General features: G+C 70.8%; 54 protein-coding genes and 1 pseudogene (1 of these 55 cut by a window edge). 29 read left to right on the plus strand and 26 right to left on the minus strand.

The features are described 5' to 3' along the window. Positions 1–61: 61 nt before the first annotated feature. Together VGX25_RS33445 and ligD are read left to right on the plus strand one after the other, a co-directional pair. Positions 62–1,075 carry an MASE1 domain-containing protein gene (locus tag VGX25_RS33445; protein WP_326921979.1) on the plus strand — a complete coding sequence of 338 codons (1,014 nt, stop codon included), beginning with the start codon at positions 62–64 and terminating at the stop codon, positions 1,073–1,075. 39 nt (positions 1,076–1,114) lie between these two features. Continuing rightward, entirely contained in the window at positions 1,115–2,044 is a 930-nt protein-coding gene (gene ligD / locus VGX25_RS33450; protein WP_326921980.1) for a non-homologous end-joining DNA ligase, read from the plus strand. Positions 2,045–2,174: 130 nt separating this feature from the next. On the opposite strand, the gene VGX25_RS33455 is transcribed toward ligD, so the two are convergent. Continuing rightward, positions 2,175–4,316: a thiamine pyrophosphate-dependent enzyme gene (locus VGX25_RS33455; protein ID WP_326921981.1), complete on the minus strand. Its 2,142-nt coding sequence runs from the start codon at positions 4,314–4,316 to the stop codon at positions 2,175–2,177. Beyond that, a complete protein-coding gene (locus VGX25_RS33460) occupies positions 4,317–5,876 on the minus strand; it encodes an aldehyde dehydrogenase family protein (RefSeq protein ID WP_326921982.1) in 1,560 nt (519 codons plus the stop codon). It abuts the gene before it with no gap. Positions 5,877–6,095: 219 nt separating this feature from the next. On the opposite strand from VGX25_RS33460, the gene VGX25_RS33465 reads away from it, so the two are divergent. After that, positions 6,096–7,472 (plus strand): S8 family peptidase, encoded by a 1,377-nt coding sequence (locus tag VGX25_RS33465; protein ID WP_326921983.1) that lies wholly within the window; start codon positions 6,096–6,098, stop codon positions 7,470–7,472. Positions 7,473–7,514: 42 nt separating this feature from the next. Here the strand turns inward: VGX25_RS33465 and VGX25_RS33470 are convergent, their stop codons facing one another. Together VGX25_RS33470 and VGX25_RS33475 are read right to left on the minus strand one after the other, a co-directional pair. Beyond that, the gene (locus tag VGX25_RS33470; RefSeq protein WP_326921984.1) at positions 7,515–8,222 is read right to left on the minus strand and encodes a fibronectin type III domain-containing protein; all 708 of its coding nucleotides are present in this window, start codon (positions 8,220–8,222) and stop codon (positions 7,515–7,517) included. After that, on the minus strand, positions 8,219–8,815 hold the full coding sequence (locus tag VGX25_RS33475; protein WP_326921985.1) for a hypothetical protein: 597 nt from the start codon (positions 8,813–8,815) through the stop codon (positions 8,219–8,221). Before VGX25_RS33475 ends, VGX25_RS33470 begins: the two co-directional genes overlap by 4 nt. A gap of 145 nt (positions 8,816–8,960) precedes the next feature. Between VGX25_RS33475 and VGX25_RS33480 the strand changes: the two genes are divergently transcribed. Continuing rightward, the gene (locus tag VGX25_RS33480; RefSeq protein ID WP_326921986.1) at positions 8,961–10,019 is read left to right on the plus strand and encodes a zinc-dependent alcohol dehydrogenase family protein; all 1,059 of its coding nucleotides are present in this window, start codon (positions 8,961–8,963) and stop codon (positions 10,017–10,019) included. Here the strand turns inward: VGX25_RS33480 and VGX25_RS33485 are convergent. After that, on the minus strand, positions 10,003–11,208 hold the full coding sequence (locus VGX25_RS33485; protein WP_414636063.1) for an MFS transporter: 1,206 nt from the start codon (positions 11,206–11,208) through the stop codon (positions 10,003–10,005). The genes VGX25_RS33480 and VGX25_RS33485 overlap by 17 nt on opposite strands. Positions 11,209–11,444: 236 nt before the next feature. Here VGX25_RS33485 and VGX25_RS33490 point away from each other — a divergent pair, with 236 nt between their 5' ends. Genes VGX25_RS33490 through VGX25_RS33510 form a run of 5 tightly spaced genes read left to right on the plus strand, consistent with a single transcriptional unit; the run spans position 11,445 to position 13,403 of the window. Beyond that, positions 11,445–11,765 carry a type II toxin-antitoxin system Phd/YefM family antitoxin gene (locus tag VGX25_RS33490; protein ID WP_326921988.1) on the plus strand — a complete coding sequence of 107 codons (321 nt, stop codon included), beginning with the start codon at positions 11,445–11,447 and terminating at the stop codon, positions 11,763–11,765. Next, positions 11,762–12,175: a type II toxin-antitoxin system VapC family toxin gene (locus VGX25_RS33495; protein WP_326921989.1), complete on the plus strand. Its 414-nt coding sequence runs from the start codon at positions 11,762–11,764 to the stop codon at positions 12,173–12,175. Before VGX25_RS33490 ends, VGX25_RS33495 begins: the two co-directional genes overlap by 4 nt. Before the next feature lie 16 nt (positions 12,176–12,191). After that, the gene (locus VGX25_RS33500) at positions 12,192–12,632 is read left to right on the plus strand and encodes an RpiB/LacA/LacB family sugar-phosphate isomerase (RefSeq protein ID WP_326921990.1); all 441 of its coding nucleotides are present in this window, start codon (positions 12,192–12,194) and stop codon (positions 12,630–12,632) included. Next, complete coding sequence (locus VGX25_RS33505; protein ID WP_326921991.1) at positions 12,629–12,991, plus strand: hypothetical protein; 363 nt, start codon at positions 12,629–12,631, stop codon at positions 12,989–12,991. Before VGX25_RS33500 ends, VGX25_RS33505 begins: the two co-directional genes overlap by 4 nt. After that, positions 12,984–13,403, plus strand: coding sequence for a hypothetical protein (locus VGX25_RS33510; RefSeq protein WP_326921992.1), 420 nt, complete (start codon positions 12,984–12,986; stop codon positions 13,401–13,403). Before VGX25_RS33505 ends, VGX25_RS33510 begins: the two co-directional genes overlap by 8 nt. Here the strand turns inward: VGX25_RS33510 and VGX25_RS33515 are convergent. Next, positions 13,375–14,232, minus strand: coding sequence for an alpha/beta fold hydrolase (locus tag VGX25_RS33515; RefSeq protein WP_326921993.1), 858 nt, complete (start codon positions 14,230–14,232; stop codon positions 13,375–13,377). The genes VGX25_RS33510 and VGX25_RS33515 overlap by 29 nt on opposite strands. Positions 14,233–14,329: 97 nt before the next feature. Between VGX25_RS33515 and VGX25_RS33520 the strand changes: the two genes are divergently transcribed. Both VGX25_RS33520 and VGX25_RS33525 read left to right on the plus strand, forming a co-directional pair. After that, a complete protein-coding gene (locus tag VGX25_RS33520) occupies positions 14,330–14,986 on the plus strand; it encodes a TetR/AcrR family transcriptional regulator (RefSeq protein ID WP_326921994.1) in 657 nt (218 codons plus the stop codon). After that, a complete protein-coding gene (locus tag VGX25_RS33525) occupies positions 14,983–15,804 on the plus strand; it encodes a helix-turn-helix domain-containing protein (protein WP_326921995.1) in 822 nt (273 codons plus the stop codon). Before VGX25_RS33520 ends, VGX25_RS33525 begins: the two co-directional genes overlap by 4 nt. Before the next feature lie 6 nt (positions 15,805–15,810). Here VGX25_RS33525 and VGX25_RS33530 read toward each other — a convergent pair whose 3' ends face one another. After that, the gene (locus tag VGX25_RS33530) at positions 15,811–16,632 is read right to left on the minus strand and encodes a metallophosphoesterase (RefSeq protein ID WP_326921996.1); all 822 of its coding nucleotides are present in this window, start codon (positions 16,630–16,632) and stop codon (positions 15,811–15,813) included. A 197-nt stretch (positions 16,633–16,829) separates the two neighbouring features. Here VGX25_RS33530 and VGX25_RS33535 point away from each other — a divergent pair, with 197 nt between their 5' ends. After that, entirely contained in the window at positions 16,830–17,423 is a 594-nt protein-coding gene (locus VGX25_RS33535) for a response regulator transcription factor (RefSeq protein WP_326921997.1), read from the plus strand. Between the two features lies 1 nt (position 17,424). Here the strand turns inward: VGX25_RS33535 and VGX25_RS33540 are convergent, their stop codons facing one another. Then, on the minus strand, positions 17,425–18,441 hold the full coding sequence (locus VGX25_RS33540; protein ID WP_326921998.1) for a LacI family DNA-binding transcriptional regulator: 1,017 nt from the start codon (positions 18,439–18,441) through the stop codon (positions 17,425–17,427). A 152-nt stretch (positions 18,442–18,593) separates the two neighbouring features. On the opposite strand from VGX25_RS33540, the gene VGX25_RS33545 reads away from it, so the two are divergent. Then, entirely contained in the window at positions 18,594–19,259 is a 666-nt protein-coding gene (locus VGX25_RS33545; RefSeq protein WP_326921999.1) for a cupin domain-containing protein, read from the plus strand. A 141-nt stretch (positions 19,260–19,400) separates the two neighbouring features. On the opposite strand, the gene VGX25_RS33550 is transcribed toward VGX25_RS33545, so the two are convergent. Then, on the minus strand, positions 19,401–20,132 hold the full coding sequence (locus VGX25_RS33550; RefSeq protein WP_326922000.1) for an ABC transporter ATP-binding protein: 732 nt from the start codon (positions 20,130–20,132) through the stop codon (positions 19,401–19,403). 165 nt (positions 20,133–20,297) lie between these two features. Here VGX25_RS33550 and VGX25_RS33555 point away from each other — a divergent pair, with 165 nt between their 5' ends. Genes VGX25_RS33555 through VGX25_RS33565 form a run of 3 tightly spaced genes read left to right on the plus strand, consistent with a single transcriptional unit; the run spans position 20,298 to position 22,610 of the window. Further along, positions 20,298–20,714, plus strand: a complete 417-nt coding sequence (locus VGX25_RS33555) for a hypothetical protein (protein WP_326922001.1) — start codon at positions 20,298–20,300, stop codon at positions 20,712–20,714. A 22-nt stretch (positions 20,715–20,736) separates the two neighbouring features. After that, positions 20,737–21,978: a sensor histidine kinase gene (locus VGX25_RS33560; RefSeq protein ID WP_326922002.1), complete on the plus strand. Its 1,242-nt coding sequence runs from the start codon at positions 20,737–20,739 to the stop codon at positions 21,976–21,978. Further along, the gene (locus tag VGX25_RS33565; RefSeq protein WP_326922003.1) at positions 21,966–22,610 is read left to right on the plus strand and encodes a response regulator transcription factor; all 645 of its coding nucleotides are present in this window, start codon (positions 21,966–21,968) and stop codon (positions 22,608–22,610) included. The genes VGX25_RS33560 and VGX25_RS33565 overlap by 13 nt, the downstream gene beginning before the upstream one ends. Positions 22,611–22,811: 201 nt before the next feature. Here VGX25_RS33565 and VGX25_RS33570 read toward each other — a convergent pair whose 3' ends face one another. Next, a complete protein-coding gene (locus VGX25_RS33570; RefSeq protein ID WP_326922040.1) occupies positions 22,812–23,084 on the minus strand; it encodes a hypothetical protein in 273 nt (90 codons plus the stop codon). Positions 23,085–23,269: 185 nt separating this feature from the next. Between VGX25_RS33570 and VGX25_RS33575 the strand changes: the two genes are divergently transcribed. Next, a complete protein-coding gene (locus tag VGX25_RS33575; RefSeq protein ID WP_326922041.1) occupies positions 23,270–23,536 on the plus strand; it encodes a hypothetical protein in 267 nt (88 codons plus the stop codon). Positions 23,537–23,643: 107 nt separating this feature from the next. Here the strand turns inward: VGX25_RS33575 and VGX25_RS33580 are convergent. Beyond that, a pseudogene (locus VGX25_RS33580) lies at positions 23,644–23,988 on the minus strand (alginate lyase family protein); the annotation flags it as partial. Here VGX25_RS33580 and VGX25_RS33585 point away from each other — a divergent pair. Continuing rightward, the gene (locus VGX25_RS33585; protein WP_326922042.1) at positions 23,909–24,109 is read left to right on the plus strand and encodes a hypothetical protein; all 201 of its coding nucleotides are present in this window, start codon (positions 23,909–23,911) and stop codon (positions 24,107–24,109) included. The pseudogene VGX25_RS33580 and the gene VGX25_RS33585 sit on opposite strands and share 80 nt — an antisense overlap. Positions 24,110–24,308: 199 nt before the next feature. Here the strand turns inward: VGX25_RS33585 and VGX25_RS33590 are convergent, their stop codons facing one another. The 13 genes from VGX25_RS33590 to VGX25_RS33650 form a co-directional block, all read right to left on the minus strand. Then, positions 24,309–25,979, minus strand: coding sequence for an NPCBM/NEW2 domain-containing protein (locus tag VGX25_RS33590; RefSeq protein WP_414636069.1), 1,671 nt, complete (start codon positions 25,977–25,979; stop codon positions 24,309–24,311). Positions 25,980–25,988: 9 nt separating this feature from the next. Further along, positions 25,989–27,785: a chondroitinase-B domain-containing protein gene (locus VGX25_RS33595; protein WP_326922004.1), complete on the minus strand. Its 1,797-nt coding sequence runs from the start codon at positions 27,783–27,785 to the stop codon at positions 25,989–25,991. After that, complete coding sequence (locus tag VGX25_RS33600) at positions 27,782–29,665, minus strand: glycosyl hydrolase family 28 protein (RefSeq protein WP_326922005.1); 1,884 nt, start codon at positions 29,663–29,665, stop codon at positions 27,782–27,784. The genes VGX25_RS33595 and VGX25_RS33600 overlap by 4 nt, the downstream gene beginning before the upstream one ends. Positions 29,666–29,697: 32 nt before the next feature. Continuing rightward, positions 29,698–31,887: a discoidin domain-containing protein gene (locus tag VGX25_RS33605; protein WP_326922006.1), complete on the minus strand. Its 2,190-nt coding sequence runs from the start codon at positions 31,885–31,887 to the stop codon at positions 29,698–29,700. A gap of 249 nt (positions 31,888–32,136) precedes the next feature. After that, positions 32,137–34,221, minus strand: a complete 2,085-nt coding sequence (locus tag VGX25_RS33610) for a cellulase family glycosylhydrolase (RefSeq protein WP_326922007.1) — start codon at positions 34,219–34,221, stop codon at positions 32,137–32,139. A gap of 9 nt (positions 34,222–34,230) precedes the next feature. Next, a complete protein-coding gene (locus tag VGX25_RS33615; RefSeq protein WP_326922008.1) occupies positions 34,231–35,955 on the minus strand; it encodes a CBM35 domain-containing protein in 1,725 nt (574 codons plus the stop codon). A 188-nt stretch (positions 35,956–36,143) separates the two neighbouring features. Next, positions 36,144–37,751 (minus strand): AAA family ATPase, encoded by a 1,608-nt coding sequence (locus VGX25_RS33620; RefSeq protein WP_326922009.1) that lies wholly within the window; start codon positions 37,749–37,751, stop codon positions 36,144–36,146. A gap of 205 nt (positions 37,752–37,956) precedes the next feature. Next, the gene (locus VGX25_RS33625) at positions 37,957–38,946 is read right to left on the minus strand and encodes an N-acetylglucosamine kinase (protein WP_326922010.1); all 990 of its coding nucleotides are present in this window, start codon (positions 38,944–38,946) and stop codon (positions 37,957–37,959) included. A 94-nt stretch (positions 38,947–39,040) separates the two neighbouring features. Then, the gene (locus tag VGX25_RS33630) at positions 39,041–40,309 is read right to left on the minus strand and encodes a 6-phospho-beta-glucosidase (protein WP_326922011.1); all 1,269 of its coding nucleotides are present in this window, start codon (positions 40,307–40,309) and stop codon (positions 39,041–39,043) included. After that, complete coding sequence (locus VGX25_RS33635) at positions 40,306–41,133, minus strand: carbohydrate ABC transporter permease (RefSeq protein ID WP_326922012.1); 828 nt, start codon at positions 41,131–41,133, stop codon at positions 40,306–40,308. Before VGX25_RS33635 ends, VGX25_RS33630 begins: the two co-directional genes overlap by 4 nt. Positions 41,134–41,269: 136 nt before the next feature. After that, positions 41,270–42,217, minus strand: coding sequence for a sugar ABC transporter permease (locus tag VGX25_RS33640; protein WP_326922013.1), 948 nt, complete (start codon positions 42,215–42,217; stop codon positions 41,270–41,272). Positions 42,218–42,270: 53 nt separating this feature from the next. Continuing rightward, complete coding sequence (locus tag VGX25_RS33645; RefSeq protein ID WP_326922014.1) at positions 42,271–43,596, minus strand: ABC transporter substrate-binding protein; 1,326 nt, start codon at positions 43,594–43,596, stop codon at positions 42,271–42,273. A gap of 29 nt (positions 43,597–43,625) precedes the next feature. Continuing rightward, positions 43,626–44,807 carry an ROK family transcriptional regulator gene (locus tag VGX25_RS33650; protein WP_326922015.1) on the minus strand — a complete coding sequence of 394 codons (1,182 nt, stop codon included), beginning with the start codon at positions 44,805–44,807 and terminating at the stop codon, positions 43,626–43,628. Between the two features lie 313 nt (positions 44,808–45,120). Between VGX25_RS33650 and VGX25_RS33655 the strand changes: the two genes are divergently transcribed. The 6 genes from VGX25_RS33655 (at position 45,121) to VGX25_RS33680 (ending at position 51,269) form a co-directional block, all read left to right on the plus strand. Continuing rightward, complete coding sequence (locus VGX25_RS33655; RefSeq protein ID WP_326922016.1) at positions 45,121–46,005, plus strand: ABC transporter permease; 885 nt, start codon at positions 45,121–45,123, stop codon at positions 46,003–46,005. 22 nt (positions 46,006–46,027) lie between these two features. Continuing rightward, entirely contained in the window at positions 46,028–47,047 is a 1,020-nt protein-coding gene (locus VGX25_RS33660) for an ABC transporter substrate-binding protein (RefSeq protein ID WP_326922017.1), read from the plus strand. A gap of 118 nt (positions 47,048–47,165) precedes the next feature. Beyond that, positions 47,166–48,020, plus strand: a complete 855-nt coding sequence (locus VGX25_RS33665; RefSeq protein ID WP_326922018.1) for an ABC transporter ATP-binding protein — start codon at positions 47,166–47,168, stop codon at positions 48,018–48,020. Between the two features lie 12 nt (positions 48,021–48,032). Next, positions 48,033–49,178, plus strand: a complete 1,146-nt coding sequence (locus VGX25_RS33670; RefSeq protein ID WP_326922019.1) for a Gfo/Idh/MocA family oxidoreductase — start codon at positions 48,033–48,035, stop codon at positions 49,176–49,178. Between the two features lie 145 nt (positions 49,179–49,323). Continuing rightward, positions 49,324–50,463: a dihydrodipicolinate synthase family protein gene (locus tag VGX25_RS33675; RefSeq protein WP_326922020.1), complete on the plus strand. Its 1,140-nt coding sequence runs from the start codon at positions 49,324–49,326 to the stop codon at positions 50,461–50,463. After that, the gene (locus VGX25_RS33680) at positions 50,460–51,269 is read left to right on the plus strand and encodes a sugar phosphate isomerase/epimerase family protein (protein WP_414636067.1); all 810 of its coding nucleotides are present in this window, start codon (positions 50,460–50,462) and stop codon (positions 51,267–51,269) included. Before VGX25_RS33675 ends, VGX25_RS33680 begins: the two co-directional genes overlap by 4 nt. A gap of 193 nt (positions 51,270–51,462) precedes the next feature. Here VGX25_RS33680 and VGX25_RS33685 read toward each other — a convergent pair whose 3' ends face one another. Both VGX25_RS33685 and VGX25_RS33690 read right to left on the minus strand, forming a co-directional pair. Continuing rightward, on the minus strand, positions 51,463–51,639 hold the full coding sequence (locus VGX25_RS33685; RefSeq protein WP_326922021.1) for a hypothetical protein: 177 nt from the start codon (positions 51,637–51,639) through the stop codon (positions 51,463–51,465). A gap of 155 nt (positions 51,640–51,794) precedes the next feature. Beyond that, positions 51,795–52,457 carry a peptidoglycan-binding domain-containing protein gene (locus VGX25_RS33690; protein WP_326922022.1) on the minus strand — a complete coding sequence of 221 codons (663 nt, stop codon included), beginning with the start codon at positions 52,455–52,457 and terminating at the stop codon, positions 51,795–51,797. Positions 52,458–52,620: 163 nt separating this feature from the next. Here VGX25_RS33690 and VGX25_RS33695 point away from each other — a divergent pair, with 163 nt between their 5' ends. The 5 genes in view from VGX25_RS33695 to VGX25_RS33715 are tightly spaced (at most 7 nt apart) and all read left to right on the plus strand, a layout consistent with a single transcriptional unit that may run on beyond the window. After that, the gene (locus tag VGX25_RS33695) at positions 52,621–53,841 is read left to right on the plus strand and encodes an ABC transporter substrate-binding protein (protein WP_326922023.1); all 1,221 of its coding nucleotides are present in this window, start codon (positions 52,621–52,623) and stop codon (positions 53,839–53,841) included. Positions 53,842–53,845: 4 nt separating this feature from the next. Next, positions 53,846–54,730 (plus strand): branched-chain amino acid ABC transporter permease, encoded by an 885-nt coding sequence (locus VGX25_RS33700; protein WP_326922024.1) that lies wholly within the window; start codon positions 53,846–53,848, stop codon positions 54,728–54,730. Next, complete coding sequence (locus VGX25_RS33705) at positions 54,730–55,644, plus strand: branched-chain amino acid ABC transporter permease (protein WP_326922025.1); 915 nt, start codon at positions 54,730–54,732, stop codon at positions 55,642–55,644. Before VGX25_RS33700 ends, VGX25_RS33705 begins: the two co-directional genes overlap by 1 nt. Further along, positions 55,641–56,393, plus strand: coding sequence for an ABC transporter ATP-binding protein (locus VGX25_RS33710; protein ID WP_326922026.1), 753 nt, complete (start codon positions 55,641–55,643; stop codon positions 56,391–56,393). Before VGX25_RS33705 ends, VGX25_RS33710 begins: the two co-directional genes overlap by 4 nt. Before the next feature lie 7 nt (positions 56,394–56,400). Next, positions 56,401–56,494, plus strand: partial view of an ABC transporter ATP-binding protein gene (locus VGX25_RS33715; protein WP_326922027.1) — the start only. 608 nt of this gene lie beyond the right edge of the window; the window shows 94 of its 702 coding nt (coding positions 1–94); its start codon is at positions 56,401–56,403; the stop codon falls past the right edge of the window.

Here is a 56,494-nt window from a genome sequence, read left to right on the forward strand (position 1 = left end):
CCCCGGGACCCACAACATCACACATTGCCCCCGGGACCCCTCATCACCCACACTGTCCCCCGTGCCTGCGGCGGTGTCCCCGGAGCAGACCCGCCGGTATCTTGTCGCGGGTCTGCAGATCCTCTTCGTCGCCGTGGCGTACTACCTTGCCGCCAGGATCGGCCTCAGTCTCGCTCTTGTCCGCGACCAGGTGACACCGCTGTGGCCGCCGACCGGTATCGCCCTGGCGTGCCTTCTGCTGCTCGGCGTCCGCTGCTGGCCCGGCATCACGATCGGCGCGTTCTTTGCCAATGTCGCGATTGGACCGACGGTGCCGGCGGTCGTGGCGATCTCGGCGGGTAACACGCTGGCTCCCGTGTGTGCCTGGTTCCTGCTGAGCCGGGTCGGTTTCCGGAGCGATCTTAGAAGGCTCAAGGATGCGCTTGCGCTGATCTTTCTGGGCGCATTTGCCGGGATGCTGATCAGTGCGACGATCGGGAGTGGGACGCTCGTCGTGGCGGAGGCGTTGCAGCCCCGGGATTTCTGGTCGGCGTGGTCGGTGTGGTGGACGGGCGACGCCATGGGGGTGCTTGTGGTGGCGCCGGTGTTGCTCGTGGCGGCCAGTGTGCGCTGGACATGGCGGGTTGCGCCGCGCCGGGCGGTCGAGGGTGCGTCGGTCCTCGTGGGGACGCTAGCGGTCACGGTCGCGGTGACGCAGACGTCGGGGCACCTGTTGTTCCTGGTGTTTCCGATGCTGATCTGGGCGGCGCTGAGATTTCAGCAGGTGGGCGCGGTGCCGTGCAACCTGGTGGTGTCGGTCACGGCGGTGCTGGCCGCGGCGGCGGGGGACGGGCCGTTCGCCGGTGTCGAGTTGCTGCCCAAGATGGTGACGCTGCAGGCGTTCAACGGGGCCGTCACCCTGACCGCGTTGCTGCTGGCGGCGATCGTCGACGAGCGGAACGCGGCGCAGCGGTCGGTGGAGCGGGCGGTGTCCCAGTTGGCCGACGCGGTGCGGATGCTCGAGCCGTACAGCTTGCTGCGCAACGGGCTGCTCGAGGACGTGTTCCGCAAGCGGAGCATGCCGGACCAGCACTGATGGTGGGCGGCGGGACGCTTGTCGGCTAGGTTCGTGTCCGTGGGCAAGGATTCGGCGGTGGAGGTCGAGGTCGGCGACCGGACGGTGCGCGTCACGAACCCGGATCGGGAGTATTTTCCGGCTCGGGGGGAGACGAAGCTTGACCTCATTCACTACTACATGGCCGTGGGGGACGGCATCGTGCGCGCGCTGCGCGAGCGGCCGTGCATGATGCACCGGTTCCCGTCCGGTGTGGCCGGTGAGAAGGTGCACCAGAAGCGGGTGCCGCACGGCGCGCCGCCGTGGCTGGAGACGGTGCGGGTGCACTTCCCGCGGTACAACCGGCACGCCGACGAGCTGTGCGTGACCGAGCTGGCGCACGTGGTGTGGGCGGTGCAGATGTCTACTGTGGAGTTTCATCCGTGGAACTCACGCCGGGCCGACACGGAGAAGCCGGACGAGTGGCGCATCGATCTGGATCCCATGCCGGATTGCCCGTTCGACCGGGTTCGGCGGGTCGCGCACGTGGCGCACGAGGTGCTCGACGAGCTGGGCGCGGTGGGGTGGCCGAAGACGTCCGGGGGCAACGGTCTGCACATCTACGTGCGCATTCCACCGCGGTGGGGGTTCGGTGAGGTGCGCCGCGCGGCGCTGGCCTTCGCGCGCGAGGTGGAGCGGCGGGCGCCGGACGACGTGACGACGACCTGGTGGCGCAAGGATCGCGACCCGGCCATGCTGTTCGTCGACTACAACCAGAACGCGCGGGATCACACGATCGCGAGCGCCTACTCGGTCCGCGGCGTCCCGGAGGCGACGGTGTCCGCCCCGATCAGGTGGGACGAGATCGACGACGTCGAGCCGCGGGAGCTCACCATCGCCACGATGCCCGATCGGTTCGCCAAGCTCGGTGACCTGCATGAGGGCATCGACGACGCCGTGTTCTCGATCGAGCCGCTGCTCGAGTGGGCCGACCGCGACGGCCTCGACTAACCCGCGTGTTTGCCCCTGACGTCGCCGTGTTTGCCTCTCGCGTAGCCATGTTGGCCGCTAGCGCGCACGCGAGGCGCCAACACGGCGACGCCAGGCGCCAACACGGCGACGTGGGGGGCCAACATGCGGGTTAGGCGTCGACCATCGCCAGGGCGGCGCGCAGGATCGCCGGCTCGGACAGCAGCACGTGCTGGGCCGCCCTGCCCAGCGGGATGAAGCTGTCCTCGCTGGTCACCCGGCGCACCGTGCCGGAGAAGCCGGCGTCGGTCAGCGCGGTGAGCACGCCCTCGGACACCCCGCCCGTGCGCCGGGTCTCGTCGACGACCAGCACCCGCCCGGTCCTGACCGCTTCCCGGACGAGGTCGCCCACCGGGAGCGGCGCCAGCCACCGCAGATCAAGCACGCGGGCCTGGATGCCCCGCTCGGTCAGGCGTTGGGCCACGCGCAGGCTCATCGGGACGCCGTTGCCGAAGGTCACCAGGGTGAGGTCCGAGCCGTCGCCGTAGCTGCGCGCGCTGCCAAGCGGCACGGGCTGGCCGCCGGCCGGGGCCAGCCACTCGCCGTCGCCCTCGGTGTGCAGGTCGCGGGTGTGGTAGAGCGCGATCGGCTCGAGGAACACGCACACCCGACCGTCTCCTTGGGACGCCGCGGCGCAGGTGCGCAGCATGGCCGCGGCGTCGTCGGCCCGCGCCGGGGAGGCGATGATCAGGCCGGGGATGTCGCGCAGCGCGCCGACGGCGTTGTCGTTGTGGAAGTGGCCGCCGAAGCCCTTCTGGTACCCGTAGGCGGCGATCCGCACGATCATCGGGTTGTGGTACTGGCCGTTGGAGAAGAACCGCAGCGTGGCGGCCTCGCCGCGGATCTGGTCGGCCGCGTTGTGCAGGTAGGCCAGGTACTGGATCTCGGCGATCGGCAGGAACCCGCACAGCCCGGTGCCAAGCGCCATGCCGAGGATGCTCTGCTCGTCAAGCAGCGTGTCGAACACCCGCGCCGCGCCGAACTTCCTGAGCAGCCCGCGGGTCACGCCGTACACCCCGCCCTTGCGGGCCACGTCCTCGCCGAACACCAGCACCTCCCGGTGCTCGGCCAGCAGGTCGCCAAGCGCCCGGTTGATCCCCTGCGCCAGCGTGAGCCGGTCCGAGGTCGCCGCGACGGTCCGCGCCGGCGGCTCGCGGGTGACCAGCGGCGCCATCACCTCCACGGCGTTGGCCAGCCCCGGCGCGGCCGCCGCCCGCTCGGCCACGGCGGCGACCTCGGCGCGCTTGTCCTCGTAGTAAGCCAAGATCTCGGCCGGGGTCCGCACACCGTGCTCCACCAGCAGCCGGGCCGTGCCCAGCAGCGGGTCGCGGCGCGTGTCGGCGTCGATGTCGGCCGGGTCGCGGTAGGCGAGCTCCACATCGGATCCGGCGTGTCCCATCAGCCGCACCATCCGCAGGTGCAGGAAGGCGGGCGCCCGGTTGGTCCGAACCCAGTCGGCGGCCTCGGTCGCGGCCCCGGCGACGTCGGTCAGGTCGGCGCCGTCCGCGGCCAGGTACCGGATCCCGGACTGTCCCGAGTAGACGTTCTCGATCCAGCCGGGCGGGGTGCGCACGCTGATGCCGATCCCGTTGTCCTCGCACACGAACAGCAGCGGCAGCGGCAGCTTCTGGTACGCGCAGTGCCGGGCCGAGTTGAACGCGCCGAGCGCCGTGGAGTGGTTCGCCGAGGCGTCGCCGAAGCTGCACACCACGATCGAGTCGAGCGGCCACTCGCAGGCGATGCCGAGCCGGCGCGCCCGCTCGATCCCGAACGCCAAGCCGACCGCCCGCGGCAGGTGCGAGGCGATCGTGGAGGTCTGCGGGATGATCGCGAGAGCCTTGTTGCCGAACACCTTGTGCCGGCCGCCGGCGATCGGCTCGCTGGCGGCGGCCACCACGCCGAGCATGACGTCCAGCAGCGGCGTGCTGCCGGGCACCTGCCGGGCGCGCTCGACGTAGAACGCGCCCGAGCGGTAGTGCAGCAGCGCGGGATCGGTCGGCCTCAGGGCGGCGGCCAGCGCGGCGTTGCCCTCGTGGCCGGACGATCCGATCGTGTAGTAGCCCACCCCGGCCGCGCCGAGCCGGCGCGCGGCCAGGTCCAGGTGCCGGCTGCCGAGCTGGGAGTCGAACAGCTCGAGGCAGCGCGCCCCGGTCAGCGCCGTGCCGTCGTGCAGCGGCAGTTCGGGGTCCCGGCGGGGCCGCGCGGTCAGCGCGGCGACCGCGGCGATGAAGCTCTCGTCGATGGCTTCGGGCATCTACGGGTGATCCTCGGTGGACAGTCGGTAGTCAAGGTCCGGCCGCACGGTGGCCACGTCCATTTGCGCCTTCTGCAGCCGCCCGGAGAAGTCCCAGTTCATCGCCTGCCAGCGGGTGAACTGGTCCAGCACCCACATGCCGGACTGCCGGCTGCCGTTGCCGGACCGCCCGTTGCCGCCGAACGGCAGGTGCGCCTCGGCGCCCGAGGTGGAGTTGTTGACGCTGACCATGCCCGCGCTCACGCCCTGGCGGAACCGGAACGCGCTGGCCGGATCCGTGGTGTAGATCGACGAGGACAGGCCGTACCCCGGCGCGTTGGCCAGCTCGATCGCCTCGTCGAGCGACCGGTACGTGGTGACGCCGACGATCGGGCCGAACGTCTCCTCGGTGAACACCCGGTCGCCCGGTCGCACCCCGTCGAGCACCACCGGGTGGTAGTACAGCCCGGCGGAGTGGTCGCCGGCGAACCGATCCCTCGGGTTGTCGTCGGTGATCCGGCCGACGCCGGCCGAGCCGAGCACGGTGTGGTGATCGGCGATCCAGCCGAGCACGTCCTCGTAGGAGTCGGCGAACTTCTGGTCGAGCAGCGGGCCGTAGAGCACGTCGCCGGTGGGCTCGCCGACCGTGGCCGCACGGACCGCGGCGTCGAACCGGCGGAGGAACTCGTCGTGCACGTCCTCGTGCACGATCACCGTGCCCAGCGAGGTGCAGCGCTGCCCCGCGGTGCCGTACCCGGCGAACAGCGCGCCCTCCACGGCCAGGTCCAGCTCGGCGTCCGGGGTGACCACCATCGGGTTCTTCCCACCCAGCTCCAGGCACGGGGACTGCACGTAGCGGCCGCACAGCTCGCCGATCCGCGCGCCCACCGCGCTCGAGCCGGTGAAGCCCACCTTGTCCACCAGTCCGGCCGCCAGCGCGGCGGCCAGTCCGTCGTACGTGGACTGTCCATCCGCGACGACCAGGTTGAGCACGCCGGCCGGCACCCCGGCCCGCCAGACCAGCTCGGCGAACGCCCTGGCGCTGGCCGCCGCGTACTCCGCCGGCTTCCACACCACCGCGTTGCCGCACAGCAGCGCGGGCACCAGGTACCACGACGGCACCGCCACCGGGAAGTTGCCGGCGGTGATCACCGCCGCCACGCCGACCGGCACGCGGAACGTGAACAGCTGCTTGTCCGGCATCTCCGACGGCACGGTCTGCCCGTACAGCCGCCGGCCCTCGCCGAGGAAGAAGTCACACGTGTCGACGATCTCCTGGACCTCGCCGCGCGCCTCGGCGAGCGGCTTGCCGATCTCCCTGGTGACCAGCCGGGCCAGGGCGTCGGCGTTGGCCTCGACCAGCCGCCCGAGCGCCGCGATCGCCCGACCCCGCACCGGCGCCGGCACGGCCGCCCAGTCCCGCTGCGCCCGCCGCCCCGACTCCGCCGCCTGGCACAGGATCTCCTTGTCCCCCAACAGAACCGTCGCCACCACGTCGTCGAGCCGGGCCGGGTTCCTTGACACGTACTCCGTGCCCGCGTCGCTGCGCTTCCCGTCGATCACCGAGCCAATCGTCCGCACCCGATAAGGCTAACGGGCGCCCTTCGATTCGCGGTGCACGCGGCGCGGCCGCCCGCCCGCGGGTGATCACGTGCCGCCAACTGGCAACTGTTAACGCTCCTTCGGCGCTTCTCGTGCTCACTGTCCGCGCTTAGCGTCACCCACTACGGTGGCGCTAGCCTCACACTTTCGGGGTCTGACGCCTCCGGGCTTAGTAGATCCACGAGAGGACCAGCTCCCATGCGGAAGCGTTTGACGGCAGGGCTCGCGGCAGTGGGCCTTGCCCTGGCGGGGCTCGCCGTGCCGGCCCTGATGGGCACGGCCCAGGCCGGCGACGGCACCGCCGCGATCATCCCCGGCGCCAGCTACGACCAGTTCATCGTCACCTTCGCCGACTCGGCCGCCCGCCAGGTCACCCATAAAGGGGTCACCCAGGTGAGGGAGACCGCGACCGGCGACGTGGTCGTCCGGGCGCCCAGCCGACTCGGCCGGGTCGCGTCGCAGCGGCTGATGGCCGAGCTGAGCCGGCTTCCGGGGGTGGTCGGCGTCGAGCCGGACCTGGTGCTGACCAAGCAGTTCACCCCGAACGACCCGCGGTTCGGCGAGCAGTGGGACCTGTTCGAGGCGACCGCCGGCATCAACGCCCCGGCCGCGTGGGACACCGCCGACGGCGCGGGCGTCACCGTCGCCGTGATCGACACCGGCATCACCCCGCACTCCGACCTGAACGCGAACGTCCTCCCCGGATTCGACTTCATCTCCGACGCCGCAAACGCCAGGGACGGCGACGGCCGCGACGCCAACCCGAACGACGAGGGCGACTTCCTCAACGTCGGTGACTGCGGCAGCCCCACGCCGGCCACCTCGAGCTGGCACGGCACGCACGTCGCCGGCACGATCGCCGCGCTGTCGGACAACGCCAACGGCGTCGCCGGCATCGCGCGCAACGCCAAGATCCTTCCGCTGCGGGTGCTCGGCACCTGTGGCGGCACGACGTCCGACATCGCCGACGCGATCACCTGGGCCTCCGGCGGGAATGTGCGCCGGCTCCCGGCGAATCCCAACCCGGCCAAGGTGATCAACCTGAGCCTCGGCGGGGCGAGCCCGCGCTGCGGCAGCGCGTTCCAGCGGGCGATCAACGGTGCCGTGTCGCGCGGCACCACGGTCGTGGTCGCGGCCGGCAACTCCAACTCCGACGTCGCCGGCTTCACCCCGGCCAACTGCGACAACGTGGTCTCGGTCGCGTCGAGCGACCGCTCCGGCAACCGGGCGTTCTACTCCAACTTCGGTGCGACGATCGACGTGACCGCGCCGGGTGGCGAGGTGCGCCTCGAGACCGACCCGCCGGGTTCGCGGACCACGCCGCAGGACGGCATCCTGTCCACGCTCAACGCCGGCGCCACCACCCAGGGCGCCGAGACTTACCTCACCTACATGGGCACCAGCATGGCCGCGCCGCACGTGGCCGGTCTGGTGGCGCTCATGCTCGGCGAACGGTCGTTGACCCCGGCCCAGATCGAGGCCGCGCTGAAGGCCAACACCCGTCCGCTGCCCGGATCCTGCACGGGCTGCGGCGCCGGCCTGATCGACGCGGCCCGCACCATCGGCGCGATCTGATCGAGCTGAACCGATAGGGCCCCGCCGCACGACGGCGGGGCCCTACCGGCCCGTCCGCTGGTGCGCCACCCGGGTCTGCTGTCCGAAGTAGAACGTCCGGACCCGGTATGCCGCCGCCTTCTCATCGGGCAGCGTGACCAGCCCGAACGAGTTCACGTTCGGATCCACCACCGCGGCCACCCTGAACTCGGCGTGCCCGCGCGGCCGCGCCTCGATGAGAAACCCCTCCTCGTCGCCGGCATTGTCGGTCCACCTGAACCAGATCCCGTCGGCGTGCCGCACCACCGCCGTCAACCCCGTCGGCGCCCCACCCCCGCCACGGATCGACACCGGCGGACCGACCCCTCCCGGCAGGACGCGCGGAGCGGCCCACTCGTGGCCATCCCGAGTGTCCTCATCGGACGGCTCACCGTCCGGCAGCACCACGTCGACCGTCCCCGAGCTCGGCCCGAGCACCGCACGCACCCGGTAGTAGAACGGCGTCTCCGGCATCAGATCCGCATGCCGGTATGCCCGCTCACCCGCCGGCAGGAACTCCAGGATCGTGTACGGCCCGCCCGGCTCGGTGGCGAACTCCACCACCTGGCCGACCGCGTCGTCGCCAAAACCCTGCCACCCCAACGAGATCTCCGTCGGCGACACCAGCGTCGCGGTCAACCCCGGCCCCTCCTCGGCCGGCGCCCCCGCACACCCCGCCAGCGCCGCCGACAGAATCACCACCGCGCACCCGCCCGCGGCCGAGATGCTCATTTGCGCCAGAAGCGGATGTTGCTCCACTCGACGGTGATGGGGCCCTGGCCGCTGCCGGTGCGGTAGGCGCCGAACTTGTCGTAGTAGGAGCCGCTCGGGCCGGACATCGTGTGGCGCAGGGATCCGTTGATGTACGTGCGGTGCTGGCCGCCCATGACGTGGACGGTGTTCACCCGTACCGTGGTGCCGACGGTGGCGCCGGTGGCGATCGTGGTGCCGCCGCGGACGGAGTAGAGGCGGCCGCCGCGCTCGACGGCGAGCATGAACCAGGCGCCGTCGTTCTGGTTGAAGGTCTGCTTGAGGCTGATGCGGCTGCCGCCCATGCTCGTGATCCGGAAGTAGCCCTCGAACTGGCGGGTGCCGCTGGTATAGGTGGCGTAGCGGCGCTCGGCGCGCTGGTCGCCGCTTGCCGTGGAGCAGGTGAGGCGGAACGTCAGGTCGGCGACGTCACCGCAGCCGCGTTCCTGGACGGAGAACGTGGGCGAGTAGGCGGTCCAGCCGCCGGGCTCCACTTCGGACAATGCGTCGGGTGCGGCGATCACCATGCCGCACAAGGACAGGAGCGCGGCGAGCGCGCGAAACCGCTTGGACATTGACGCCCCCACGATGAATAGGCAGGGAATCTAACCATCGTGGGTTCGACGATAGGGCAGGATGGCACCGGGCGGAAGGTGTGGTCCCGGCCATCGGGACGGCTTTTAGGTGGGAAATCACGGCGCACGGGGAAGGAGTGGGTGGATGCGGGCCGTGGTCTACGAGGAGTTCGGGCGGCTGCCGGAGGTTCGGGTGGTGCCGGATCCCGTGCCGGCCCCTCGGGGAGCGGTGATCCGGGTGGCGGCGACCGGGCTGTGCCGCAGTGACTGGCACGGGTGGCTTGGACACGACGCCGACGTCCGGCTTCCGCATGTGCCAGGGCACGAGTTGGCCGGGACGGTGGCGGCGGTGGGGGAGCGGGTGCGGGGAGCGTGGCTGGGGGAGCGGGTGACGGTGCCGTTCGTCTGCGCGTGCGGCGGGTGTGCGGCGTGCGCCGCGGGCGCGCAGCAGGTGTGCCGGCGGCAGACGCAGCCGGGGTTCACCCACTGGGGCTCGTTCGCCGAGTACGTCATGATCGAGAACGCCGACGTGAACCTGGTGCGGATCCCGGACGATCTGTCCTTCGCGACGGCGGCGAGCCTGGGATGCCGGTTCGCCACGGCGTTTCGGGCGGTGGTGGCCCAGGGCGGGGTGCGGCCCGGCGAGTGGGTCGCGGTGCACGGGTGCGGTGGCGTCGGGCTGTCCGCGATCATGATCGCGGTGGCGTGCGGCGCCCGGGTCGTGGCCGTGGACGTCGCCCCGCCGGCGCTGGCCATGGCGGGAAAGCTGGGCGCCGCGGTGACCATCGACGGCTCCACCGGCGACGTGGCCGAGCGGATCACCGAGTCCACCCGAGGTGGGGCGCACCTGTCCGTCGACGCGCTCGGCAGCCCGGCGACCTGCGCGGCGTCGATCAACTGCCTGCGCTGGCACGGGCGGCACGTGCAGATCGGCCTGCTGCCAACGGATCCGGAGCTGCCGATGGCCCGGGTGATCGCCAGGGAGCTCACCGTCGCCGGCAGCCACGGCATGGCCGCGCACGCCTACCCGCCGATGCTGGACATGATCAACGCCGGCGCCCTGCGGCCCGATCTGCTGGTCACCGCCACGATCGGGCTCGACGACGTGCCGAACGCCTTGGCAGCCATGGGATCCGGGTCGCCAACCGGTGTGACGATCATCGAGCCGCACGCCGGGGACGCCCCGCTCACCGGGTGCCACTGACCGAGGCGAGCACCGCGGCGAGTGCGGTGAACCCGGCGAGGATGGCGAACACGGCGGGATAGCCGCCGAGCATCTCGGCCAGCGCGGTGCACGCCCACGGGGCGACCGCGGCGACGATGTTGATCGGGGCGAGCAGCAGGCCGTTGAGCCGCCCGTAGTACGCCGCACCCCACCTTTCGGTGACCGCGGTCGCGTGCAGCAGCGTGAACACCCCGCGGGACATGCCCACCAGCACCGCGGCGATGATCAGCAGCGCGGCCGGCCCCGGGAGGACGCCCATCAGGGCGACGGAGCCGGCGCCGGCGCCGAGCACCAGCGCGGTGCGGCCGCGGACGCTGGTCGCCGCGGTGAGCCGGCCGTAGCCGAGGCGCGCGCAGACCTGCCCCGCCCCGCCGAGGCCGAGCGCGACCGCGGCCAGGCCGGTGGACAGGCCGCGCTCGAGCAGCAGCGGGATCTGGATGATCACGACGCCGTAGATGGCGAAGGACGCCAGCGTGAACGCGACCGTCAGCAGCACGAACGCGCGGCTGCGTGCCACCTGACCCGGCGGCCGCGGCGGCTGGTCGGGATGGGCCTCGGGCCGCGACCACCCGCCGCGCAGCCCGATGGCGTGCAGCGGGATCGTGATCAACGCGTACCCGGCGGCCAGCACCAGGTAGGTTCCGCGCCAGCCGAGCCACCCGGCCAGCAGCGCGGTCAGCGGTCCGAACACGGTGCTGGCCAGGCCGCCGACCAGGGTGATGGCGGTCAGCGCGGTCACCCGGCGCTCGCCCCACCAGCGGGTGACCGCGGCGAACGCGGGGCTGTAGAGCGTGCCGGACATGGCGACCCCGACGAGGAACCAGCCGGCGAAGAACCAGTGCGGTGACCCGGCGGTGGCGACCAGAACCAGCGCCGGGACGGCCAGCACCGAGCCGCTCGTCATCACCGGCCGCGGCCCCCGCCGGTCGAGCAGCCGGCCGACCCAGATCCCGGCCAGCGCCAGGACGATCTGGCCGAGCGAGAAGGCCGCGGTGACCATGGTGGCCGACCAACCGGTGTCGGCGGTGATGCCGGGCGCGAGCACCGGGAACGCGTAGAAGAGCACGCCCCAGCTGGTGATCTCGGTGAGGCACAGGACGAGCAGCACCCGGCGCAGCCCGGCGCGGGACAGCGCTGCGGGCACCGTGGAGGTCACGCTTGTGAGCATGTCAACGGACGCGGGCCGAACAGGAGAGTTCGTGAGCGGAGACACCCGGACATAAAGGGGTTCCGCGCTCGACCGGCCTGGGGGTCACCGGGAGCACGGAACCACCGTTAACAGTACACCCGCACGGGCCGGTTCAGCGAGAGGCACGCCGTAACGCTTCATCACGGGTTTAATTCGCGCTGGCCACGGGCGTGGTATGGTCTGTGCTGTCTAGACAGCACCCGGGAGGTGCCGCCATGCCCGAGCGCCCGCACTGGCAGGTCCAGGAGGCCAAGCAGCGGTTCAGCGAGGTCCTCCGCGCGGTCGAGAACGAAGGGCCGCAGACGATCACCCGGCACGGCGAGGAGGTCGCGGTCGTCATCGACATCGACCAGTACCGCCGGCTCACCGAGGGCCGGCGAAGCTTCAAGGAAGTGCTGATGGGCCCGCCCATCAGCGACGAGATTGCCGAGGTTCTGGAAGAGATCGAGTCCGAGCGAAAGAACGACTTCCCCCCGCTGCGCGACTTCGAGATCGAGCTGGGGCTGGATCGGCCGGTCGATGAGGGGTCGAGTTGACCTACCTACTCGACACCAACGTCCTGTCCGAGACGCGGAAGACGAACCGGAATCCGGGCCTCGAGCAGTGGATCGGCGACATGCCGATGGAGCGTCTGCATCTCTCCGTGATCACGGTCGGCGAGGTCGAGAAAGGTATCGCCAAGGTGCGCGAACGCGGCGATCATCGTCAGGCGGCTCTCTTCGAGAGCTGGCTGGACGACGTTGTCGACAAGTTCGGCGAGCGGATCGTCCCGGTCACGACCGAGATTGCCCGGGAGTGGGGTACGCAGAGCGGTCGCCGGCCCGTCTCGATCGCGGACGCCTTGATCGCGGCGACGGCAAGAGTCCACAACCTGCGCCTGGTTACCCGCAACGTCAAGGACTTCGAGGATGCCGGGGTGAGGGTGCTCAATCCGTTCACCGACTGAACGTTAGCCTCGCACCATGAAGATCTCTGTGGCCGCCGACGAGCGGACCGGGGTGGCCGACGCGGTGGTCGCCGAGCTGCGCCGGCGGGGGCACGAGCCGCTGCTGCACGGGGCGCTCAACGACGACGAGCGCGACGACTGGGCGTGGGCGAGCGAGGCGGCCGCCCGCGACGTCGCGGAGGGGCGGGCCGAGCAGGGGATCGTGGCCTGCTGGACCGGGACCGGCGCGTCGATCGCGGCGAACAAGGTGGCCGGCGTCCGGGCCGCGCTGTGCGGCGACGCCGAGACCGCCCGCGGGGCACGGAAGTGGAACGACGCCAACGTGCTGGCGCTGTCCCTGCGCACGACGAGCGACGCGGTGCTGACCGAGATCCTCGACGGCTGGTTCGGCGCCGAGCCCAGCACCGACGCCGACGACGTGGCCAACATCCGGCACGTGGGTGAGATCCGGCCGTGATCAGCGTCCTGGCCACCGGCCTGATCATCGCGGCGCTGGCCGTGGCCGCCTGGTCGCTCGGCCTGGTGCTGCTGAACAAGACCGTCGGCACCGGCACGCTCGGGCTGCTCGCGCTGCTCGAGCTCGCCCTGCTGGCGCAGACGGTGATCGGCATCGTCAAGCTGGCCGGCGCCGACCGGGACGTGTCCGGCGCGGCGTTCGTCGGCTACCACATCGCGGTGCTGCTCATCCTTCCGGTCGCGGCGTTCCTGGCGCTGGCCGAGCGGACCCGGTGGGGCAGCGCCATCGTGCTGGCCGGCTGCCTGGTGGTCCCGGTGATGATCGTGCGGATGAACCAGATCTGGAACGCCGGTGCCTGACGTCGTCGCGCGCACCCGGACCGGGCCGGGGCGGCTGCTGATCGCCGTGTACGCGATCTTCGCGCTGGCGGCCACGGCCCGGTCGGCCGTCCAGATCGCCACGAAGTTCGACCGGGCGCCGGTGGCCTACCTGCTGTCCGCCCTCGCCGCCGTGGTCTACATCGTCGCCACCGCCGGCCTGGCCCGGGCCAGCCGCACCTCCCGGCGGGTCGCCGCGATCTCCTGCACGGTCGAGCTGATCGGCGTGCTCGCGGTGGGAACGGTCAGCCTGCTCGAGCCCGAGGCCTTCCCGGACGCCACCGTGTGGTCGGCGTTCGGCCAGGGCTACGGCTACGTGCCGGTGGTGCTCCCGATCCTGGGCCTGCTGTGGATCCGCCGAACGGCTAGAACGGCGGCCCGAAGCCACAGTTGACCGGCGCCGCGTTGGCCGGGTCGAGCGCGTTGGTGATCATCTGGGCGATCCCGGGATCGAACGCCATTCCGATGTGCCCCACCGGATCGGCCGGGCACACGTCCTGGACGTAGCGGTTGCGCACGCCCGGCTCGCGGACGAACGCCGTCTCGGTGGGCGTGACCAGCGCGTCGTACCGGGTGGCGATGATCGTGTAGGCGATGCCGGGCTGGGTGATCGGCCCGTCGGTGAGCCGCCGGACGGCCGAGCCGCCCACGATCGCCTCGGTGCAGAACTGGCAGCCGAACGTGGCGAGCACCAGGCCGACCAGCGGGCCCAGGCCGAGGAAGTCGCCGAAGCTGACCAGGCCGCCGAACGTGGTGCCGTGGGTCGGCGGGGCGAGCGCGACGACGGTGCCGACGGTCCGGTAGCCCAGGACCTTGGGGCCGTACAGGGACTGGAACGCTCCCTCGGAGTGGCCGACCAGGTCGACCCTGGCCGCGCCGGTGCCGGTGCGCACCCGGTCGATGAACGCGGCGATCTCCGGGGTGGACCTGGTGATCGACACGGTGCCGCCGACCGGGATGGCCGGCGCGGCCTGGCCGTAGGTCGGGGCGAACGCGCAGTACCCGGCGCCGGCCAGGTACGGGCCGAGATAGGAGAAGTGGCCGGGGCCGTTGCCACCGAGGCCGTGCAGCAGCACCACCGGGTTGGGGTGCGCGGCGGCCGGCCGGCAGCTCCAGTCGTTGAAGCCGGACGAGGGCGCGGCGGTCGCGCTGGCCGGACCGGACACCAGCAGTCCCGTGACGCTGAGCGCGACGAACGCGACGCCGAGCAACCTGATGCGCATGCCGTGAAGTAGAGCACGCCAGGCCGTTGTTAACAAGAGCGCTTGTTCATAACTCGGCTCCTTGTTCGTACTGGATCGAATGAGTAGCGTTGCGGATATGGGCCGGCGCATCAGGGGACTCGACGCCGAGGAGCGGCGCGCGCAGCGGCGAGGCCAGCTGCTGGACGCGGCGCTGGAGCTGTTCGCCGCCAACGGCTACCAGAACACCTCGATCGAGCAGCTCTGCCAGGCGGCGTTCGTCGGCACCAAGGCGTTCTACGAGGTGTTCGACAGCCGGGAGGACTGCTATATCGCGCTGCTGCGGGAGGTCACGGCGCGGCTGTCCGCGCGGATGGTCGACGCGCTGACCGAGGCGCCGGACGACGAGCAGCGGGCGACCCGGATGCTGGTGTCCACCTTCGCGCACGCGCTGGTCGACGATCCGCGGATCGCGAGGGTCACCTTCGGCCGGGGCATCGCGGTCACCCCCGAGGTCGAGCGCCAGCGCCGGGCCAACCGGCGGTGGGCGGCGGGCTTCATCGAGACGATCTGGCGCCGCTACGGCGTTCTCGGCGACGACCGGTCGGACATCGACGCGCACCGGATGGCGATCGGCGTGATCGGCGGCATGTTCGACCTGATCGCCGACTGGCTGCTGGACGCCGATCCCGGCGCCGGCGCCGGCGTCGACGCGCTGATCACCGATCTGATCAACTTCTACGACGTGATCCAGACCGGACTCCGTCGGTGGCGTGGTCCATCCTTGACGGTGTGAGGAACCCGACCACCACCGAGTACGGCGTGCTCGGCGTCCGGGACGGGCACTTCAGCCTTGAGCGGGCGCCGGCGTCGGACGATCTTGCCGAGCTGGTCGAGCGGCACTGGCTGGTGCGCTGGGAGCTGCCCCGCGGCCGGCGCGACGCGGTCACGCTGCTGCCGCACCCGTGCGTCAACCTCGTCTTCGACCGGGGACTGGTGACGATCAACGGGGTGGGCCGGGAGCGGTTCACCTATGCGTACGAGGGAACCGGCCGGGTGTTCGGCGTCAAGTTCCGGCCCGGCGGCTTCCGGCCGTTCCTGCGTCGACCGGTCGCCGAGCTGACCGGCCAGGTGCGCCCGCTGGCCGGCCTGTGGGGCGCGGCCGGCGCGGACCGGCTCGCCGCGGAGCTGTCCATGGCGGCCGGCCTGACCGAGCTGGTCGCGGTCGCCGAGCGGCACCTGCGCGCGCACTGGCCGGAGCCCGATCCGGAGGTGGCGGTGGTCGGGCGGATCGCCAACGCGCTGCTCCACGACCGGACCGTGACCAGGGTCGACGACGTGGTCACGCGGTTCGGCATCCCGGCGCGGACGCTGCAGCGGCTGTTCGAGCGGTACGTCGGGGTGAGCCCGAAGTGGGTGCTGCGGCGGTACCGGGTGCACGAGGCCGCGGCCCGCCTTGCCGAGGGCACCGGCGGGAGCTGGGCCGAGGTCGCCGCGGAGCTCGGCTACTTCGACCAGTCGCACTTCATCCGCGACTTCACCCGGGAGGTCGGCATCACCCCGGCCGCCTACGCCGACGCCTGCCGCCGGCACGCCGCCCCGGTGGGCGTCTAGGAGCCCTTACCGCAGAATCACCCGGGGCACCCGCGGGGGATTGGCCCGCGCCTGCCACTCGCGCGGGTAGCCCAATGAGACCTCCTCGAACGGGACGCCGTCGTATACGGTGCTGCGCGGGATGTGTAGGTGCCCGTAGACCGCCGCCGCGGTGCGGAACCTGCGGTGCCAGTCGGCGGTGCGCTCGGTGCCGCACCACAGCGCGAAGTCCGGGTAGCGCAGCACCCTGGTCGGCTCCCGGACCAGCGGCCAGTGGTTGATCAGCACGAGCGGGACGTCCGGGTCGCACCCGGCCAGCCGCCGCTCGGTCTCGGCGACCCTGGCGGCGCACCACGCCTCCCGGCTCGGATGCGGGTCGGGGTGCAGGAAGTACTCGTCGGTGCAGACCACGCCGGCCTCGTACGCCTTGGCCAGCGCGGCCTCCTTGGTGGCGACCCCGTCGACCCGGAAGGTGTAGTCGTAGAGCAGGAACAGCGGCGCCACGATGACCGGCCCGCCGGGCCCCGCCCAGGTCGCGTACGGATCCTCCGGGGTGAGCACGCCGAGGCCGCGGCACAGGTCGACGAGGTGGCGGTAGCGCTCCTCGCCGCGCAGCCGGACCGGATCCTCCTTGGTGGTCCACAGCTCGTGGTTGCCGGGCGACCAGATCACCTTGGCGAACCGCTCGCTGAGCACGCCCAGCGTCCACTCGATCTCGGCGGCGCGCTCGGCCACGTCGCCGGCGACGATCAACCAGTCGGTGTCGGATTCCGGCCGCAGGTCCGCCACGATCTCCCGGTTCTCGGGGTAGCCGACGTGGAGATCGCTGGTCGCGAGCAGCCGGGTCACGGTACCGACCCTACCGATGACCTCGTCCTACGTAGATCGGGTCGGGAAATCTACGTATCGCCACGGATGCGTATCCGACCGTCGCACCGCGACTCTTATAGGGGAACGAGGAGGGTGACATGACGTCAGCGGTCCTGACCCGGGCGCGTGCGGATTCGGGGACGCGACGGGGGGATGGTGGGCGGCCAAGCTCCGTCGTGACCGTCGCCCTGGTCGACGACCACCCGGTGATGCGCGCCGGGCTGCGGGCGCTGCTGTCCCGAGTGGACGGGATCTCCGTGGTGGCCGAGGCGTCCACCGAGCCCGGCTCCCTTGCCGAGGCCCTCCTGAACGAGCCGGACGTGTTGATCGTGGACGGACCGGTGGCCGAGGTCGTGCGGTCCGCCCCCGGCGCCGCCGTCCTGGTGTTCACCACCTCCGAGGACGACGAGTCGGTGTTCAACGCCATGCGCGCCGGCGCCCGCGGTTACCTGCTCAAGGGCGCCGCGCGGGACGACCTGATCCGGGCGATCCGCGGCGTCGCCGCCGGCGAGGTGATCTTCGGCGCCCGCATCGCGCACCGGCTCACCGGGCTGATGACGCGTCGGGTCACGCCGTTTCCCACGCTGACGACCCGGGAACGGGAGATCCTCGAGCTGATCGCCCGAGGCCTGGACAACATCGCGATCGCCCGCGCGCTGTTCCTGGCGCCGAAGACCGTCCGCAACAACATCTGCGCGATCTTCGCCAAGCTCGGCGTCGTCGACCGGGCCGAGGCGATCGCGCGCGCACGGGCCGCCGGAATCTCCTGACCTACGACGCCGGGGGAGCGGTACTGGCGCGGCGGACCAGCTCGGCGGGGAGGAGCTCGACGCGGGCGTCGGCGGCGGGCGGGCCGAGGGCCAGGGCCATGGCGCGCATGCCGAGCTCGGGCATGCCCAGCCTGATGGTGGTCAGCGGGGGTACCACGTCCTGGGCGATGGGCATGTCGTCGAAGCCGATCACGGACATGTCGTGCGGGACGGCGATGTCGCGGGAGCGCAGGGTGGCCAGGACGCCGATGGCCATGGCGTCGTTGAGCGCGGCGATCGCGGTGAGACCGGGGTTGGCGTCGAGCAGGGCGGAGGTGCCGACGGCGGCGCTGTCGCGGTCGAAGTTGGCGTAGACGACGCGTTTGGGCGGGATCGCCTGGCCGAACTCGCGGGCGGCGCGGCGCAGGCCGGCAAGGCGGTCGGTGGTCGTGGTCAGGACCTTGGGGCCGGCGACGACGCCGATCCGCTGGTGCCCGAGGCGGTACAGCTCGGCGCCGGCCAGGTAGCCGCCCTCCTCGTTGCCGGGCATCACCGCGTCGCCGGCGTGCTTGTGCCGGCCGATCACCGCGACCCGGCCGCCGGCGCGCTCGTAGGCGCGCAGCTTGGCGTTGAGCAGCCGGGTGAAGCGCGGGTCGTGGTAGCCGGAGCCGGTGAGGACGATGGCCGCGACCTGCTGGGCTCGTAGCAGGTCGACGTAGGCGAGCTCGCGGTCCGGGTCGCGGTAGCTGTTGCAGATGATGCACAGCCGGCCGTGCTCGGTGGCCACCCGCTGCAGCCCGCGGGTGATCTCGGCGAAGTACGGGTCGGACACGTCGTGCACGATCACCCCGACGGCGATCCGGTCGGCCCTTGCGAGCAGCTGGGCGTGCGCGTTCGGGACGTAGTGCAGTTCCTCGACCGCCCGCATCACGCGGTCGCGCAGCTCGTCGGTGACCGGCTTGGTGCTGCCGTTGATCACCCGGGAGGCCGTGGCCGCGGACACGCCGGCCCGCCGCGCGACATCGGCCAGCGTCGCCATCGTGTCCTCCGACCGGGTTGACCATGTGGGCTGGAGCGGTTTAGCGTCAGTGAGATTACCTGAAGAAAGCCCTTTCCTAGCGAGTGACAGCCCGAACGACCAGTACTGAGGCGACAATGCTACCCGGCGGTGTCGGAATATCCCGACTGTGTGTGTACGACACGATGGCTCAGGACGGCGTGCCCGGCGGCAGCCCGCACATCCATCTGGCCTGCGGCGAGGCGTACGTCGTGATCGGCGGCAGCGGCGCGGTGCAGACGCTGTCGGCGGCCGGGTTCGCCGAGTACGAGCTGAAGTCCGGCACCGTCCTGTGGTTCACGCCGGGCACCGTGCACCGGTTGGTCAACCACGGCGGGCTGGAGATCGTGGTGGTGATGGCCAACAGCGGGCTGCCGGAGGCCGGCGACGCGGTGCTCACGTTCCCACCCGAGGTGCTCGCCGACCCGGACCGGTACGCCGAGGCGGTCGCGCTGCCCGACGGCGGGCGTCCCGGCGCCGACATCACGGCCGCGTACCGGCGCCGGGATCTGGCCATCGAGGGCTTCCAGCGGCTGCGCGAGGGCGGACCGGAAGCGCTCGCCGACTTCTACGCCGCCGCGGTGCGGCTCAAGCAATCCCAGCTCGCCGGCTGGCGAACCCGTTGGCGCGACGGCGCTCTGCGGGCCGCCACCGTGACCGGCGAGCAGCTCGACGCCCTCGAGCGCGGGGATCCCGGACACCTGCTCGAGGCCGCCGTGCACGCCCAGCCGCAGCCGGTCGAGCACGGCCGCCTCGGCATGTGCGGCCTGCTCGACACCTATCCGCCTCCCCGGAATTGACCGCCGCCGTCGCGTTCCAGCCGATGGTGCGGTTGTCGGGTTGATCGTGGCTGGGTGCCGTCACGGTCCCTGAGGTTCCGTTGGCAGGCCCGAGCTATGTCGCACCCGCAAGACAGGCGGCCGTCGAAGCGCTTCGACGGGTCACCACGCCCCGAGATGGGTCATGCGCTCGGCGATCGCCAAGGGGCACGGCTCGTCGAGCGAGCCGGCCAGCCGGCCGTCGGCCAGGAAGACCACCCGATCGGCGTAGGACGCGGACATCGGGTCGTGGGTCGCCATGACCACGGTCTGCCCGGTCCGGTCCACGATCTCGCGGAGCAGCTGCAGAACCTGCCGGCCGGTGCGGGTGTCCAGCGCTCCGGCCGGCTCGTCGGCGACGATCGCGGCCGGACGGGTGATCAGGGCGCGGGCGATGGCCACCCGCCGCCGCGCCCCGCCGGACAGTTGGCTCGGCCGGTGCCCCAGCCGGTCGGCGAGCCCGACGGCGGCGGCCACGTGCCGCAGCCAGGTGCGGTCGACGGTCCGCTCGGCGAGCGGCAGGGCGATGTTCTGCTCGACGGTCAGCGCGGGCAGCAGGTCGTCCGCCTCGAACAGGAAACCGATGTGCCGCAGGCGGATCCGGGTCAGCGCCGGCTGGGTGAGCCCGGACAGATCCGTGTCGCCCAGCCATACCGTTCCCGACGTCGGCCGGTCCGACCCGGCCGCGCAGCGCAGCAGGGTGCTCTTGCCCGACCCGGACCGGCCCATGATCGCGGTGAACCTGCCCCGCCCCAACCCGAGGCTCACCTCGTCGAGCGCCGTCACGGCGCCAGGCCCCGAACCGTACACTTTGGACACCGAAGCCAGCCGGATCGCCGCTGGGGCCGTCGTCACCGGACCCGGCACAGTCAGTCCGAACACTCGCCGCCTCCCAACCCCTTGGTGGACTTCGACGTTACGAGTGGCCGGAGTCGAGCACGATCCGGCTGGGTACCGGAATCAAGGTATAGCTGGCTATACCATGGGTAGATCATGGCCGCACGCGGGTATTCCCGGGCAATGAAGTGGACAGTTTTGTCATTGCTGGCCGGGCTCGGCGCCCTGGCGCTCGGTACGTACCTCCTGTTCACCGGCAGTCCGGTGGTGGGGACCATGGTCGTGCTGCTCGGGTTGCTCCTCGGCGGCGGGTCCGTCGTCTTGTACGGTCAGCATCGGGGTGACCCCCGGGCCGGCGAGGGCTCCAGACCGCTCGTGATGACCGAGAAGCCGCTGCGCGGCCCGTACCTGCTGGTCGGTGAGCTGGTCATGGCCCTTGGCGCGGCGATCGGCCTGCTCTACGTCATCTTCGCGCCCGTCGGCGGCAGGTCCTCCACCGATACGCCCCTCGAGGCGCGGACCTTCGGCTTCATCGTGCTGGGAGCCTGTGTGATCGGCGCGATCTGGATGCTCGTGCGCGCGAGGCGGTCCCGCGTCTAGTAGCCGGCCGTAGTCTTTGCCCATGGGGATGTCGGGGCGGCGGTTCGGTGCCTGGCTGCTGGCGTCCCTGCGCGCGACCCGGCGCGCCCTGCCGTATCTGGTGGGCGGCATCCCCGGCTCGCTCGTCGCGCTGGTGTACGTGCCGGTGTTCGTGCTGTGCCTGCTGCTCGGCTTCGGCTACATGATGCTGCCGGCCCTGGTCCGCTTCCTGCGCTGGCGGGCCCGGGTGGACCGGCGTCGCACCGCCCGGTTCACCGGCGACCCGATCCCGCAGTCCTACGATCCGCCGGCCGAGGGCAGGTGGGGCGAACAGGTCCCGGCGCTCCTGGTTCCCGCCACCTTCCGGGATCTGTACTGGCTGTTCGTTCACGGATGGACCGGTTCGGTCTTCGGCTTGCTGGCGATCGGGCTGCCGCTGTCGGCGATCAACGCGGTGGCGGTCCCGTTCTACTGGTGGGCGATGCCGGCCGGCTCGGGACATCCGGTGACGTCGTGGGTGGGCGCGCTCAGCATGGTGCCGGTCGCGGCCGCATGTGCCGTGCTGGCGCTGATGCTCGTGCCGCGCTGCGCTCGCTGGGAGGCCACCCTGGCGCGGAAGCGGCTGGTGCCGCCGCCGGACGACGAGCTGACCCGGCGGGTGGCGGAGCTGACCGCGAGCCGGGCCGCGGCGCTCGAGGCGCACGGGGCCGAGCTGCGCCGCATCGAGCGGGATCTGCACGACGGCACGCAGAACCGGCTGGTGGCGGTCATGATGCAGCTCGGGATCGCCGAGCGGGCGCTGCGCCGCGATCCGGAGACGGCGCTTCCCCTCGTGCTGCGGGCGCAGAACGCCGCCGGCGACGCGCTCGGTGAGCTGCGCAACGTGGTGCGCAGCATCTACCCGCCGGTGCTGGCCGAGCGCGGGCTCGACGGGGCGGTCGCCGGGCTGGTGGCCCGCTGCCCGGTGCCGTGCACGCTCACCGCCGACGGGCTGCGGCGGGCGCCGGCGGCGGTGGAGTCGGCGGCGTACTTCACGGTCGCGGAGGCGTTGACGAACGTGGCCAAGCACAGCGGCGCCGAGCGGGCCGAGGTGCGGCTGTCGACCGACCACGGGCTGCTCGTGATCGAGGTGATCGACGACGGCCACGGCGGTGCCGCCGAGGACGCCGGCACCGGGCTGGTCGGCATCCGGCGCCGGGTGGCCGCCTTCGACGGGCGCACCGAGCTGAGCAGCCCGCCCGGCGGACCGACCGTGCTGCGAGCGGAGCTGCCGTGCGGGTCGTGATCGCCGAGGACGACGCGCTGCTGCGCGAGGGCCTGGTTCTGTTGCTGGCCAACGAGGGGATCGAGGTGCGCGCCGCCGTGGACAACGGCGACGACCTGCTGGCCGCGATCTCCGCCGAGCGCCCGGACGCGGCCATCGTCGACGTGCGGCTGCCGCCGTCGTTCACCGACGAGGGGCTGCGGGCCGCGGTGGAGGCGCGCAGGCGGCTCCCGCGGCTGCCGATCCTCGTGCTGTCCGCCTACGTCGAGGACAGCTACGCCACCGATCTGCTCGCCGACGACGCCGGCGGCGTCGGGTACCTGCTCAAGGAGCGGGTGGGGCGGGTGGAGAAGTTCCTCGACGCGCTGCACCGGGTGGTGGACGGGGGAACCGTGCTCGACCCGGAGGTGGTGGCGCAGCTGATGGTGCGCAGGCGGGCCGACGATCCGATGCGCACGCTGACCCCGCGTGAGCGCGAGGTGCTTGCGCTCATGGCCGAGGGGTACGCCAACGGCGCGATCGCCGAGCAGCTCTCGGTCAGCGAGACCGCCGTGAGCAAGCACATCGGCAACATCTTCGCCAAGCTCGGGCTGCAGCCGACCGACACCGGCCACCGCCGGGTGCTGGCCGTGCTGGCGCACCTGCGGTCCTAGCCGGCACACGGATGGTGACGCTGCTTTCCGTCCGTCGCGCTGGGCACGGGACCGCTGGCTGCTGGTGTTCGACAACGCCGAGGACCGGGCGGCGCTCGCGGCGTTCCTGCCAGGCGGTGCGGGACACGTGCTGATTACGTCCCGCAACCCGGACTGGGCCGCGCCGATCGGGCTCGCCGAGCTCACCCGAGCCGAGTCGGTTCAGCTGCACCGTTCGCGCGCACCTCGACTGTCCGAGGCCGATGGCCGGCGGGTGGCCGACGCGGTGGGCGACCTGCCCCTGGCGGTGGACCGGGCCGCCGCGCTGCTCGCGACACCCCGCTTACCGTGGACACCTACCCGGACCTGCTCGCCGACGCCGCCGACGACCTGCTCGCCCACCAGCCCGGCAATGCCGGTCTCGGTCGCCGCGTCGTGGACGGTGGCCTTCGACCGGCTGGCCCACGACGACCCGGCCGCGCTGTGCCCGCTCACCCTGCTCGCCTGGCCGTCTTGTGCTGCGCCGGGTGTGGCACGGGTCGTACTTCGGTGGGGTCAGGGGTTGATGGCGTGGGTCAGGGTCTCCCAGGCGAGGAAGTGGCTCGCGCCCATGGGGCGGCGGGACTGGATGACTTGGAGGGTCTTGGGGAGGCGGGTGTCGGTGCGGTTGCGGTGTGGTTGTGCGCGACCTCGAGGGTGGGGCCGAGGCCGGTGTCCAGGGTGCCGCCGCACAGCCAGGTCGGCACGGTGGCGCCGAGCTCGTAGGTGGCGTGGAACTCGAGGGTCTCGAGCATCCGGTCGCGCATCTCGGCGTAGAGGTCGATGCCCTGGATCCAGGCGGTCTCGGCGACGTGCGCGGCGGCGGCGAAGCCCCAGCCGGTGTGGCCGAAGTCCCGGCAGGTCTCCTGCGCAAGGCCGTCGACGAACGTGGACTGCCCTGCCAGTAGGCGATGAGCTCCTCCGGGGTGTCCTTGCTGCTGCCCGGCGGGGACTTCGGGTACCGGCCGTCCGAGGACAGGTAGACGTAGGCCGGGACGCGGCCGCGCCAGATGGTGATGGCCCGGTTGAACACCGTGGCGTCGTTGAGGAACACCCCGATGCCGATCATCGCGTCCATCATGATCAGCTCCCAGTTCCCGTTGGTGTTCGGGGAACCGTCGCGGATCTCCGGCAGGTACACGTCGCGCAGCATGGTGGCGAACCGGGTGACCCGGTCGGCCGGCCAGCCGGTGTAGGTGTGGCGGATCAGCTCGGCGGCCCTTGTCCACGAGGCGCCGGCCCAGCCGGTCTGCAGCCGGGCATTGTGGTTGGTGTGGTCGGTGATCACCCCTGACCAGGCGTCCATGATCTGGACCGCCTTCTGCGCGTACCGGGTGTCGCGCGTGACGTACCACTGCAGCGCGTGGGTGTACGCGGCGAGCGCGTCGTTGCGCTCGTCGGAGCAGCCGAGGTTGGGGTTCGACGACGGTCCACACTCGACGATCGCGCGCGGCTTCGGCGCCCAGGACAGCGATGCGTAGCTGCTGGCCCGCATCGCGGCGTACGCGGACGCCTGCGGCTGCGCGCCGGCGTTGACCTGCGCCCGCATGTGGTCCAGCTGGGCGCGGCTGACCAGCACTCCCGGATGGACGAACGCCATGGGTTCGGCCGGGACGGCGGCGGCCGGCGCCCCGCCCGCGAGCAGGGCGCCGACCGTCAGGACCACGAGACAGATCCGCCTCATGAGCAGGTCACCTGCGCGTTGGCCCAGTCGGCGTGGTCGGAGTTGATGCCGTCGCCGCCGTCGATGACCGCGAGCAGCAACCTGTTGCCACCGCTGACGTCCGCGGTGATCCGCAGCGGGCCCTGGCTGCCGGTCCGCCCGCCGCTGTCGGCCACCTTCGCGCCGTCGCGCCAGATCTGGAACACCGCGCGGCCGTTGGTGCCGGTCTCGTCGTCGATGCCGACGTCGGCGACCACCGTCGAGCACCGCCCGCCGAGGTGGTAGGTGATCGTGCTCTGCGCGTGCGCGCCGAGTCCCTTGGCGTACGTGGTGCCGCCGATGGTCAGCGTCCGCCCGTCGCCGGCGGTCCGGGTATTGACGCTGCGGTCCTTCTCGATCGGGCCCCAGCCGTTGGTCGAGGACAGCGACGTCTGGTCGGACAGCTGCCGGGTGCCGGCCGCGGGCGGCGTGCCGCCGTTGCGGGTCACCCGGTACACGACCGTGCCGTGCGAAGGCACCGACGAGCTGATCGTGCCGGAGGTGGTGCGGGTCGCCTTGCTCCACAGGTCTTTGAGCGTGTACGACGAGCCGCCGGGCATGCCGATCGCCGACGCGGTCGTGCTGACCGTGGCGGTCGAGCCGGTCTCGTTCAGCAGCGCCACCGCGATGTCCCCATTGGACAGTGCCTTGCGGTAGACCACGAGGCCACCGCTGGACGACACGATCGTGGCCTGGTGGCCGAGCGGATCCTGGTCCAGCGCGATGATGTCGGTGTTGCGCAGGATGTCCAGGTTTGTGGTGGACAGGTTCGGCACGTTGCTGCCGATCAGCAGCGGCGCGGACATCATCGCCCAGAGGCTGAAGTGCGTGCGGTACTCGGTTGCGGTCATGCCGCCGTTGCCGACCTCGAGCATGTCCGGGTCGTTCCAGTGCCCGGGGCCCGCGTACTGGGCGAGGTCGTCGTTGGTGTGCACCCGGGAGATCATGCTCGACCAGTTGTCGCTGATGTCCCCCGTGGTGCGCCACAGGTTGCCGACCGGCGCGCCCCAGGTCCACACCTTGGGTTCGGTGCGTCCCCATTCGGTGATGCTGTAGACGATCGGCCGGCCGGTGTTGATCAGCGCGTCGCGCATCGCGGTGTACCGCTGGATCGCGTCGACGCCCTGGTTGTTGCAGTTGTCGTACTTGAGGTAGTCGACGCCGAAGGAGGCGAACAGGTTGGCGTCCTGTTGCTCGTGGCCGAGCGCGCCGGGGAAGCCGGCGGTGTTGCAGGTCTTGGTGCCGGCGCTGGTGTAGATGCCGAACTTCAGCCCCCTGGCGTGGATGTAGTCGCCCAACGCCTTCATGCCGCTCGGGAACCGGGCCGGGTCGGCGACCAGGTTGCCCTGCGCGTTGCGCTGCGGCAGCGCCCAGCAGTCGTCGATGTTGACGTACTGGTAGCCGACGTCGCGCAACCCCGACGACACGAACGCGTCGGCCACCCGCTTGATCGTCGTCTCGTTGAAGATCGACTCGCAGTGGGTGAAGTTCCAGTTGTTGAACCCCATCGGGGGAGTGCGGGCCAACCCGTTCTCCCAGGCCAGCGCCGGCGCCGGGTTGGCCAGCTGGACGCCGAGGGAGACCACGGTGGACGCGACCACGGTGGCCGCGCCGGTCAGCAGGGCGGATAGCGTCGTGGGCAGGCGCATCATGTTCTCCTATCCGATGGCGAGATGGTCGAGGTTCGGCCCGCCATTCGCCGTGGTGCCGGTGGCCCGGACGGTGTTGGCGCCGGCGGTGAGCGACGCGGTGACCGACCTGGTCTGCCAGGTGGTCCACGCGCCGGTGCCGGGGAAGGACAGCTCGTCGGCGGCAAGGGCGCCGTTGACCGTGATGTCCATCGGCCGGTTCGCGGTGGTGCCGTTGGCGAACCGGAACGTCAGCGTGGCCGGCCCGGCCGCGGCCGCGGTGACCGTCCACTCGACATAGCTGCCGATCTCGTTGTCGGAGTTGACGAACCCGGTGCCGGTGAAGCCGGCGTGGTTGGCCTCCACCACACCGTGGAAGATCGTCGCGCTCTCGGCTTCGAACCGGTTCGCCTGCGGCGGCTCGGCGCCTGCGTTCGGCCCGACGTCCGCGGTGGTCAGCGGCCGGCGCGGCGCGTTCCCCGGCACGAACTCGTCGGCGCCGACGTCCTTGAGGTCCGACCGGGTCTGCAGGTCGAAGTCCCGGCCGGCCCGCGGGACGTCGCCGGCCGCCGCGTTGATCGCCGGGCTGCCCGAGGAGAGCCGGTTCAACCCGCCCGGGTCGGTCACCAGCAACGGGTTCACCACGCGGTACCCGGACGAGGGCGCGTTGCCGCCGGTGCCGGCCCAGACGATGTTGCCCTGCCAGGTGGTTCCGGTCGCCTCGTCGACGTCGAGCAGGCCGCCGGAGCCGCCGCCGACGAAGATGTTGTTGGCGAACGTGCACTGGTTCGGGCCCAGCCGGTCGGTGCCCTGACCCACCTGCAGCAGCGCGGTTCGGTTGCCCACCACCGTGTTGAACGCCACCACGACCCGGTCCGGCCGGGCGTGCGAGGTGGAGCCCGTCGTGTCGTCGGCGATGTCGCCGGAGCCGGCGATGATCTGCCCGGTGCCGCCCTGGATCACGTTGTTGATCAGCACGTGGTCGTTGTCGTAGAACCGGAGCCCGGCGGTGCCGCCGAGCATCAGGTTGCCCTCGACCAGGTTCCGGTTGCCGTGCCGCAGCACGATCGAGCCGCGGGTGTTGCGCAGCGTGTTGAACCGGACGACGTTGTCCGACGACTTCACCGAGATCGCCTCGGAGTCGCCGTCGGCGTGGTCGAACAGGTTGAACTCGACCGTGGCGAACGCCGAGGCGAGCTGGCGGAAGCTCAGGCCGAGCCGGATGGACTCGCCGCCGTTGGATCCGTCGAAGGTGTGGTTGTGGAAGTAGTTGTGGTGGATCCAGGTCCGCTGCGCCATGTCGTCGCCGCCCGGCCCGGCGATCTGCAGGAACACGCCCTGGGTGCTCTTGTTCTGGAACGTGTTGTGGTCGACCTCGGCGTCGTTTCCGGTCACCGTCACCCAGTTCGTCCCGCCGGACAGCTGCACGACGTTGCGGGTGAACCGGACGTGCTCCGAGCCGCCCGGGATCGTGATCGTGCCCGAGTGGGTGAACCGGAACCCTTCCACGACGACGAAGTCCGCGTTGGAGAAGGAGAAGCCCGAGGTGCCGCGGATCTCCGCGCCGCCGACGTTCTGCGCGGCCACGGTGATCGGCGCCGTGGCGGTGCCCGAGCGCCGCAGCGTGATCGAGCCCGATGTGGTGTACGTGCCGTCGACCAGCTCGATCCGGTCGCCGGCAACCGCCTGGTCCGCCGCCGACTGCAGCTGCGCGATCGACGACACGACGATCACCCTTGCCGGGGTGACGTCGGCGGGGACCGCCGCGGGTGCGGCGATCGTGAGGATCGCCGCACCCAGCAGGGACGCGACAGTCCGGTACCTCATGGGACGTCCACGTAGTCCAGGTTCGGGCCGCCGTTGGCCGTGGTGGACACCGCCCGGATCGTGTTGGCGCCCGCGGTCAGCGCGGCCGTGATCGACTGGGTCTGCCAGGTCGTCCAGGCCCCGGTGGGGTTGAACGCCAGCTCGTCGGCGACGAGGGTGCCGTTGACGAAGATGTCCATCGGCCGGTTCACCGTCGTGCCGTTGGCGAAGCCGAAGCGCAGCGTCGCGCCGCCGGCCGCCTCCCGGTTCACCGTCCACTCCTGCACGCTGCCCACGGCGTTGGTCAGGTTGCAGAACCCGCTGCCGGAGAACCCGACGTGGTTGGAGTCGATCGTGCCCTGGCAGGACCCGGTCTCGGCCTCGAAGCGGTTCGACGGCGTCGGCGGCGGGCAGGACTGGGTGGAGTCGGACGCGGTGACCCGCAGCGCTCCACCGGAGGTGTTGGCGCTGTCCCGCACGCAGTACCCGTTGACGGTCTGGAACCGCATGTCCTGCGAGCCGGCGCTGCGCTCCGCGCGGAACCGCTCGAAGACCACGGAGGAGTCGGTGTTGGCCGTCACCGCCGCCCGGGTGTCGCTCGAGACGAACTGCACCGAGCTGTCCACGAACCGGATCCCGTTGGCGTTGCGGATGTACCAGCCGTACGCCGGCCGGGTGCCGATGCTGTTCGGGTTGTAGTTGTTGGGGTCGTTGCTGGGCACCGAGGTCGACGTGGAGGTCGAGCCGCCGGGCACGGTCAGGTGCACGTTGGTGAACGTGACGTTGCTGATCTTGTTGTTGGCGCCGGACTCGCCCCACAGCGTGGCGGTGAAGTTCTCGCTGCTCTGCCCGGTCGAGGTGATGTTGTCGTAGGTGACGTTGGTGATCCGGCCGACGCCCGGGTTGTTGCCGCAGCGTCGCCTTGTCCCGACCTTCTGCATGATCGCCGAGCGCACGTTGGTCATGGTGATGTCCCGGTAGTGCACGTCGGAGATCACCGTGCCGTCCATGGACACCATGCCGAGGCCGGACTTGTTGGAGCCGTTGATGGTGATGCGTTCGAAGTGGTAACCGGTGAAGTCGCCGCAGGTCTCCGAGCCGAACATCAGGGCGTTGCAGCACACCGCGCCCAGGTGCGAGTCCGAGACGCGCACGTTCCCGTTGGGCAGCTTGGCGCCAAGCGCGTAGTCGCTCTTGAAGGCCAGCGCGTCGTCGTTGGCGGTGATGTTGGCGTTGGTGATCGTGACGTTGGTGGTGCTGATGACGTTCCAGCCGTCCCGGTCGCTGGCCGTGTCGATGCGCAGCCGGTCGGACACCACGTTGGTGCAGCCGTTGATCAGCATGGCGAAGTGGCCGCCGCGGCGCAGGGTGAGCCCGTCGCCGACGCGCAGGCCGTTGCACCGGGTCAACGAGATGATCTTGTCGGCCTCGCCGTCGTCGGGGTTGCCGGTGATCAGGTGGCCGCCGCCGTCGATGACGCCGCCGCCGACGAAGCCGATGTTGGTCAGCCGGTCACCGAAGATCATCGCGTTGTGGAAGTGGCTGTGCCCGAAGTCCTGGAAGTCGTCGAACGGGTTGTCCTCCGGCTCGTCGTACTCGTCGTTGCTCGCGCCCCGGATGGTGGCCCCGGCGTCGACCTGCAGGGTCACATTGCTCTTCATGTGAATCGTGTTGCGGGACTGGTAGGTGCCTGGCGGGAACTGGACGATGCCGCCACCCGCCGCGGCGGTGGCCGCGTCGATCGCCCGCTGGATCGCCGGGGTGTCGTTCGTGGATCCGTTCCCCGTGGCGCCGAAGTCACGCACGTTGAACGTGGCGGCCCCGGCCGTCCCGGGCGCGACCATGATCACACCGGCCGCGAGTGCCAGGATCGAGGCAAGGTTGATCACACGTCTGTGCATCAGTCTGCTCCTCATGCAGGGTTGAGGACCGGCTATCCGACAGCCAGGTGGTCCAGGTTGGGCCCGCCGGTCGCGACCGTCGACGTGGCCCTGATCGTGTTGTCACCGGCGTTGAGCGGCACGGTGATCGTGGCCGTGCCCCAGTTCGTCCAGGCCCCGGTCGGGTCGAACGCCAGCTCGTCGGACACCAGGGCGCCGTTGACCGTGATGTCCATCGGCCGGTTCGCCGTAGTGCCGTTGGCGAACCTGAGCGTGACGGCGGTCGAGCCGGCCGTGGTGGCGGGCACCGTCCACTCCGCGACGCTGCCGACCGCGTTGGTGAGGTTGCAGAACCCGGTGCCGGTGAACCCGGTGTGGTTGGAGTCGATCGTGCCCTCGCACAACCCGTTCTCCGCCTCGAAGACGGTCGGAGCCGGGCCACCGCCGCCCGCGTAGTCCGACGCGATCCACGCCTCGTCGATCCGCAGGCGCTGGAACCGGGTCGAGTCGCTGGACGCGGCATGGGTGTTGACCACCTCGAGCCGCACGTGCCTGGTGTTGCGCACCGGCAGGTCGATGACCGCCACGCCGCGGCGGCTCGGTAGCGTGCCGGTGGCGATCGGGCTGCCCCAGTTGGACCCGTCGCCGCTGACGTAGACCCGGTAGTCCCGGATCCGAGCCGACTGCTCGGTGTCCGACCTGGCGTAGGCGACCGAGTCCTCGCGCTGGTTGATCCCGATGTACTGCACCCGCTTGGTGGAGCCCAGGTCGAACCGCAGCGACACCGGCAGGGTCTTGTTGCTGTCCCAGTAGGTCAGGTAGCTGCCGTCCGCCGCGGCCGCCGCGCCGTGCCCGCTTGCCGAGGCGCTGGAGCTCATCGTGTAGGTCGACGGCGGGATGATGCCCTGCCGCCCGGCCGTGGTCACCCGGAACACCGTGTCGAACTGGTCCCAACTGGACACTCCGGTCAGCGTCAGGTTCCCGCCGCTCTGGGTGAACGAGACCGGTGTCCCGGTGCGGAAGTTGGTCACGCCGGTCACCCGGTAGCCGTTGTCGCGCAACCGCAGCGTGCTGCCAGACGGCCGGGTGATCACGTGGATGAAGTGCAGGTCGGGGTTGGTCTTGCTGATCGTGGTCACGCCGTGCGCGCCGTCGTTCCAGAACCCGGGCTTGAGACCGCCGAACATGTAGCCGCCGCCCTCGGTTCCGTTGATCGAGCCCCAGATCGCGTTGAGGTAGGTGTTGGCGAAGTTGTTGAAGGACTCCTGGTTGCTCGGGAACCGGCCGTTGACCTGCGCGGTCTCGGCCATCAGCGACTTGATCGAGGAGCCGGCGTTGGTGATGTACCGGCCGAGCGTGAGCCGCTGGTCCACGCTCGGGTTGGAGCCGTCGTACCACCAGGCCCCGCTGCTCGGCAGCTTGTAGTCGGCCTCGATCAGCCGCGGCGCCGCGGTGTAGACCGCCTGCGGGTAGTCGTAGGACGGGGACATGCCGGTCTTCTGCTCGTTGCTGATCATGTCCATGATCGGCGTGTCCTCGTTGTTGTTGCTCAGTGTCCACGTCGGACGCATTTGCCGGACGCGCTCGTAGAGGCCGTTGCGCTCCCAGTAGGCGTTGTCGTTGTCGATCCAGAACCCGGCCAGCTCGTTCTCGTCGTAGCGCTGCATGACCTCGACGAACAGGTCGTAGCTGAACTCGCCGAACCCGTCGCGGGTGTGCAGGTCGACCGAGTGGCCCTTGAAGTTGGAGTACGCCGAGGAGTTGAGCCAGCTCTGCCCGGACGGCAGGCCCTCGTTGAACCACTGCGGGTCGTCGGTCATGTAGAGGATCGTCTTGAGGCCCTGGGAGTTGGTGGCGTTGATCAGTTCCTGGAGGAAGTCCCGGTTCGTGCGGCAGCTTCCCGGGATCGCCGACGGCCATGGCCGGGCGTAGCCCAGCCGGCTGTGGAACGTGGCCAGCACGATGTACTGGGCGTGCAGCTTCTTCGCCTCGTTGACCCAGTAGTTGGCGTTCCAGCCGCCGTTGGTGACGTCGTTCTCCCAGCCGCTGCAGCTGGTGTGCTGCGGCGAGGTGCGCATGCCCCAGTGGATGAACAGCCCCGCCTGGGCGTTGCGCAGGAAGTCCTGGCGCGGATGTTGCAGCTCGGCTTGCGCGGGGACGGGGCTCAGCGCTATCAACGACCCGGCGGCCACCGCGAGCGCGGCCAGCCCAGCTCGGAGTCTCGCGCGGCAGCTGCCTCTCATGATCCTCCTCCTCGAGGACAGAGATCCGATCTTTTACGCCTTGGGATCTGTACTGTACTCGGAGTGCGCCGGTAGAGAAAGGTATGGACCACTTATTCATGGGATCTTTCCCGCTGGACGAAACCCCTGGGGGTGAAATGCCATGAAGGACTCCCTCCGGACGTCCCACGCCGGCGAAGGAGTCCTTCATGGCACTCGGCCGGGGTGCGGTTCGCCGCGCCAGCACGCCGCACCCCGACCTCGCCCTGCTCAGCCGGTCGGGAAGTTGTCCGGGGTGTTGATCCGATCCCGGACCCAGACTCCGGCCGGCTTCAGCGGTCCGGTGCCCGTGTAGGGACCGTTCGGGCAGGTGCCCTCCCGGAACACCGCGCCGGAGCGGAAGTCGTCGGAGTAGTTCCAGTTCACCCAGCTGATCTTCTTGCTGGCCATCAGGTCGAGGTACTGCTGGGCCCGGGTGAAGTTGTTGCCACCGTCGCCGCTGGCGGTCTGGGTGCCGAACTCGGTGACGAACATCGGGATCCGGTCGGCGGCCCTGGACAGCGTGTTGAGGTACTCGGTGCCGTGCGAGGCCGCGTAGAAGTGGAACGTGTACATGATGTTGCCGGCCCGGACCGGGTTGTTGATCACCTCGGTCTCGCTCGCGCCGTCCGACACGCCCAGCGACGACCACGCCCTGGTGCCCACCAGGATCGGGGTGTCCGGGTCGTTCTGCCGGATCACCGGGATCAGCTGCTCGGCGTAGCTGCGCACGGTCGACCAGGTCACCCCGTTGGGCTCGTTGGCGATCTCGTAGAGCAGGTTGTTCTTTCCGTTGTGCCGCTGGGCGATCTCGGTGAAGAACGTGCGCGCCCTTGACAGGTTGAAGTTCGGGTCGCCGGGGTCGAGCATGTGCCAGTCCACGATCGCGTACATGCCGCGGGCGGTGACCTGCTCGATGATCTGGTGCACCAGGTCGGTGAAGAACCGCGGGTTGGTCTCGTACCCGTCTTCCTGGATGTACATCGAGATCCGCAGCACGTCGGCGGTCCAGTTGGTGGCCAGCGCGTCCAGTGAGGCGTTGTTCACGCACTGGCGGTACCACTGCAGGCCGTGCGTGCTCATGCCGCGCAGCTGGATCGGTTGGTTGTGCTGGTTGCACAGCTTCGTGCCGCACACGTGGAGCTGGCCGTTGATCGCCACCGGGGTGCCGGTCGCGGCCGGCCGGGTCGTCCCGGTCACCGGGGCGCTGCGCGCGGACTCGTTGCCGGCGGCATCAAGGGCGGACACGGCGTAGGTGTGGGAGGTCGACGGCGCGAGCCCGCCGATCGTGGCGCTGGTGCCGGCCGGGCTGGCCACGACGGCCGAGCCCTCGTAGACCCGGTAGCCGACCACGCCGACGTCGTCCGTGGATGCCGTCCAGGACAGGGAGATGCTGCTCGACGTCGTGCCGGTCACGGTCAGGTTGGTCGGCACGGTCGGCGGCTGCCCCTCGTCGCCCGGCCCGATGTCGATCTTGTCGAGGTTGGGTCCCCCGTTGGCCGTGGTCGCGGTGGCGCGGATGGTGTTGCTGCCGGCGTTGAGGTTCGCGGTGATCACGCGGGTCTGCCACGTCGTCCAGGCGCCGGTGCCCGGGAAGGACAGGCCGGGCGCGACCACCGTGCCGTTGACCGCGATGCTCATCGGGCGGTCGGTGGTGGTTCCGTTGGCGTAGCGGAAGATGAGCGTCGCCGGGCCGGATCCGGACACGGTGAACTGGACCGAGCTGCCGACCACGTTGTCGTAGTTGACGAACCCGGTTCCGGTGAACCCGGCGTGGTTGGACTCGACCACGCCCTGGGTGATCGTGGCGCTCTCGGCCTGGTACTCGGCCGCCGGGGCCGCCACGTCGACGTCGAGGTAGTCCAGGTTGGGCCCGCCGTTGGCGGTCGTGGCCGCGGCGCGCACGGTGTTGCTGCCGGCGTTGAGGTTGGCGGTGATCGTGCGGCTCTGCCAGGCGGTCCAGGCGCCGGTGCCGGGGAAGGACAGGCTGGCCGCGGCGGTGGACCCGTTCACCGTGACGGTCAGCGGCCGGTCGGCCGTGGTTCCGTTGGCGTACCGGAAGGTCAGCGTGGCGGGGCCGGCCTGGGTGGTGCTGACCGAGAACTCGACGAAGCTGCCGGTCAGGTTGTCGTAGTTGACGAACCCGGTTCCGGAGAACCCGGCGTGGTTGGACTCGACCACGCCCTGGGAGATGGTCGCCGACTCCGCCTCGTACCGCGTGGGCGCCGCCGCCGTGGGAGTCGGGGCGATGAGGCCGACCACCACCCCGGCGACCGCGGCGACGGGCAGGCTCACCCGAAGCGTTCTCGATCTCATGAATCCTCCTCAACCGGTGTACTGCACGACGATCTTGGTGAAGCCGTACGGCTGCTGAGCGATGCCGCTGCACGCGTCGGCGTCCGAGCCGGCGGTGCACGGCCGGTCCCGGTTGATCGACCAGAACGCGAACCGCACGATGTGGTGCTGCCGGGCGTAGGTCAGGATGAGCCGGAAGTCGTCAAGCGTGACGGTCTCGCCGGCCACGTCGGTTCGACCGTTCATCGAGGACAGTCCGATGTGGCGGTAGGCGGCGTCGTCGCCGTAGCCGTACGCGGACTTGACCGCCGCCTTGAGGCCTTCCATGGCGCTGACCGACGCCTGGCCCATCGTGCCGGTGTGGCCGTCGAAGTCGAACGGCATGACGATCCAGCCGTCGTTGTCCAATCCGGCCGCCGCACCGCGGTTGATCAGGTCGCGACCGGTGGCGTCCGGTCCGTTCGGCGTGGTGCCGAACGTGACCAGCGTGACGATGCCGGGGTTGCTCGCCTTGACGATCTTCAGTGCGTCGATCACCCGCTGCCGCACGGTGGCGCTGCCGAACTCGGTGTTCTCGATGTCGATGTCGATCGCCTTGAGCCGGTACGCGTTGATCACCCGCTGGTACGCCCCGGCCAGCGCGGACGCGCTCGAGCAGAACTCGCCGAGCTTGCGGCCGCTCCACCCGCCGAACGAGACGATCACGTCGCCGCCCGCGGCCCGGATCGCGTCGATGCTCGCCTGGTCGGCGCCGCCGGTCAGCGAACGGGATCCGTCCCACGCCGGGTTGCAGGTGCCGTCGGACAGGATGAACGCCAGGGTGAACCACCGCACCCCGGTGGCGGCCATGACGTCGGTCGGCCGCTGCGGGTTGCCCCAGCCGAGATACTCGTACGGCGCCGCGGCCATGCCCGCCGGCGCCGGGGGAGTGTCCACCCCCACCGTGAGCCGGTCCAGGTTGGGCCCGCCGTTGGCGGTCGTCGCGGTCGCCCGGATCGTGTTGGCGCCGGCGTCGAGGTTCACCGTGACGCTGCGGGTCTGCCAGGTGGTCCACGCCCCGGCCCCGGGGAACGACAGGCTCGCCGCCGCCGTCACCCCGTTGACCGCGATGGCCATCGGCCGGTCGACGCCGGTTCCGTTGGCATACCTGAAGGCCAGCGCGATGATCCCGGCCTGGGCGGCGGTGACGGTGAACTCGACGTAGCCGCCGGCCACGTTGTCGTAGTTGACGAACCCCGTGCCGGAGAACCCGGCGTGGTTGGCCTCCACCACGCCCTGGGAGATCACGGCGTCCTCCGCCTCGAGGCCGACCGCCGGCGCGGCCGGGTCGACCTCGAGGAAGTCCAGGTTCGGCCCGCCGTTCGCGGTCGTCGCCGTGGCCCGCACCGTGTTCGTGCCCGCGTCGAGGTTCGCCGTGACGATGCGGCTCTGCCACGCCGTCCACGCCCCCGTCCCCGGGAACGACTGGCCGGCGACCGCGGTCACCCCGTTCACCGTGACGTTCATCGGCCGGTCGGCCGTGGTCCCGTTGGCGAACCGGAAGATCAGCGACGCGTTCCCGGCCTGGGCGGCGGTGACGGTGAACTCGACGTAGCCGCCGGCCACGTTGTCGTAGTTGACGAAGCCCGTGCCGGAGAACCCGGCGTGGTTGGCCTCCACCACGCCCTGGGAGATCACGGCGTCCTCCGCCTCGTACCGGGTCGGCGCCGCCGACACCGGCTCGGCCACGGCGACCGCCCCGACCAGGACGGCCACACTCACAAGCGCACTGCGCACCCGCGGCAATCGGGACACGTCGCCCTCCCCGGAAGGCCACCCGGCAGGGAGCAGGGGGAATTGTTAGGCAGTCTTCCTAACTGATGGATAGCACACCCGGGTGTTGGCCTGTCAAGAACCCGCCGACCCGATGTACCGGTGGCCGGGACCCAGGTGGACGCCGAGGTTCAGCGCTTGCCTCGGGGCCGCATCCAGAACAGCAGCGCACTGACGAGCGCGACGAGCAGTCCGAAGAAGATGATGAACCTGATGAAAGCGATGTGCTCCGCTCCCGACTGCAGGTGCAGCAGGTTGGCCAGGTCGCTGACCAGGGCAAATACCGCGGCCGCCAGGACGGAGACAAGCAGCGCCACGGGGATCGGGCGTTCCTTGCCGAGGCGATCCATCGAGGTATAGGCGGCGCTGGCCAGCGCCCGGAACGGGCGGGCGGACCTGGCGGTTCCCAGAAACAGGGCCCCGGTACGCCAGTATGCCTTGAACAGGGCCAGCGAGTACTCCGGGTTCGGGCCGCAAGTGTACCGATAGGTGCCGCCGGGTTCTTCCTTGCGACCGACCACGAGGAACTGGGTAGGTTCGTTGTCGGTCAGGGCAAACAGGCTGTGCGTCGCGATGACGACCTGGCACCCTCGGTCCCTGGTCAGGGCGTACAGCTCCGCAAAGAATGCCGGCCTGGAGTATTCCGCTATATGTAGCTCGGGCTCATCGAGGATGACGATGCTTTTCCGTATGTCGATTCCCAGGAGGGTCAAGAAGACGAAGAAGCATTCGTTCTCGCCCGAACTCATGAAGTCGGTGCTGCGCCCGCGGCCCTCACCTCCGCGTTTCAACTCGATCACCGGTTGCCCTTTGACGAGGTCACACCTCGTCAGCTCCAGGAAGGGCTCCGCGGCTGCCGATCTTCGGCCGGCCGCCGGATCGGTGATCACTCGTTGCAGGATTCCCCTGAACTCGTCGAAGAACCTGAACCTGTGCTGGTCCGGCCCGAGTGGGCGGTCGAAGGGCAGGTTCAGCCGTTCGATCTCCTGGCCGAGGTGGAGATTGAGATCCTTGACCGACTCCCGTATCTGGTCGCGTTTGCCGAGGTCGGCCAGGTCGGTGTTGATGGCCACCACGCGGTTTCCGTCGATTGCCACCGTCGGGCGGGGAGGGAAGGCGGCGATGACCTTGCCGGCATCGTCGGTGACGATGCTGGTGGAGGTGGCGGCCTGATGCGACAGGAACGGGGCGATGGCTGGGTTCCGCCCGTCGTACAGCACCGCGAGGTGCTCGGCCATGTCGAGATCATCACACCGCGACCGGTTCAGCACGTGGGAGACGGTCAGCTCGGGATCGCTGGTGAAGGCCACCACGACAGTGAAATCGGAGGTGACTCCGGTGAGGTCGGTTTCACATTCGTACCGTATGCGCGGCGTCGTCCGATAGCTGTCGTCGAACCATTCATCCACGGAACGCATGGGCGCCAAGGTGTCCCTGATCGCCTTGTGCCTGGGCCGGAGTGCCGCCTCGATGGAGTCCAACTGTGCCGCGACGCCGGGAGTGAGCTCGGGGTGCGATCGCAGGGCGGCGTGGAGCGCGGGAGGTTGAATTTTCACCCCGTCGTGGTCCATGACGACCCGGTACATGGTCGCCACGTGTCCGAGAACGGCAAGGCAGTCCAGAATAGTTGACTTGCCGATCCCGTTGGCGCCGTGCAGGAGGGTGATCCGTTCATCGAACGTGATGTCCAGAGTCGGGATCGCCTTGATATGCCTGATGGACAGCCTGCGGACTCTCAAAGATCACACCCTGCTCACTGAGCCGGGTTCGACCGCCGATGACCCCACGCCGGACGTCACACACCCACCTCGCCACATACGACAACGACCAGATCCACCCCAACAGAGTCGCACGGAGGCACCGAATTGCTACACGGTGCACAGGTCAAATTGATGACAGTTTGGTTGCCGTCCCGGTGACGGCCGTCCCGCGCCGGCCCGCCGGTCAGCGCCGCGCGGTGATCCGCCGGACCTGGGCCCGGAGGTGGTCGTGGGCGGAGCCGTCGATGCCAAGGGCGTCGAGGGCGAGCAGGGCGGCGCCGAGGACGGGAGGGTCGGAGACGAGGGTGATCTCGGCGCGGGGGGCTGCGGTGCGAAGGCGGTCGGTGATGACGCCGAACAGGGTGGGGTCGTGGGTGCGGAGGACGCCGCCGCCGAGGACGACGGCGACGGGGGAGGTGCGGAGGTCGAGCCGGCGCAGGGCGGCGGTGGCCATCGTGACGATCTCCTCGCCCTGCCGGACGACAAGGGCGCGGGCCACCTGGTCGCCGGCGGCGGAGGCGGCGAGGACGGCCGGGGCGAGGTCGGCGAGACGGTCGTAGGCGACCTCGCCGAGGTGGATGGCGGTGATGACGTCGGCGATCCGGGGGTGGCCGAAGTGCCGGGCGACCGCGTCGACCAGGGCGGTGGCCGGGCCGCGGCCGTCCTCGGCGCGGGCGGCGTGCCAGAGGGCGAGGGCGCCGAGGTGCTGGCCGCCGCCCCAGTCGCCGCTGATCTGACCGAGAGCCGGGAACCGGACCAGGCGGCCGTCCGCGGCCCGGCCGACGCAGTTGGTGCCGGCGCCGCAGATCACGGCGACGGCGTCGGGCGCCTCGGTGCCGGCGCGCAGCAGGGCGAAAACGTCGTTGTCCACTATGGACTTTTCGGCCCAGCCCGCGGCGGTGACCGCGTCGTTGAGCGCGGCCAGCTCGACCGGAAGGTCCGCGCCGGCAAGGTAGACCGCGGCCAGCGCCGGGCGCACGTCCGCGCCGACCCCGGCCCGGTCGCGCGCGAGCCGAACCAGACCGTCCAAACGGGACATCGCAGCGCCGATGCCGCCGACGGTCTGGTGGTTGCTGCCGGCGCCCCTGGCGTAGCCCAGGACGGTGCCCGCCGTGTCGGCCAGCAGCACCTCCGTCTTGGAGTTGCCGCCGTCGATGGCGAGAAAAGTGTTCATCACAGCACCTCGCAAGCTCGGTGCCGGCGACCCTGCCGCCTCGTTCCCCGGCGGCAGGGCAGTGTCCGATGGTTCGCTCCGCAAGCTCCGCTCACTAAGCCCATCCCAGGTACGCGGCGTTCGCGGCGAGCAGCTGGTCGGTCAGCCGGTCGGCGAGGTCGGCCTGGCCGATCAGGGGATGGGCCAGCAGCGCGTGGAACACCCGGTCGCGGCCGCCGCGGCGGGCGGCGTCGAAGGCGAGCTCCTCGTAGCCGGAGTGGTGGGCGACCAGCCCGGCGATGTCCGGCGCCAGCGGGGAGGTGGGCAGCGGGAGCGCGCCGTTGGCGCCCACGGCGCAGGACACCTCGATCACCGCGTCGTCCGGCAGGGTGGCGAACGTCCCGTCGTTGCGCACGTTCGCCGCGTGAACCCCGCCGTCATCGCCGCGCAGCGACGCGAGCAGGCCGACCGCGGCCTCGGAGTAGAACGCGCCGCCGCGCTCGGACAGCAGGGCCGGCTTGGTGTCCAGGGTGGGGTCGGCGTACATGGCCAGCAGCTCCCGTTCGATGTCGGCGACCCGGGCGCCGCGCGTGGGTGTCCGCCGCTGCTCGGCCACCACCTCGTCATGGCAGTAGAAGTATCGCAGATAGTACGACGGCACGGTGCCGGTGAGCTCGAGAATTCCTTGCGGTATCTGGACTTGCTCGGCCAGCTGCTTGCCGTGCTCGGCGAGCAGCTCTGGCAGGCGGTCCACCCCGTCGACGACCGCGGCCCGTTCCCAGGTGAGGTGGTTGAGCCCGACGTGGTCCAGCAGCACCGAGTCGGGCGGGACGTCGAGCAGCGCGGCGAATCTCCGCTGCAGTCCAATTGCGACGTTGCACAGGCCGACCGCGCGGTGCCCGTCGTCGAGCAGCGCCCGGGTGACGATGCCGACCGGGTTGGTGAACGCGATGATCCACGCCCCGTCCGCGGCGCGGGCCCTTGCCCGGCGGGCGACGTCGAGCACCACCGGGACGGTGCGCAGCGCCTTGGCCAGGCCGCCCGCGCCGACGGTCTCCTGCCCGACGCTGTCCACCTTGCCGGGGAACGTCTCGTCGCTGATCCGGGCCCGCTGGCCGCCGACGCGCAGCTGGATCAGCACCACGTCGGCGCCGCTCACCCCGGCGTCCAGGTCGGCGGTCCAGGTCAGGGTGCCCGGGTGCCCGTACCGCGCGAAGATCCGCCGGCCGAACGGGCCGATCACGTCCAGCCGGTCGGTCGCCGGGTCGATCAGCACCAGCTCGTCGACGGTGCCGGCGGCGCCAAGCTGCCCGCGCAACCGGGCGAACCCGTCGATCAGCTCCGGGGTGTACGTCGAGCCGCCGCCGACCACCGCAACCTTCACGCCTTCACTCCCGTCAACGTCACGCCTCGCACGAATGCCTTCTGGGCGAAGAAAAAGACGACGATCACCGGCAGCATGACGAGCACGGTCGCGGCCATCACGAGGTTCCACTCCACATGGTGCAGGTGCTTGAACTGGGACAGCGCCAGCGACAGCGTCCAGTTCGCGGTGTTCTCACTGGTGTACAACAACGGGCCGTAGTAGTCATTCCACGCGTAGAAGAACTGGAAGATCGCGGTGGCGGCGAGCCCCGGCCGGGCCATCGGCAGCACGATCCGCAGCAGCACCTGCCACTCCGAGCAGCCGTCGATGCGCGCCGAGTCCAGGTAGTCGTCCGGGATCGTGAGCAGGAACTGGCGCAGCAGGAAGATGCTGAACGCGTCGCCGGCCAGCATCGGCAGGATCAGCGGCCACAGCGTGCCGGTCAGCCCGACGTTGGCCCACATCAGGTACAGCGGCACGGTGACCACCTGGGGCGGCAGCATCATCATGCCGATGACCACGAGGAAGATCGCGTTGCGCCCCCGCCACGGCAGCTTGGCCAGCGCGTAGGCCGCGGGAGTGCTCGACAGCAGCATGAAGCCGGTGGCCAGCACGCTGTAGAGCAACGAGTTGACCAGGTAGCCCAGCATCGGCACCTTGGTGAAGATCGTGGCGAAGTTCTCCGGATGCCAGGTGGTCGGCCAGTAGTTGCCCGTCAGCGCCTGGTCGGTGGTCATGAACGCGGTCAGCACGACGAACCCGAACGGCGCCACGAAGATCACCCCGAGCGCGATCGCCAGGCTGTGCCGCGCGATCAGCACCAGCGCCGACTCCCGTCTCATCGCCGATCCCCCGGCGTGTTTGCGTGTGGCGTCGCCGTGTTTGCGTCTGACGCGGCCCCCGCCGACGCCCGACCCGCCAGGCAACCGCGTGAGCGGCCAACATGGCGACGTGAGGGGCCAACACGCGGGTGCGGAATCATCGGTCCGCACCCCCGAAGAACGCCCTTGCGCGCAGCAGCAGCACGAGGGTGACCGCGAACGCGGCCAGGAACAGGACGACGGCCAGCGCGTTGGCGTAGCCCATGTCGTAGTAACGGAAGCCGGAGACGTACAGGTGCAGGGGATAGGTCAGCGTGGACTGCTCGGGGTAGCCGAACGTCGACGAGATGCCGCTGCCGGTCATCGCCTGCCCGCTGGCGACGCTGGCCGCGACGGCCGCTTGAGTGAAGTACTGCAGGGTCTGGATGATCCCGGTGACCGCGGCGAACAGCAGCACCGGCGCGATGGCCGGCAGGGTGACGTGGCGGAACCGCTGCCAGGCGTTCGCGCCGTCCAGCTCGGCCGCCTCGTAGTGCACGCGCGGCACGTCGAGCAGCCCGGCCAGGAAGATCACCATGAGGTCGCCGACCGCCCAGGTGCCGAGCAGCACCAGCGACGGCTTGGCCCAGTCCGGTGAGTCGAACCACAGTGGACCGTCGAAGCCCAGCTTGCCGAGCACCAGGTTCACCGGTCCGGTGGCCGGGTTGAACAGGAACACGAACGCGATCGTGGCGGCCACCGGCGGGGCGAGCGCGGGCAGGTAGAACACGGTGCGGAAGAAGCCGGCGGTGCGCCGCAGGGAGGTCAGCAGCAGCGCGGTCGCCAGCGCGGCCAGCATGCGGGCCGGCACCAGCACGACGACCAGCCACAGCGTGTTGGCCGCGGCGGTCACCGCCGTCCGGTCGTGCTCGAAGAGGTAGGCGTAGTTGCGCAGGCCCACCCACTGCGGCGCGGTCAGCAGATCGAACCGGGTGAACGAGAAGTACACCGCGGCGCCGAGCGGGTAGAGCAGGAACACCGCGATCCCGGCAAGCGCCGGCGCCATGAAGCTCAGCACGGTCAGCCGGTGCCGCCACCGCCGCCCTGCCGGGCGACGGGGCGGCACCCTCCCACGCCGGGACGCCGCGGGTGCTCGAACGTCGAGGGCGGTCACGCCCATCAGCGCCCGAGCTCCAGCGCCTGGTTGATCCTGGTGTCCAGTTCGGACAGGCCAGCGCGCAGGTCCGGCGCCTTGCCGGACTGGTAGGCGTCGACGAACTCCTCGGCCAGCTCGATGTACTTGGGCCCGGACGCGTTCGGCGGGGTGGTGGCCGTCGCCGGGTGCTTGAAGATGTCCAGGAAAACCTGGAAGTCCTTGTCCGCCTCCAGCGTGCTGGAGGCCAGCGCGTCCCGGGTGGTGGGCACGTTCTTGATCAGGTTCGACAGCTTCACGATGGCCTCGGTGTCCGTCGTCAGGTAGCGGATCAGCGCCCAGGCGGCCTCGGGGTTCTTGGAGTTGTTGGAGATGCCGATGACGTTGCCGGTGACGTAGCCGGCGCCGTACCGGTCCTGCTTGCCGTCCGGGACGGGGAACGGGGCGGTGCCGAACTCGACGTCCGGAGCCTGGTCGCGGAGGAACGCGATGCGGAACTCGCCGTCCACCATCATGGCGATCTTGCCCTTGTGGAAGGCGTTGTCGGCGCTGAACTCGTCGCCGAAGCCGGCGGTGAAGGTCTGCAGCGCGTCGAAGCCGTACCAGTCGACGAGCTCCTTGTTCCACCGCAGCATCGCCGGCCAGTCGGGGTCGGCGCCGATGGCCGACTTCTCGTCGCCGGTCAGCCACTGCAGGTCCCAGGACGGGCCGACGTGGGACGGGTCGTACTCGTAGGCGTTGACCAGCGGGACGAACCCGGCCACCTCGATCGAGCCGTCGGCCGCCCGCTTGGTGATCTTCTTGGCCATCTCGGCCAGCTCGCTCGTCGTCCTTGGCGGCTGCGTGTACCCGGCCTCGGCGAGCAGCTTCTTGTTGTAGTACAGGCCATAGGTGTCGGCCAGGAACGGCATGGCGCAGCGCTTGCCCTGGTACTCGGTGTAGGAGCGGACCGTCTCCGGCAGCTGGCCGAGGTCCACCTTGTCGCGCTCCACATAGGACTTCAGGTCGCGCCAGGCGCCGCTCGAGCAGAACTTGCCCACGATGTCGGTGGAGTAGGACAGGCCGACGTCCGGGCCCTGTCCCGACGAGATCGCCTGCAGCATCTTGGGATCGTCCTGACCGGCGACGACCCTGACGTCCACCTTGGGGTGCTTGGCCTTGAAGTCGGCGAGCACGTCCTCGATGGCCTTCGCCTCGCGTTCGGTGAAGAAGTGCCAGAACTCGATCGAGCCGGACGCCTCCTGGCCGGCCGGCGCCGCGCCGGCGTCGTTCTGGTTGCCGCCCGGTGTGCACGCGGCACCGGCCAGGACGACCGCGGCCAGCAGGGAAATCGTGCGACGGCAGGGGTTCATCGGCCCTCCCTGGGATGGGGAACGTGGGGTTAGCGGCGACCGAGCAGGGTGGCCCGGACCTTGGCCAGCGCCGAGTCCAGCGCGCCGAGCAGGACGGCGTCGTCGGCGACGCCCGTGGCGGCGACCGTGGTCTGCAGGACCGACAGTTGGCTCAACGCGACCGAGACGGCCTCGGCCAGCGGCGGCCCGGCGGCCTGGCCGATGTCGCCGCCGAGCACGACCAGCGGCGGGTCGAGCACCGCGATGACCGCGGTGATCCCGACCGCGATGCGGACGGCCAGCGCGTCGCGGAAGGCCCTGGCGTCGTCGGCGAGCTCGTCCGTGGAGTTGATCACCGCGGCGGCCTCGTAGCCGCTGTCCGCGGCGATCCCGTACTTCTCGGCGAGCTCGTGCACGGCCTGCCCGCTTGCCAGATCGTGGAAGTCGTGCACGACGGCCGGGCCGCCGTCGGACTGCGCCGGCAGCCCGACCGGCATGTACCCGATCTCGCCGGCCGCGCCGCGGCCGCCGCGCAGCAGCTTGCCGCCCAGCTCGATGCCGAGGCCGAGGCCCTCCTCTCCGAGCCACAGCAGGGCGAAGCTGTCCACGTCGGTGGCCACGCCGCGGTTGCGCTCGGCCACCGCGGCCAGGTCGGCGTCGTTGTCGACGCTCACCTCGGTGCGCAGCCGCGCGCGGATCTCGCCGATCAGCCCCGGCCGTGACCAGTCCGGCACGTCGATGAACCTGATCGTCTCGGTGCTCTCGTCGTACGAGCCGGGCACGCCGAGCTGGACGTGATCGAGCCGGCGCAGCGGGATGCGCGCCTGCCGGCACGCGGCCTGCACCGCCTCGGCGACCGCGGCCACCGGGTCCGCGGCGCGCTCGTCGACGCCGGTCTCGCGCCGGGCGCGGACCGTGCCGGTGAGGTCGCACACGGCCGTGGCCATGGAGAAGTCCCGCGCCCGCACGGACACGGCGGCCATGTAGGCGGCGTCCGGGTCGACCGCGTACACCTCGGCGTTGGGCCCCGGCCCGCCGCTGGTGCGCCCCACCACCTTGACCAGCCCCGCGTCCTGCAGCCGGCGCAGCACGTCGGAGGTGGTCGGCTTGGCAAGGCCGGTCAGCTCGCGGAGGTCGCCGCGGGTGAGCGGGCCGCGCTCGAGCAGGTGGCCGAGCGCCGCGGTCTCGTTGATGGCGCGAAGCAATCTGGACGAGCCTGCCACTTGATCCACGCTTGTTCCCCGTCCCTCGGGATTAGTTAGACAGACTTCCTAACTGTTAGCTCGGACGTTAGGCGCTGGACCGGGTGCAGTCAAGGCGCCCCACCCCCGTCCGGTGACCTGGTATTACGGTCGGATCACGGGCGCACGGAACGGTCTCGCCGGATCACGGTCAGTGAGACCATTCGGCCGTTCGGTGGCGACCGGTGTAGCAGGTGTCGGGATCGGTGTCCGAACGCGATCGGAAAGCCCTTCCCTCAGGCTTCCCGACCACCTAGGGTGTCAGGAAAGCGCTTACCAGGCACGGCCGGGGAGGAGTGGGGTGATGCCGGCATCGGAGGCGACGGTGGTCGACGACCGCGCCCCGACGCGGGAGCCCGCGGCGGCGCCGCCGTCGCGGCGGCCCCTCGGGATCGGGGGCCGGCTGCTGCGCTTCGCCGAGGCGGTGTGGCGCCCGCTGATCCTGCTCGGGGTGCTGTTCGTGGTGTGGTGGTTCGTCTCCGCGCGCGAGCTGCTGCTGCCGCAGTACCTGCTGCCCACCCCGGGCCAGGTCTGGGACAAGACCATCGAGGAATGGCCGGCGCTGCTGGAGAACACCTCGGTCACGCTCTACGAGACGGTGATCGGGTTCGTGCTGGCCAGCGTGCTGGGCCTGGCCACCGCGATCCTGATCGTCTACTCCTCGACGATGGAGAAGACGCTGTACCCGATCGTGCTGTTCGCCCAGGTGATCCCGAAGATCGCGATCGCGCCGCTGCTGATCGCCTGGTGGGGAACCGGGCTCGGCCCGAAGATCACACTGGCGGTGCTGATCGCGTTCTTCCCGGTCGTGATCTCCGGTGTCACCGGGTTGCGGTCGACCGACCCCGAGCTGCTCGACCTGTCCGCGACGATGGGGGCCGGCCGGTGGAAGACCTTCCGCAAGATCCGGTTCCCCAACGCGCTGCCGCACCTGATGGCCGGCGAGAAGGTCGCCGTGACGCTCGCCGTCGTCGGCGCGGTGGTCGGCGAGTTCGTCGGCGCCGACGCCGGCCTGGGCCGCGTCCTGCTGCAGGCCAACGGCAACCTCGACGGCGCGCTGCTGTTCGCCGACCTGATCCTGATGTCGCTCATCGGCATCGTGCTGTTCGTTCTCGTAGAGATAGCTGAGGCACTACTGATCCCCTGGCACGCCAGCCGGCGCTCCGGGACTCCCCTAACCACCTCATGATGCGCAAGGAGGCGCAGGCTCCATGCGACGACTGCTCACCGCGAGCGCCGCGATCGCGTTGCTCGTTCTGGCCGGCTGTGGCGACAGCGGCTCCGACGGCGGCAGCCCGGCTCCGGGCGGCCAGCCGGCCCTGAAGAAGGCGACGCTGACCCTGAACTGGGTGCCCTACGGCGAGCACGCGCCGTTCTACTACGGGCTGAAGAAGGGCTTCTACTCCGACGAGGGCATCGACCTGGAGATCAAGGCGGGCAGCGGCTCCGGCAAGACCATCCAGCAGGTGGCCCAGAACAACACCACGTTCGGCTGGGCGGACACGCCGCCGCTGCTGTCCGGGGTCGGCACCGGCATGAAGGTCAAGAGCCTGGGGGTGTTCCTGCAGAAGGGCCCGGCGGCCATCGAGTTCCTGTCCGACAAGAGCATCAGCAAGCCGCAGGACCTCAAGGGCAAGACCGTCGGCGGCACCCCGGGTGACGCCATGTACGCCACCTTCCCGGCCTGGTTGCAGGCCAACGGCATGACGGCGAGCGACGTCAAGGTGGTCGACGTCGACGCGGCCGGCAAGATCCCCGCGCTGTCCGAGGGTCGGGTGGACGCGATCATGGGCTTCTTCCACGACCAGGGACCGACCATCGAGGCCAAGACCAAGAAGAAGGTCAACTACCTGCTCTTCGCCGACTCCGGCCTGAACATGCTCGGCACCGGCATCGTGGTCAACGAGTCGACCCTGTCCGGTGACAAGGACCTGGCGGCCAGGTTCGTGCGGGCCACCCAGAAGTCCTGGGCCGAGGCGGCCAAGGACGTGGCGGGCGCGGCCGACGCGATGGTCGAGCTGGCCGAGCAGGAGCCGGCGAAGGACGTTCTGGTCAAGCAGCTCGAGCTGGCCATCCCGCTGCTCGAGCTGGACAAGGGCGCGCCCGGCGTCAACACCGACCAGAAATGGAAGGAGACCATCGACCTGATGGTCAAGTACGCCAAGCTCAAGGACGCCGGTGAGCCCTCGAAGTACTGGGACGGCTCGCACGCTGCGTCGAACTCGAAGTGAACCTCGAGGAAGATGTCACATTCCTGCGCTAGAAGGAAAGTAATGCCACATTGCTTCCCATCCGGAGGGGCGGGCTGATCCGATGGTCGCCGAACCCGTTCCGCATTCCGGTCCGTGCGTGGAGATCGAGGACCTCACGGTCTCCTTCGTCTCCAAGCGATCCTCGACGACCGCGCTGACCGGGATCGGGATGCGGGTGGAGCCGGGGGAGTTCGTCACGATCCTCGGCCCGTCCGGGTGCGGGAAGTCCACCCTGCTCAAGGTGATCGCCGGGTTGGTCCGGCCCACCACCGGGACGGTCAGCCTGCTCGGCCACCGGGTGCTCAAGCCGCAGCGGGAGATCGGGTTCGTGTTCCAGCGGGCGGCGCTGCTGGAGTGGCGCGGCGTGCGGAAGAACATCCTGCTGCAGGCGGAGATGCGCGGCATGAACCGGGCCGAGGCCGGGCGCCGGGCCGACGAGCTCATCGAGCTGACCGGCCTTTCCGGATTCGAGCGGGCGCTGCCGCACGAGCTGTCCGGCGGCATGCAGCAACGGGTGGCGCTGTGCCGGGCGCTGCTGCACTCGCCACCCGTGCTGCTGATGGACGAACCGTTCGGCGCGCTCGACGCGCTCACCCGGGAGCAGCTCAACACCGAGCTGAACCGGATCTGGCGGGAGACCGGCACAACCATCCTGCTCGTCACCCATTCCATCGCCGAGGCGGTGTTCCTCGGCACCCGGGTGGAGTTGATGAGCCCGCGGCCAGGGCGGCTGGTGCGCACCTTTGAGGTGGACCTGCCGTCGGAGCGCAACTACGCGGAGGTCATGACCGACCGCCGCTTCGGCGCGCTCACCACGCAGATCCGCGAGCTGCTCGGCTCGGCGGCAGGCAGTGAGCGGAGCTTGCGGAGCGAACCGTCAAACGCTGCCCCGCCCGCCGAGGAACGAGGCGGCGGGGTGGCCGTCGCCGAGCCCGCGAGGCGACGGAACTAAGGGGAACTTTCGATGAAACGACGGCCGATTGGCATCGTGCTCAACGGCGTGACCGGCCGGATGGGCTACCGCCAGCACCTGGTCCGGTCGCTGCTGGCCATCCGGGCGGACGGCGGGCTGCGCCTGGCCGACGGCAGCCGGCTGTGGCCGGAGCCGGTGCTGGTCGGGCGCAACGAGGCCAAGCTCACCGAGATCGCCGAGCGGCACGGGCTGACCGACTGGACAACCGACCTGCACTCCGCGCTCGCCCGGGAGGACGTGGAGATCTACTTCGACGCGCAGACCACGCAGCGGCGGGAGAAGGCGATCGCGGCGGCCATCGAGGCCGGCAAGCACATCTACACCGAGAAGCCGCTGGCCGTCGACCTGGCCGGCGCGCTCGAGCTCACCCGGCTGGCCGCCGAGTCCGGTGTGAAGACCGGGGTGGTGGCCGACAAGCTGTTCCTACCCGGCCTGCGCAAGCTCAAGCGGCTGGTCGACGCCGGGTTCTTCGGCCGGATCCTGTCCATCCGCGGCGAGTTCGGCTACTGGGTGTTCGAGGGCGACTGGCAGCCCGGCCAGCGGCCGTCCTGGAACTACCGGGCCGAGGACGGCGGCGGGATCGTGGTCGACATGCTGCCGCACTGGCAGTACCTGCTGGAGAACCTGTTCGGCCCGGTGCGCACCGTGCAGTGCGTCGTGGCCACGCATATCGACCGGCGGTGGGACGAGAACTCCGAGCCGTACCAGGCGACCGCGGACGACGCCGCGTACGCGATCTTCGAGCTGGCCGGCGGGGTGATCGCTCAGATCAACTCGTCCTGGACGGTGCGGGTGTTCCGGGACGAGCTGGTCGAGTTCCAAGTGGACGGTACGGAGGGGTCGGCGGTGGCCGGGCTGCGCCGCTGCCGTATCCAGCACCGGACGGCGACCCCGCGCTCGGTGTGGGATCCCGACCTGCCGAGCGCGGGGGATCCGCGCGGGGAGTGGTCGGAGGTGCCGGACAACCAGGAGTTCGACAACGGCTTCCGGGCCCAGTGGGAGATGTTCCTGCGGCACGTGGTGGACGGCGAACCGTTCCACCTGGACTTCGCGGCCGGCGCCCGCGGGGTGCAGCTGGCCGAGCTGGGCCTGCGGTCGGCCCGCGAAGGCCGCCGACTTGACGTGCCGGAGCTGTGACGGGGGTGGTTGGGGTGGATCGGTACCCAGCGCGGGCCTCCGGCATCCGACGGCGGGCCGGAGGTCCGCCCGAGGAGCCGGCCGGCTGGAACGGAGGCCGTTCGGTATGAGTGGTTTTTCTGGCCCGCACCCTGAATCCAACACGGTGACGTTACCCGGGGGGCGGCGACACCGGCTGCGCGGCGGGACTTCGTTCGAGGTGCCCCCCGACCCGCCGCGCAGCCGGATCGCGTTCGCGGCGGCGCACGTGGTGGCCGACCCGGCCGCGGAGAACCTGCCGGGCGCGCCCGCGGTGCTGGACTGGGACGCCACCCTGGCGTTCCGCCGGCACCTGTGGCGGCTCGGGCTCGGCGTGGCCGAGGCGATGGACACCGCCCAGCGCGGCATGGGGCTGGACTACCCGGCGGTCCGCGAGCTGATCCGCCGCTCGGCCGAACAGGCGCGGGCGGTGCGCGGACGCATCGTCGCCGGGGTGGCCACCGACCAGCTCCCGCCGGGACCGGTGACGCTGGCCCAGGTCGCCGACGCCTACCGCGAGCAGCTCGAGGACGTGCAGGCCGCCGGCGCCACACCGGTGATCATGTGCAGCCGGCAGCTCGCGGCCGCGGCCACCGGACCGGACGACTACCTCGCCGTGTACGCGGATCTGGTCGAGCGGGCGGACGGACCGGTGCTGCTGCACTGGCTCGGGCCGCAGTTCGACCCGGCGCTCGGCGGGTACTGGGGCTCGTCCGATGTGGACAGCCAGGCGCACACCGTGCTGACGCTGATCAAGGAGCACGCCGACCGGATCGACGGGATCAAGCTGTCGCTGCTCGACGCCGCGTTCGAGATCGCCCTGCGCCGCCGGCTGCCGGCCGGGGTGCGGATGTACACCGGCGACGACTTCCACTATCCGGAGCTGATCGCCGGCGACGAGCACGGCTACTCCGACGCGCTGCTCGGCGTGTTCGCGGTGATCGCGCCGGCCGCCGCCGCCGCACTGTCCGCTTTGGACAGCGGAGACACGGACCGGTACCGGTCCATCATGGACGGCACCGTTCCGCTCGCCCGGCGCCTGTTCTGGCCGCCCACCCAGTACTACAAGACCGGCGTGGTGTTCCTGTCCTGGCTGGCCGGCCACCAGGACCACTTCGTGATGGTGGGCGGGCTGCAGTCCGCGCGCTCGGCGGCGCACTGTGCGCGGCTGCTCGAGCTGGCCGACGCCGCCGGCCTGCTGCCGGACGCCGAGCTGGCCGCGGCCCGCGCCAGGGCCTACTTCACCGTGGCCGGTGTGCCGCAGTGACGGGGCTGGACCGGTTCTCGTTCAACCAGGCGACCGCGAACAACTGGCCGCTGGCCGACATGGTCGCCGGCTGCGCGGCGGCCGGGGTGCCCGCGGTCGGGCTGTGGCGGGCGCCGGTCGCCGAGTACGGGCTGGGCAGGGCGGCCAAGCTGGTGCGCGACGCCGGCCTGTCGGTCAGCACGCTGTGCCGCGGCGGGTTCTTCTGCGACGACGACTGGCTGGCCGACAACCGGCGGGCCATCGACGAGGCCGCCACCCTCGGCGCGCCGGTGCTGGTGCTGGTGCCCGGCGGCATCGGCGACCGCACGCTGGACGCCGCCCGCGCGCACGTGGCCGACGCCATCGCCGCCCTCGTGCCGCACGCCGAGGACGCCGGCGTGCGGCTGGCCATCGAGCCGATGCACCCGATGTACTGTGCCGACCGCGGTGTCGTGTCTACTCTGGACGGTGCGCTCGAGCTGGCCGCGCCGTTCCCCGCGGACACGGTCGGCGTCGTCGTGGACACCTACCACCTCTGGTGGGACGAACGGATCTGGGACCGGATCGCGCTGGCCGGCGCGGCCGGGCGCATCGCGAGCTACCAGGTCGCCGACTGGATCACCCCGCTGCCCGCCGGCGTGCTGCTCGGCCGCGGCCTGCCCGGCGCCGGCTGCGTCGAGACCGCCCGGTTCACCGGCGCGGTCGACGCCGCCGGCTACACCGGCCCGATCGAGGTCGAGGTGTTCAACGCCGACCTGTGGGCCCGACCCGGCCCCGACATCCTGCGCGACACCATCGCCGCCTACCTCGAGCACGTGGTCGGGTAGGAGTCAGCTCTCACAGCCGACACCATCCTTGTCGCGGTCGAATCCGTGCGGATCCCGGCCGGTCACCTCGAAATTGCTGTACGAGATCTCCGGGCAGTCCAAATCCGGTGGTGGCGAGGGAATGCACACGGTCGGATATGAGGGGTCACAGTTCTTCTCGGGCGCGGGCGGCGGTTTCGGCGCCGGGGGTGGCTTAGGCGCCGGGGGTGGCTTCGGCGCGGGCGGCGGTGCCGGCGGCGGTGCCGGCGGTGTGGTCGTCGTCGTTGTGGGCACAGGAGTTGTGGTCGGTGGCGGGGTCGTGCTCCTCGTGGTGGCCGGCGGCGCGATGCTCAGCGGGGATTGCGGCGGCGCGGGCGGATTCGATCCACACGCGTTCAGTACGAATATCAGCATCGCTCCGCCGGCCAGCGCACGGCGAGATCTGTCTCCACCATCCATTGTGGGCACGCTCCTGAGTCACTCGACGATGAACTCCGCATCGCCGGGTGTGGAGGTGCCGTTACAAATTCCGGATGGCAAGTTGCGTCAGGGGTAGATGATGCCCGGGATGAGCCCGGCCCTGGTGAAGCGGTTGCCGATGGTGCCGACGGCCACGCCGTAGGCGGAGCCCATCGCCTCGATGGTCTCGTCGCCGGTGCCGATCGACAGCGCGACGTGGTTGTACTGGGTGTTGTTGTGGCCGGCCGCACGGAACAGCAGCGCGCCGCGGATGCCGCTCGCCTCGGCGACGCTCAGCTCGAGCCCGGCCGCGGCGACGGCGTCGATCTGGCTGACCGAGTAGTCCGGGAAGGACACCCCGAGCTGGGCGCAGCTCCACGAGATCAGCTCGGCGCAGTCGAACTCGTCCTCGGTCGGGTCGCTCTCGTCGGCGTTGGCGCCGAACACGTAGCGGTCGTTGACCTGCTTGAGCGCGATGTCGATGAGCGCGTCGGCGGTGGGGCCCTCGGACGGGTCGTGCGCGGTCGGATCCTCCGCCGGCGTTGAGAACAACGCGCCCCAGGTCTCGGTGTCCACCGAGCCGGTGATGGGTAACCCGTAGGCGGCCTGGAAGGCCTGGACCGCCTCCACCGTCTTGCGGCCGTAGTCGCCGTCCGACCCGCCGGCCGAGTAGCCGAGCTCGGTCAGCCGCTCCTGCACCGTGCGCACGTCGTCGCTGTTGTCGCCGCGTTGAAGAAGAACCTCCGACATCGTGCCTTTCCTCTCTCCCGATCCCGATCTCGGCACAACATGCGCCGCACCGGGCCGCGGCGGAATGTCCGAGCGAACGGCCGATCGGGCAGCCCTCACAAGCTGGCGGCGCGGTAGCGCTACCAATAGGGTTCGGTCACCCGGAGCGAGGGAGGCGGACGCGATGAACGATCGGCGGTTTTCCCGGCGAGGTGCCCTTGGCCTGCTCGGCGCCGCCGGGGCGGCGGTGGCACTGCCGGGTTGCGGCAGCAGCGTCGGCGGCGGCTCGGGCGACGGTGGTGGTGGTGGAGGCGGCGGCTCGGTCAAGATCGGGTTGATCATTCCGCAGGCCGGGGTGTACGCGCCCGTGGGCGCCGACCTGAAGCGCGGCTGGGACCTGTGGCTTGAGCGCAACGGCGGCAAGCTCGGCGACCACCCGGTGTCCACTGTGGTCGGTGACGAGGGGGAGTCGCCGCAGACCGGGGTGCCGGCGGTGCAGAAGCTGATCCAGAACGACCGGTGCGACATCCTGGTGGGCGTCGTCAGCTCGTCGACCGCGCTCGGGGTGCGGGACATGGTCATCGAGTCGAAGAAGCTGCTGCTGATCAGCAACGCCGGGGCCGTCGACATCACCGGCAAGGCGGCCTCGCCGTACCTGTGGCGCACCTCGTTCACCAACAACCAGGTGTCCGCGGCCATGGGCAGGCACCTGGCGAGCCAGGGGTTCAAGGACGCGGTGTACACGATCGCGCCCGACTACGCCGCCGGGGCCGAATCGCTTGCCGCCTTCGCCAAGGCGTTCCAGGCCGGTGGCGGCACCATCGCCGGCTCGGCCAAGCCGCCGTTCGGCAAGACCCAGGACTACCAGCCGTTCCTGTCGGCCATCCGCGCATCGGGCGCCAAGGCCACGTTCTGCTTCTTCGCCGGCGCCGAAGCCGTCGCGTTCGTCAAGCAGTACAGCCAGTTCGGGCTGGCCGGCGCGATCCCCTTGTACGGCACCGGCTTCCTCACCGAGGGCGGCGTGCTGCCGGCGCAGGGGGACGCCGCGCTTGGCGTGCAGACCACGCTGCACTACTCCAGCGAGCTGGACAACCAGGCCAACAAGGACTTCGTCGCGGCCTACCAGGCCAGGTACAACGAGGCGCCGACCTGCTACGCGGTTCAGACCTGGGACGCGGCCCTCGTGCTCAACCGGGCGCTGAAGTCCGCGGGCGGGCTGGACGGCGACAGCGTGTCGAAGGCGCTCGGCTCGGTGGGCACGATCGACGACAGCCCGCGCGGCCCGTGGAGCTTCGACGGCCAGTCGCCGAAGCAGAAGTTCTACCTGCGCAAGGTGGACAAGCGCGACGGACGCTACGTCAACACCGTGCTCGCCGACCTCGGCGAGCTGGCGAGGGACGCGTGAGCCGGTGCTGTCCTGGTTGGACGCGAACCTGGTGAGCATCCTCAACGGGGTGGCCATCGGGTTTCTGCTGTTCATTCTGGCCATCGGGCTGTCGTTGATCTTCGGCATGATGGACGTGCTGAACCTGGCGCACGGGGCGCTGTTCCTGCTCGGCGCGTACCTGGCGTGGGCGATCGCCGGCGGCGACCCGAGCTGGGGCGGCTTCCTGCTCGCGATCGCGGTGGCGGCGCTGGTCGGGCTGGCGTCCGGCGGTGTGCTTGCCGTCGCCGTCGAACCGCTTCGACGCCGTGGTCACCTCGATCAGGCGCTGCTCACGCTGGGCGTGGCGCTGGTGGCGGCCGAGCTGCTCGCCCTGCTCTTCGGCCGGGACGTGCGCGGGATCGATCCGCCGCCCGGGCTGGACCGCGGCGTCGTGGTGCTGGGGGATCAGTACCCGGTGTACCGGCTGGCGCTGATCGGCGTGGGGCTGGTGCTTGCGGTGGTGGCGCACCTGGTGGTGGAGCGGACCACGGTCGGGTCGCTGATCCGCGCGACGGTGGCGGACCGGGACATGGTGTCGGCGATCGGGGTTGCGCAGCATCGGGTGCGGTTCGCGGTGCTGGGACTGGGCTCGCTGATGGCCGCGGTGGCCGGGGTCCTCGGCGGGCCGATCTACGGCGCAAGGCCGGGGCTGGACGCCACGGTGCTGATCCTGGCGTTGGTGGTGGTGGTGATCGGTGGGTTGGGGTCGGTGCGGGGTGCGTTGGTGGCGGCGTTGCTGATCGGGCAGATCGAGTCGCTCGGCCGGGCGGTGCTGGCCGATGCGGCGTCGTTCATCCTGTTCGGCGCGTTGGCGATCGTGCTCATCCTGTGGCCGCAGGGGTTGTTCGCCCGCCAGGGAGCGCGGTGATGAAGGGCTGGTCGGCGGGCGCACCGGCCGTGGTGCTGCTCGCGGCCGCGCCGCTGTTCCTTGCGCCGTACGCGACCACGACGTTGACCCGGATGCTGGTGTTCGCGTTGCTGGTGGCCAGCCTGGACCTGCTGGTCGGGTTCGCCGGGCTGCCGTCGCTGGGGCACGCCGCCTACTTCGGCGTCGGGGCCTACGCCGCCGCCTGGTTCACCAAGAACGTCACGACCACCGGGCCGGTGCCGCTCGTGGCGTTGGCGGCGGGGGCGGTCGCCGCGGCGGCCACCGGGTGGGTGGCGGTGCGCACCCACGGGGTGTTCTTCCTGATGCTGACGTTGGCGATCGGCGAGATCGTGGCGCAGGCCGCGGAAACCTGGGAGTCGGTGACCGGCGGCTCCAACGGGTTGTACGGCGTGCCGGCCACCCGAATCGGCGGCGCACCGTTGGACGTCGCCGGCGTGTACTGGTACGTGCTCGCCGCGTTCCTGCTGGGATTCGTGGCGCTGTGGCTGGTGTCGCGGTCACCGTTCGGAGCGGCGCTGCGCGGGATCCGGGACAACGAGCCGCGGATGCGCGCCCTCGGGTATGCGACGCGGTGGTACAAGTACGCGGCGTTCGTGATCGCCGGTGGGATGGCCGGGATGGCCGGGGGTCTGCTTGCCGCCCAGCAGCGGCTGGTCACCCCGGCCGACCTGGGATTCACCACGGCGGCGTTGGCCTTGCTCGCGGTGATCATCGGCGGGGCGGGCAGCCTGTGGGGTCCGTGTCTCGGCGCTGCGCTGGTGATCGTGGTGCGCGACGTGGTCGGCCCGGACATCGACGGCCACGGCCCGCTGCTGCTCGGCCTGGTGTTCATCCTGGTGGTGTACCTGCTTCCGCGGGGTGCGGCCGGAATCCGCGTGGGAGTGCGGCGATGACCCCTGCGCTGGCCTGTCACGCGGTGACCAGGACGTTCGGCGCGCTGCGGGCGGTGGATGCCGTCGACCTGGCGGTCCGGCCGGGGGCGCGGCACGCGTTGATCGGGCCGAACGGGGCGGGCAAGACCACGCTGTTCCGGCTGATCACCGGGCTGCTGCGGGTCTCGGACGGGCAGGTGGAGCTGGGCGGGCGCGACATCACCCGGCTGTCGGAGGTGCGCAGGGCCCGGCTGGGCATCGGCCAGACCCTGCAGCACGCCAGCCTGTTCGGCTCCATGACCGCCGCGGAGAACGTCGCGCTGGCGGTCCGCCGGCAGGGCACGGTTTCGCCGGTTCCCCGGCGGGAGCGCGCAACCTGGGCCAGGGTCGACGAGTTGCTGGCTCTGGTCGGGCTGGCCGATCGCGGTGGGGCCGCCGCGGCCCGGCTGTCCCACGGCGAGCGCAAGCAGCTGGAGGTGGCGCTGGCGCTGGCCTGCCGGCCGAGCGTGCTGCTGATGGACGAACCGGCCGCGGGCATGTCCACCGCCGAGCGCGCCCGGCTGGTCGACCTGATGCGCGGGCTGCCCGAGTCGGTCACCGTGCTGTTCGTCGAGCACGACCTCGACCTGGTGTTCGACCTGGCCACCGGGGTCACCGTGCTCAGCCTGGGGCGGGTGCTGCTCACCGGCACCCCGGACCAGGTCCGGGCCAGCACCGAGGTCCGCGAGGCCTACCTCGGCGCCGCGCGCGACGAGCCACTGTGGAGGTGATCGGCGGATGTTCCTGGAGGTGACCGACCTCGCCGCGGGCTACGCGGGCAGCACCGTGATCCGGGACGTGAGCTTCGGGTTGGAGCGCGGCACCACGCTCG

It is taken from the genome of Actinophytocola sp. (genome assembly GCF_035942955.1).
In the GTDB taxonomy this organism is placed as follows: domain Bacteria; phylum Actinomycetota; class Actinomycetes; order Mycobacteriales; family Pseudonocardiaceae; genus DASYTH01.

What these genes read in the sequence shown, in the direction of transcription:
- VGX25_RS33455 (WP_326921981.1), bottom strand. Translation starts at nt 4,316, where the DNA reads ATGCCCGAAGCCATCGACGAGAGCTTCATCGCCGCGGTCGCCGCGCTG.
- VGX25_RS33590 (WP_414636069.1), bottom strand. Translation starts at nt 25,979, where the DNA reads ATGCGCCTGCCCACGACGCTATCCGCCCTGCTGACCGGCGCGGCCACC.
- VGX25_RS33670 (WP_326922019.1), top strand. Translation starts at nt 48,033, where the DNA reads ATGAAACGACGGCCGATTGGCATCGTGCTCAACGGCGTGACCGGCCGG.
- VGX25_RS33710 (WP_326922026.1), top strand. Translation starts at nt 55,641, where the DNA reads ATGACCCCTGCGCTGGCCTGTCACGCGGTGACCAGGACGTTCGGCGCG.
- VGX25_RS33520 (WP_326921994.1), top strand. Translation starts at nt 14,330, where the DNA reads ATGGGCCGGCGCATCAGGGGACTCGACGCCGAGGAGCGGCGCGCGCAG.
- VGX25_RS33645 (WP_326922014.1), bottom strand. Translation starts at nt 43,596, where the DNA reads ATGAACCCCTGCCGTCGCACGATTTCCCTGCTGGCCGCGGTCGTCCTG.
- VGX25_RS33485 (WP_414636063.1), bottom strand. Translation starts at nt 11,208, where the DNA reads ATGCTCACAAGCGTGACCTCCACGGTGCCCGCAGCGCTGTCCCGCGCC.
- VGX25_RS33470 (WP_326921984.1), bottom strand. Translation starts at nt 8,222, where the DNA reads ATGAGCATCTCGGCCGCGGGCGGGTGCGCGGTGGTGATTCTGTCGGCG.
- VGX25_RS33515 (WP_326921993.1), bottom strand. Translation starts at nt 14,232, where the DNA reads ATGCGCATCAGGTTGCTCGGCGTCGCGTTCGTCGCGCTCAGCGTCACG.
- VGX25_RS33690 (WP_326922022.1), bottom strand. Translation starts at nt 52,457, where the DNA reads ATGTCGGAGGTTCTTCTTCAACGCGGCGACAACAGCGACGACGTGCGC.
- VGX25_RS33595 (WP_326922004.1), bottom strand. Translation starts at nt 27,785, where the DNA reads ATGAGGTACCGGACTGTCGCGTCCCTGCTGGGTGCGGCGATCCTCACG.
- VGX25_RS33635 (WP_326922012.1), bottom strand. Translation starts at nt 41,133, where the DNA reads ATGAGACGGGAGTCGGCGCTGGTGCTGATCGCGCGGCACAGCCTGGCG.
- VGX25_RS33475 (WP_326921985.1), bottom strand. Translation starts at nt 8,815, where the DNA reads ATGTCCAAGCGGTTTCGCGCGCTCGCCGCGCTCCTGTCCTTGTGCGGC.
- VGX25_RS33480 (WP_326921986.1), top strand. Translation starts at nt 8,961, where the DNA reads ATGCGGGCCGTGGTCTACGAGGAGTTCGGGCGGCTGCCGGAGGTTCGG.
- VGX25_RS33490 (WP_326921988.1), top strand. Translation starts at nt 11,445, where the DNA reads ATGCCCGAGCGCCCGCACTGGCAGGTCCAGGAGGCCAAGCAGCGGTTC.
- VGX25_RS33705 (WP_326922025.1), top strand. Translation starts at nt 54,730, where the DNA reads ATGAAGGGCTGGTCGGCGGGCGCACCGGCCGTGGTGCTGCTCGCGGCC.
- VGX25_RS33625 (WP_326922010.1), bottom strand. Translation starts at nt 38,946, where the DNA reads ATGAACACTTTTCTCGCCATCGACGGCGGCAACTCCAAGACGGAGGTG.
- VGX25_RS33600 (WP_326922005.1), bottom strand. Translation starts at nt 29,665, where the DNA reads ATGCACAGACGTGTGATCAACCTTGCCTCGATCCTGGCACTCGCGGCC.
- VGX25_RS33560 (WP_326922002.1), top strand. Translation starts at nt 20,737, where the DNA reads ATGGGGATGTCGGGGCGGCGGTTCGGTGCCTGGCTGCTGGCGTCCCTG.
- VGX25_RS33500 (WP_326921990.1), top strand. Translation starts at nt 12,192, where the DNA reads ATGAAGATCTCTGTGGCCGCCGACGAGCGGACCGGGGTGGCCGACGCG.
- VGX25_RS33555 (WP_326922001.1), top strand. Translation starts at nt 20,298, where the DNA reads ATGAAGTGGACAGTTTTGTCATTGCTGGCCGGGCTCGGCGCCCTGGCG.
- VGX25_RS33695 (WP_326922023.1), top strand. Translation starts at nt 52,621, where the DNA reads ATGAACGATCGGCGGTTTTCCCGGCGAGGTGCCCTTGGCCTGCTCGGC.
- VGX25_RS33660 (WP_326922017.1), top strand. Translation starts at nt 46,028, where the DNA reads ATGCGACGACTGCTCACCGCGAGCGCCGCGATCGCGTTGCTCGTTCTG.
- VGX25_RS33540 (WP_326921998.1), bottom strand. Translation starts at nt 18,441, where the DNA reads ATGGCGACGCTGGCCGATGTCGCGCGGCGGGCCGGCGTGTCCGCGGCC.
- VGX25_RS33655 (WP_326922016.1), top strand. Translation starts at nt 45,121, where the DNA reads ATGCCGGCATCGGAGGCGACGGTGGTCGACGACCGCGCCCCGACGCGG.
- VGX25_RS33610 (WP_326922007.1), bottom strand. Translation starts at nt 34,221, where the DNA reads ATGAGATCGAGAACGCTTCGGGTGAGCCTGCCCGTCGCCGCGGTCGCC.
- VGX25_RS33605 (WP_326922006.1), bottom strand. Translation starts at nt 31,887, where the DNA reads ATGAGAGGCAGCTGCCGCGCGAGACTCCGAGCTGGGCTGGCCGCGCTC.
- VGX25_RS33465 (WP_326921983.1), top strand. Translation starts at nt 6,096, where the DNA reads ATGCGGAAGCGTTTGACGGCAGGGCTCGCGGCAGTGGGCCTTGCCCTG.